Source organism: Nocardia spongicola, from assembly GCF_047200775.1.
In the GTDB taxonomy this organism is placed as follows: domain Bacteria; phylum Actinomycetota; class Actinomycetes; order Mycobacteriales; family Mycobacteriaceae; genus Nocardia.
In genome coordinates this window covers 1-57,671 of sequence record NZ_JBJZOO010000018.1, presented here as the reverse complement: position 1 = coordinate 57,671, position 57,671 = coordinate 1, and the positions used below count along the sequence as shown (strand labels likewise).

At 65.2% G+C, this 57,671-nt stretch carries 51 protein-coding genes (1 of these 51 running past the window's edge); 17 read left to right on the top strand and 34 right to left on the bottom strand.

The features are described 5' to 3' along the window. A protein-coding gene (locus ACL02S_RS21540) for an AMP-binding protein (RefSeq protein WP_412804284.1) crosses the window boundary here: on the bottom strand, positions 1-603 show its 5' portion. 2,349 nt of this gene lie to the left of the window's left edge; only the first 603 of its 2,952 coding nucleotides appear in the window; its start codon is at positions 601-603; the stop codon falls past the left edge of the window. A 214-nt stretch (positions 604-817) separates the two neighbouring features. On the opposite strand from ACL02S_RS21540, the gene idi reads away from it, so the two are divergent. From idi to ilvA, 3 genes are all read left to right on the top strand, one after another. Next, positions 818-1,411: an isopentenyl-diphosphate Delta-isomerase gene (idi, locus tag ACL02S_RS21535; protein ID WP_412804283.1), complete on the top strand. Its 594-nt coding sequence runs from the start codon at positions 818-820 to the stop codon at positions 1,409-1,411. Between the two features lie 465 nt (positions 1,412-1,876). Continuing rightward, positions 1,877-3,055 (top strand): serine hydrolase domain-containing protein, encoded by a 1,179-nt coding sequence (locus ACL02S_RS21530; RefSeq protein ID WP_412804282.1) that lies wholly within the window; start codon positions 1,877-1,879, stop codon positions 3,053-3,055. Between the two features lie 70 nt (positions 3,056-3,125). Next, positions 3,126-4,346, top strand: coding sequence for a threonine ammonia-lyase (ilvA, locus tag ACL02S_RS21525; RefSeq protein WP_412804281.1), 1,221 nt, complete (start codon positions 3,126-3,128; stop codon positions 4,344-4,346). Positions 4,347-4,435: 89 nt separating this feature from the next. On the opposite strand, the gene ACL02S_RS21520 is transcribed toward ilvA, so the two are convergent. The 9 genes from ACL02S_RS21520 to argC form a co-directional block, all read right to left on the bottom strand. Further along, positions 4,436-4,759, bottom strand: a complete 324-nt coding sequence (locus ACL02S_RS21520) for a DMT family transporter (RefSeq protein WP_412804280.1) — start codon at positions 4,757-4,759, stop codon at positions 4,436-4,438. 66 nt (positions 4,760-4,825) lie between these two features. Then, positions 4,826-6,247, bottom strand: a complete 1,422-nt coding sequence (gene argH / locus ACL02S_RS21515; RefSeq protein ID WP_412804279.1) for an argininosuccinate lyase — start codon at positions 6,245-6,247, stop codon at positions 4,826-4,828. A gap of 240 nt (positions 6,248-6,487) precedes the next feature. Further along, positions 6,488-7,690, bottom strand: coding sequence for an argininosuccinate synthase (locus tag ACL02S_RS21510; RefSeq protein WP_412804278.1), 1,203 nt, complete (start codon positions 7,688-7,690; stop codon positions 6,488-6,490). A 294-nt stretch (positions 7,691-7,984) separates the two neighbouring features. Beyond that, complete coding sequence (locus tag ACL02S_RS21505; protein ID WP_412804277.1) at positions 7,985-8,500, bottom strand: arginine repressor; 516 nt, start codon at positions 8,498-8,500, stop codon at positions 7,985-7,987. Between the two features lie 58 nt (positions 8,501-8,558). Continuing rightward, positions 8,559-9,509: an ornithine carbamoyltransferase gene (gene argF / locus ACL02S_RS21500; protein WP_412804276.1), complete on the bottom strand. Its 951-nt coding sequence runs from the start codon at positions 9,507-9,509 to the stop codon at positions 8,559-8,561. Beyond that, positions 9,506-10,708, bottom strand: a complete 1,203-nt coding sequence (locus ACL02S_RS21495) for an acetylornithine transaminase (protein WP_412804275.1) — start codon at positions 10,706-10,708, stop codon at positions 9,506-9,508. Before ACL02S_RS21495 ends, argF begins: the two co-directional genes overlap by 4 nt. Continuing rightward, positions 10,705-11,631, bottom strand: a complete 927-nt coding sequence (argB, locus tag ACL02S_RS21490; RefSeq protein WP_412804274.1) for an acetylglutamate kinase — start codon at positions 11,629-11,631, stop codon at positions 10,705-10,707. Before argB ends, ACL02S_RS21495 begins: the two co-directional genes overlap by 4 nt. After that, positions 11,628-12,845, bottom strand: coding sequence for a bifunctional glutamate N-acetyltransferase/amino-acid acetyltransferase ArgJ (argJ, locus tag ACL02S_RS21485; RefSeq protein ID WP_412804273.1), 1,218 nt, complete (start codon positions 12,843-12,845; stop codon positions 11,628-11,630). Before argJ ends, argB begins: the two co-directional genes overlap by 4 nt. Then, positions 12,842-13,915 (bottom strand): N-acetyl-gamma-glutamyl-phosphate reductase, encoded by a 1,074-nt coding sequence (gene argC, locus ACL02S_RS21480; RefSeq protein WP_412804272.1) that lies wholly within the window; start codon positions 13,913-13,915, stop codon positions 12,842-12,844. The genes argJ and argC overlap by 4 nt, the downstream gene beginning before the upstream one ends. Positions 13,916-14,014: 99 nt before the next feature. Between argC and ACL02S_RS21475 the strand changes: the two genes are divergently transcribed. Further along, on the top strand, positions 14,015-14,575 hold the full coding sequence (locus tag ACL02S_RS21475; RefSeq protein WP_412804271.1) for a TetR/AcrR family transcriptional regulator: 561 nt from the start codon (positions 14,015-14,017) through the stop codon (positions 14,573-14,575). 81 nt (positions 14,576-14,656) lie between these two features. Here the strand turns inward: ACL02S_RS21475 and ACL02S_RS21470 are convergent, their stop codons facing one another. The 10 genes from ACL02S_RS21470 to infC form a co-directional block, all read right to left on the bottom strand. After that, positions 14,657-15,892, bottom strand: coding sequence for a type III PLP-dependent enzyme domain-containing protein (locus ACL02S_RS21470; RefSeq protein WP_503129070.1), 1,236 nt, complete (start codon positions 15,890-15,892; stop codon positions 14,657-14,659). Positions 15,893-16,149: 257 nt separating this feature from the next. After that, positions 16,150-18,903: a phosphoenolpyruvate carboxylase gene (ppc, locus tag ACL02S_RS21465; protein ID WP_412804296.1), complete on the bottom strand. Its 2,754-nt coding sequence runs from the start codon at positions 18,901-18,903 to the stop codon at positions 16,150-16,152. A 162-nt stretch (positions 18,904-19,065) separates the two neighbouring features. Then, complete coding sequence (locus ACL02S_RS21460; protein WP_412804269.1) at positions 19,066-20,088, bottom strand: hypothetical protein; 1,023 nt, start codon at positions 20,086-20,088, stop codon at positions 19,066-19,068. A gap of 466 nt (positions 20,089-20,554) precedes the next feature. Next, entirely contained in the window at positions 20,555-21,322 is a 768-nt protein-coding gene (locus ACL02S_RS21455) for an alpha/beta hydrolase (RefSeq protein WP_412804268.1), read from the bottom strand. Positions 21,323-21,504: 182 nt separating this feature from the next. Further along, positions 21,505-24,030, bottom strand: a complete 2,526-nt coding sequence (pheT, locus tag ACL02S_RS21450) for a phenylalanine--tRNA ligase subunit beta (RefSeq protein WP_412804267.1) — start codon at positions 24,028-24,030, stop codon at positions 21,505-21,507. 33 nt (positions 24,031-24,063) lie between these two features. After that, positions 24,064-25,125: a phenylalanine--tRNA ligase subunit alpha gene (gene pheS / locus ACL02S_RS21445; RefSeq protein ID WP_412804266.1), complete on the bottom strand. Its 1,062-nt coding sequence runs from the start codon at positions 25,123-25,125 to the stop codon at positions 24,064-24,066. Between the two features lie 184 nt (positions 25,126-25,309). Next, complete coding sequence (locus ACL02S_RS21440) at positions 25,310-26,116, bottom strand: TrmH family RNA methyltransferase (protein WP_412804295.1); 807 nt, start codon at positions 26,114-26,116, stop codon at positions 25,310-25,312. 126 nt (positions 26,117-26,242) lie between these two features. Then, positions 26,243-26,623: a 50S ribosomal protein L20 gene (rplT, locus tag ACL02S_RS21435; protein ID WP_043723410.1), complete on the bottom strand. Its 381-nt coding sequence runs from the start codon at positions 26,621-26,623 to the stop codon at positions 26,243-26,245. A gap of 111 nt (positions 26,624-26,734) precedes the next feature. Beyond that, positions 26,735-26,929: a 50S ribosomal protein L35 gene (gene rpmI, locus ACL02S_RS21430; RefSeq protein WP_040706116.1), complete on the bottom strand. Its 195-nt coding sequence runs from the start codon at positions 26,927-26,929 to the stop codon at positions 26,735-26,737. Positions 26,930-26,984: 55 nt separating this feature from the next. Then, positions 26,985-27,632 carry a translation initiation factor IF-3 gene (infC, locus tag ACL02S_RS21425; protein ID WP_412804265.1) on the bottom strand — a complete coding sequence of 216 codons (648 nt, stop codon included), beginning with the start codon at positions 27,630-27,632 and terminating at the stop codon, positions 26,985-26,987. A gap of 408 nt (positions 27,633-28,040) precedes the next feature. Between infC and ACL02S_RS21420 the strand changes: the two genes are divergently transcribed. Together ACL02S_RS21420 and ACL02S_RS21415 are read left to right on the top strand one after the other, a co-directional pair. Next, positions 28,041-28,382 carry a DUF1844 domain-containing protein gene (locus tag ACL02S_RS21420; protein WP_412804264.1) on the top strand — a complete coding sequence of 114 codons (342 nt, stop codon included), beginning with the start codon at positions 28,041-28,043 and terminating at the stop codon, positions 28,380-28,382. A gap of 138 nt (positions 28,383-28,520) precedes the next feature. Then, the gene (locus ACL02S_RS21415) at positions 28,521-29,231 is read left to right on the top strand and encodes an alpha/beta fold hydrolase (protein ID WP_412804263.1); all 711 of its coding nucleotides are present in this window, start codon (positions 28,521-28,523) and stop codon (positions 29,229-29,231) included. A gap of 88 nt (positions 29,232-29,319) precedes the next feature. On the opposite strand, the gene uvrA is transcribed toward ACL02S_RS21415, so the two are convergent. Next, complete coding sequence (uvrA, locus tag ACL02S_RS21410; protein ID WP_412804262.1) at positions 29,320-32,265, bottom strand: excinuclease ABC subunit UvrA; 2,946 nt, start codon at positions 32,263-32,265, stop codon at positions 29,320-29,322. 390 nt (positions 32,266-32,655) lie between these two features. Between uvrA and ACL02S_RS21405 the strand changes: the two genes are divergently transcribed. The 3 genes from ACL02S_RS21405 (at position 32,656) to ACL02S_RS21395 (ending at position 36,783) form a co-directional block, all read left to right on the top strand. After that, complete coding sequence (locus ACL02S_RS21405) at positions 32,656-34,029, top strand: diguanylate cyclase domain-containing protein (protein ID WP_412804261.1); 1,374 nt, start codon at positions 32,656-32,658, stop codon at positions 34,027-34,029. 25 nt (positions 34,030-34,054) lie between these two features. Next, positions 34,055-34,402: an antibiotic biosynthesis monooxygenase family protein gene (locus ACL02S_RS21400; RefSeq protein ID WP_412804260.1), complete on the top strand. Its 348-nt coding sequence runs from the start codon at positions 34,055-34,057 to the stop codon at positions 34,400-34,402. 83 nt (positions 34,403-34,485) lie between these two features. Beyond that, positions 34,486-36,783 (top strand): HelD family protein, encoded by a 2,298-nt coding sequence (locus ACL02S_RS21395; RefSeq protein ID WP_412804259.1) that lies wholly within the window; start codon positions 34,486-34,488, stop codon positions 36,781-36,783. A 95-nt stretch (positions 36,784-36,878) separates the two neighbouring features. Here the strand turns inward: ACL02S_RS21395 and ACL02S_RS21390 are convergent, their stop codons facing one another. Next, positions 36,879-37,331, bottom strand: a complete 453-nt coding sequence (locus tag ACL02S_RS21390) for a universal stress protein (RefSeq protein WP_412804258.1) — start codon at positions 37,329-37,331, stop codon at positions 36,879-36,881. A gap of 409 nt (positions 37,332-37,740) precedes the next feature. On the opposite strand from ACL02S_RS21390, the gene ACL02S_RS21385 reads away from it, so the two are divergent. Genes ACL02S_RS21385 through ACL02S_RS21375 form a run of 3 tightly spaced genes read left to right on the top strand, consistent with a single transcriptional unit; the run spans position 37,741 to position 39,985 of the window. Beyond that, the gene (locus ACL02S_RS21385) at positions 37,741-38,532 is read left to right on the top strand and encodes a nuclear transport factor 2 family protein (RefSeq protein ID WP_412804257.1); all 792 of its coding nucleotides are present in this window, start codon (positions 37,741-37,743) and stop codon (positions 38,530-38,532) included. 25 nt (positions 38,533-38,557) lie between these two features. After that, a complete protein-coding gene (locus ACL02S_RS21380; RefSeq protein ID WP_412804256.1) occupies positions 38,558-39,118 on the top strand; it encodes a TetR/AcrR family transcriptional regulator in 561 nt (186 codons plus the stop codon). A gap of 9 nt (positions 39,119-39,127) precedes the next feature. Then, positions 39,128-39,985: an alpha/beta fold hydrolase gene (locus tag ACL02S_RS21375; RefSeq protein WP_412804255.1), complete on the top strand. Its 858-nt coding sequence runs from the start codon at positions 39,128-39,130 to the stop codon at positions 39,983-39,985. 417 nt (positions 39,986-40,402) lie between these two features. Here ACL02S_RS21375 and ACL02S_RS21370 read toward each other — a convergent pair whose 3' ends face one another. Next, positions 40,403-41,359 carry a DUF6597 domain-containing transcriptional factor gene (locus ACL02S_RS21370; protein WP_412804254.1) on the bottom strand — a complete coding sequence of 319 codons (957 nt, stop codon included), beginning with the start codon at positions 41,357-41,359 and terminating at the stop codon, positions 40,403-40,405. 52 nt (positions 41,360-41,411) lie between these two features. On the opposite strand from ACL02S_RS21370, the gene ACL02S_RS21365 reads away from it, so the two are divergent. Then, complete coding sequence (locus tag ACL02S_RS21365; RefSeq protein ID WP_412804253.1) at positions 41,412-41,882, top strand: VOC family protein; 471 nt, start codon at positions 41,412-41,414, stop codon at positions 41,880-41,882. Between the two features lie 98 nt (positions 41,883-41,980). Here ACL02S_RS21365 and uvrB read toward each other — a convergent pair whose 3' ends face one another. Then, positions 41,981-44,173 carry an excinuclease ABC subunit UvrB gene (gene uvrB, locus ACL02S_RS21360; protein WP_412804252.1) on the bottom strand — a complete coding sequence of 731 codons (2,193 nt, stop codon included), beginning with the start codon at positions 44,171-44,173 and terminating at the stop codon, positions 41,981-41,983. Between the two features lie 108 nt (positions 44,174-44,281). Here uvrB and ACL02S_RS21355 point away from each other — a divergent pair, with 108 nt between their 5' ends. Beyond that, entirely contained in the window at positions 44,282-44,806 is a 525-nt protein-coding gene (locus ACL02S_RS21355) for a ribonuclease FAU-1 family protein (protein ID WP_412804251.1), read from the top strand. A gap of 18 nt (positions 44,807-44,824) precedes the next feature. On the opposite strand, the gene coaE is transcribed toward ACL02S_RS21355, so the two are convergent. Both coaE and rpsA read right to left on the bottom strand, forming a co-directional pair. Beyond that, positions 44,825-46,027, bottom strand: a complete 1,203-nt coding sequence (coaE, locus tag ACL02S_RS21350) for a dephospho-CoA kinase (RefSeq protein ID WP_412804250.1) — start codon at positions 46,025-46,027, stop codon at positions 44,825-44,827. Positions 46,028-46,852: 825 nt separating this feature from the next. Then, on the bottom strand, positions 46,853-48,319 hold the full coding sequence (gene rpsA / locus ACL02S_RS21345) for a 30S ribosomal protein S1 (protein ID WP_412804249.1): 1,467 nt from the start codon (positions 48,317-48,319) through the stop codon (positions 46,853-46,855). A 270-nt stretch (positions 48,320-48,589) separates the two neighbouring features. Here rpsA and ACL02S_RS21340 point away from each other — a divergent pair, with 270 nt between their 5' ends. Then, the gene (locus tag ACL02S_RS21340; RefSeq protein ID WP_412804248.1) at positions 48,590-49,435 is read left to right on the top strand and encodes a class I SAM-dependent methyltransferase; all 846 of its coding nucleotides are present in this window, start codon (positions 48,590-48,592) and stop codon (positions 49,433-49,435) included. 27 nt (positions 49,436-49,462) lie between these two features. On the opposite strand, the gene ACL02S_RS21335 is transcribed toward ACL02S_RS21340, so the two are convergent. From ACL02S_RS21335 to ACL02S_RS21300, 8 genes are all read right to left on the bottom strand, one after another. After that, a complete protein-coding gene (locus ACL02S_RS21335; protein ID WP_412804247.1) occupies positions 49,463-49,621 on the bottom strand; it encodes a type II toxin-antitoxin system antitoxin in 159 nt (52 codons plus the stop codon). Between the two features lie 12 nt (positions 49,622-49,633). Next, positions 49,634-50,518 (bottom strand): SPFH domain-containing protein, encoded by an 885-nt coding sequence (locus ACL02S_RS21330; protein WP_412804246.1) that lies wholly within the window; start codon positions 50,516-50,518, stop codon positions 49,634-49,636. A 178-nt stretch (positions 50,519-50,696) separates the two neighbouring features. Then, entirely contained in the window at positions 50,697-51,449 is a 753-nt protein-coding gene (locus tag ACL02S_RS21325; protein WP_412804294.1) for an amino acid ABC transporter ATP-binding protein, read from the bottom strand. A gap of 26 nt (positions 51,450-51,475) precedes the next feature. Beyond that, on the bottom strand, positions 51,476-52,435 hold the full coding sequence (locus tag ACL02S_RS21320) for an amino acid ABC transporter permease (protein ID WP_412804245.1): 960 nt from the start codon (positions 52,433-52,435) through the stop codon (positions 51,476-51,478). Between the two features lie 3 nt (positions 52,436-52,438). Then, positions 52,439-53,362, bottom strand: a complete 924-nt coding sequence (locus ACL02S_RS21315) for an ABC transporter substrate-binding protein (protein ID WP_412804293.1) — start codon at positions 53,360-53,362, stop codon at positions 52,439-52,441. 434 nt (positions 53,363-53,796) lie between these two features. After that, complete coding sequence (locus tag ACL02S_RS21310; protein ID WP_412804244.1) at positions 53,797-54,465, bottom strand: MspA family porin; 669 nt, start codon at positions 54,463-54,465, stop codon at positions 53,797-53,799. A 65-nt stretch (positions 54,466-54,530) separates the two neighbouring features. Beyond that, positions 54,531-55,205, bottom strand: a complete 675-nt coding sequence (locus ACL02S_RS21305; protein WP_412804243.1) for an MspA family porin — start codon at positions 55,203-55,205, stop codon at positions 54,531-54,533. 242 nt (positions 55,206-55,447) lie between these two features. After that, positions 55,448-56,548: an isocitrate/isopropylmalate dehydrogenase family protein gene (locus ACL02S_RS21300; protein ID WP_412804242.1), complete on the bottom strand. Its 1,101-nt coding sequence runs from the start codon at positions 56,546-56,548 to the stop codon at positions 55,448-55,450. A 79-nt stretch (positions 56,549-56,627) separates the two neighbouring features. Between ACL02S_RS21300 and ACL02S_RS21295 the strand changes: the two genes are divergently transcribed. Next, positions 56,628-57,158, top strand: a complete 531-nt coding sequence (locus tag ACL02S_RS21295) for a 2'-5' RNA ligase family protein (protein WP_412804241.1) — start codon at positions 56,628-56,630, stop codon at positions 57,156-57,158. A 48-nt stretch (positions 57,159-57,206) separates the two neighbouring features. Continuing rightward, positions 57,207-57,578 (top strand): thioredoxin, encoded by a 372-nt coding sequence (trxA, locus tag ACL02S_RS21290; RefSeq protein WP_412804240.1) that lies wholly within the window; start codon positions 57,207-57,209, stop codon positions 57,576-57,578. Positions 57,579-57,671 lie beyond the last annotated feature (93 nt).

Genomic DNA, 57,671 nt, shown 5'->3' with positions numbered 1-57,671 from the left:
GACCACATGGTCGGCCAGGAAATCCGCGACGTCGGAGACCATGCCATAGGGCAGCCCGAAGGGGATACCCGCGACGATGTCGACCGGGCTGCCGAAGGTCACGATGCTGTTCACGCCCTTGCCGTACCGGTACGCGGTGGCCTGATAGGCGAACATACCGCCCTGGGAATAGCCCATCAGGTGCACACCGCCACCAGTGGCCTCGGTAACGGTATCGATAGCACTGCTGATGGCGAGCACGTGATCGGCGAGATCGCGCTGCCAACCACCCTCCTCACTCGCGGGAGAACCGAAATCGACTACCCAGCAATCAATTCCGCTGCGGTTCAGCACACCGACGGCACCGCCTTCGGCATTCACGTCCCAGATATCGGCGTTCACCATGAGCGGAGGCACCAACAGAGCCACCGGACGGCCAGGAGTGGTGTCCTCCGGGAAGTAATGTCGCAACCGGTACATGCGTCTGCGCTCGACGACGTCGAAGGGCGACGACGCGACATCGTGGCTCAACCCACCGAAACGGATGACTTCCAGACCGTTCTGCGCGGTAGCCAGCAACCGCTGCATCGAGCCGGCTACATCCTTCGCACTCAACTTCACCATCGCTCCTAGCCCCTACCCTAGAACGTGACACGCCGCACACGCCGAGATGTTCAGACGAGCATTCCATACCTCATGTCCATTATGTGCCCGCTGTGACATGTCACATGTCGGATGATCGTGTCCGGCCCTCGCACGCGGCCGAGACGACACGGCCGGGCCGCGTATCGGGTCCGATGCCCGACCCGAGCCCGAGTGCCGTCGATACAGTGAGCGGGTGACCGACAACCCCAGCCCGCCGAGCATCGACAACAAGCCGAGCACCGACCGCGAGGCGCTGCCCGTCGAACTCGTCGACGATTCCGGACGAGCGATCGGCGCGTGTTCGGTCGCCGAGGCTCATCGCGCCCCCGGGCTGCTGCACCGCGCGTTCTCCGTATTGCTCTTCGATGCCACGGGCCGGGTGCTCTTACAACAGCGCGCACCGGGAAAGACCAGATTTCCCGCCCTCTGGGCCAACACCTGCTGCGGCCACCCCGCTCCCGGTGAACCGGTCGCTACCGCGGCGGCACGGCGACTGACGCAGGAGATGGGACTGCGCACCACGCTCACCGAAGCGGGGATCTACCGCTATCACGCCGCGGACCCGAGCACCGGCCGCGTCGAGTCCGAATGGGATCACGTGCTGATCGGCCGGTCGGTAAGCGACTCCCCTCGACCGGACCCGGCCGAGGTCCTCGATTACACCTGGGTACGACCGGAGGCACTACACGCCGCCCTGACCACGAACCAGGACGCTTATACACCGTGGCTGACCGGCGTGCTCGAACTCGCAGAGCAGGCGTACCGCTCGAGCACCTCGGCACCCTGACCCCCTCCTGGCCGTTCTGGAACTGCACTCGTTCGACTATGCCCTTGCGGCTTTCGGATCAGAAAAATGCTTAGATGCGAATATCTACTTATCGACATGAATATTACGCGGTGACAGGGAGATTCATCGGCCTCTCCGCGCAGTAATCCAGGGTTCATCGCGCTGGCCGTATATGAGCTGACCGTAGTGGTCACCCCTTGGAGAAGATCAAAAGCTACAGCAACAGCTGATCCTGCCCGACCGATCACAGCCACATCAGCGCTCGTCACTCACGAAAGGTGGCGGCGCTCGATGCTGTGGAACCAGTGTGTCGAAACACCACAGTCAGGGGAACCGTGTCGCGGCCCGCCCCCACATGCGACAGTCAGGAAATGCCTTCCCGCACGGTGCAGGCCCCCGCACCGCGAATCCGCTGTGCGCACTGGGGCATACCATGCTGGATAGATCAGTACGACAGGAGCTTCCATGACCTCTTCGACCTCTTCGACAGCACAGCTCGTCGATCGCCGCTTCGCGCGTCTGGTTGTCGAGTTCGACCGGCTTTTCCGGCGACCGTCCGATGGTGGCGGGGCGCTGGCGGTCTACCTGCACGGGGAGCCGGTAGTGGACGTCTGGGCCGGGTTCGCGCATCCTCGCGTGCCGTGGGCGCACGATACCGTCGCGATGGCGTATTCCACGAGCAAGGGCATCGCCAGCACACTCGTGCACAGATTGGCCGAACAAGGCCTGATCGACTACGACGAGCCGGTCGCGACCTATTGGCCCGAGTTCGCGGCCGCGGGTAAAGACCGCATCACCGTGCGCGCGATGCTCACCCACCGGGCCGGGCTGCACCGGCTGCGCGGGCTGCTGCCAGGACCGATCGAGCAATTCTTCGATGACGCGGCGGTGACCGCGGCCCTCGCCGCGGCCCCACCCGATGCACGGCATGAGGTGACCAGCGGTTATCACGGCATCACCTACGGGCATCTGGCCGCCGAGCTGGTGCGCCGGGTCAGCGGAACGGACTTCGAGGAGGTACTGCGCACAGAGATCGCCCAGCCACTCGCCGCCGAAGAACTCTGGTTCCGGGTCCCGATCACCGAGCGCGCGCGCATCGCTACCAACTTCCCTCGCCTGACCGTGGCGGGCATGAGCTGGGAACGCAGCTCCCGATTGCTCACCCGAACCCGATTCGCGGCCGCCGCCGAGACCACACCGGCGGGCTTCGCCGATCTGATCGCCGATCCTCGTCTGCACGATTCGGTGATGCCCGGCCTCAACGGGGTCTTCTCCGCCCGCGCGCTGGCCCGCGTGTACGGTGCCCTCGCCAATGGCGGGCAACTCGGCGGATACCAGTTGCTGCGCCAGGACACCATCGAGCAGATGACGCGGCGACAGGTTTTCACCCCCGACTACGTGCTGGCCTTCCGCGTGCCGTGGGCCATGGGCTATCACGGGGTGCCGATGAAGCCATCCAAACAGGATCCGATCTCGGCCTTCGGCCATTTCGGGCTCGGTGGCTCCGGAGGTTTCGCCGACCCCGCGACCGGAATGTCGCTCGGCTTCGTCACCAATCGCCTCGGCGGCAAGCTCACTCCACTCGGTGACGCTCGCCTCACGCGGCTGAGTATGGTCGCCCACCGGCTCGCCCGAGCTGCCTGACCGCAGGCGTACGCCGGGTCCGCACTGTCGCACACCGGATCAACGCTGTCGGAAATGGCAGCATGACGGTATGGAATCGGTAGAGATGGACCGGATCGAGGCAGCGATGCGGCTGCTGGCTCCGGTGGTCCGGCGCACCCCGCTGGTGGCATCGCGCGTGTTGTCCGAGCGTGCGAACACCGAGGTATGGCTGAAGTGTGAGAACTTACAGCGAACCGGATCATTCAAACCGCGTGGCGCCTATACCCGGATCGCGAACCTGCCGCAGGAATCACGGGCGTACGGCGTTGTCGCGGCGAGCGCGGGCAATCACGCACAAGGAGTCGCATGGGCGGCGACCGAACTCGGCATCGAATCGACGGTGTTCATGCCGGTCGGGGCATCACTACCGAAACTGGTCGCGACCAAGGCATACGGCGCCCAGGTGCATCAGGTCGGCGAGACCGTCGACGAGGCACTCGACGCCGCGTTGGATTTCGCCGACCGGACCGGGGCGACCTTGATCCACCCGTTCGACCACCCCGATATCGTGGCCGGGCAGGCGAGTGTGGCACTGGAGTTGCTGGAGCAACTGCCCGGCCTCGGCACGGTCCTTGTCCCCACCGGCGGTGGTGGGCTGCTGGCTGGTATCGCGGTCGCCCTGCGACATCTGGCACCGGAGGTACGTGTGATCGGGGTCCAAGCCGCGGAAGCGGCCGCATGGCCGGAGTCGCTGGCAGCCGGGCGGCCGATCCGGGTCGGCCGGATGTCGACGATGGCCGATGGCATCGCGGTCGGCCTACCGGGCACAGTTCCGTTCACCGAGGTAGCTCAGCACGTTTCGGCCATTGTGACGGTCGATGAGGAAGCCCTGTCGCAGGCGCTGCTGCTGTGTCTGGAACGCGCGAAGCTGATCGTGGAGCCCGCGGGCGCCGCGGCAGTCGCCGCGCTGATGAGTGCCACACCGGAGGAACTCGGGCTGCGCGGCCCTGTCTGCGCGATCCTGTCCGGCGGCAATATCGACCCATTGCTCCTGACCCGCCTGATCGGGCACGGTCTGAGCGCGGCAGGCCGCTATCTCGCGGTGCGCGTGACCATCTCCGATCGCCCCGGCGCACTGGGTGCACTGCTGGCCGTCATCGGCAAAACCGCCGCCAGTGTCGTCGACGTGGTGCATTCACGCACCGGTACCTGGCTGGCGATCGATGAGGTCGAAGTGGGGCTGACCCTGGAAACGAAGGGCTCTGCCCACCGTGACGAGGTGCTCACCGCACTCGGCAGCGCGGGATATCCGGTTCGTGTGACGGATTGACCCGGCAGCGCCGATCAGCTGGATTCCCGGCGTACGACAGTACGGCTGAGCCGACCTCATAGGGACTCCGCCAGTCGTACCAGAGGAAATCACTGCGCACCGCCGAGTTCCAGAGCCAGCACACCGAGGATCACCAACGCGATACCGCCGACCTGCACCAGGCTCAGTCGTTCATCCAGGAACAGCACACCGATCAGCGCGATCACCGCGACACCGGCCGCCGACCAGATACCGTAGGCCACCCCGATCGGCATACCGCGCCGCAGTGCTTGCGCCAAGAAGAAGAACGCCACACAGTAACCGACGACAACGACGATCGAGGGGGTCAGCTTCGTGAACCCATCGGAGAGCTTCAGCGATACGGTCGCGGTGACCTCGGCCACGATAGCCAGTGCGAGCAACAGCAAAGTCATTGCCGCAGCGTAATCAGCCTCGGGTACCGCACACGGGCGGCTCGGGGCCGTGGCGGATGCGTCCGTTCAGCCGAGCCGAATACGCGCCGCGGTCACCGCCGCGCGTACCTCCTGCAACTGTGCCTCGACCTGCACTCCCGCTGTTCCGCCCTTGGCATTACGGGAGGCGATGGATCCCTGTACGGTGAGCACCTCACGCACTTGTCCGGTCAGCGCCGGATCGATGGCGGCGAACTCCTCGTCGGTGAGTTCATCGAGGCCGACGCCACGAGATTCGGCTGCCCGCACACATGCGCCCGCCGCCTCGTGCGCGACACGGAACGGCACCCCTTGGCGGACAAGCCATTCGGCGATATCGGTAGCCAGCGTGAAACCGGCAGGTGCGAGTTCGGCCATCCGATCGGTATGAAAGGTCAGGGTGCCGACCAGTCCCGCGATAGCGGGAAGCAGCAACTCCAGTTGCGCGACCGAATCGAACAGGGGTTCCTTGTCTTCCTGGAGGTCACGGTTGTAGGCCAGTGGTTGCGCCTTGAGGGTGGCCAGCAAACCGGTGAGATTACCGATCAGCCTGCCCGCCTTACCACGGGTGAGTTCGGAGACATCCGGATTCTTCTTCTGCGGCATGATCGAAGAGCCGGTCGACCAGGCGTCGGCGAGAGTGATGTAGCCGAATTCCGGTGTGCTCCACAGAATGATCTCTTCGGCCATCCGGCTCAGATCGACACCGATCATGGCGAGTACGAACGCCGCCTCCGCGGCGAAATCCCGCGCGGAGGTGGCATCGATCGAGTTGGCTGCGGCCGCCGCGAAATCAAGGTCCGCGGCGATCGCCTCCGGATCGAGGCCGAGCGAGGAACCGGCCAGCGCGCCGGAACCATAGGGCGACACCGCCGCTCTGCGGTCGAAGTCACGCAACCGGTCGAGATCGCGCAGCAGCGGGTGCGCGTGCGCGAGCAGGTGGTGGGCCAACAGCACCGGCTGGGCGGCCTGCAGATGGGTCTTACCCGGCATCACCGCGTCCGGATGCGCGGCGGCTTGGTCGACCAGCGCGTCCAACACCGCGATCAGGCCCGCCGCTATCCGGCGTACGCCATCGCGCAACCACATCCGGAACAGGGTCGCCACCTGGTCGTTGCGTGAGCGTCCCGCCCGCAGCCTGCCGCCGAGCTCGGTACCGACCCGTTCGATCAGTCCCCGTTCCAGCGCACCGTGCACATCCTCGTCCGAATCGGCGGGGCCGAACGCGCCGGAAGCCACATCCGCCGCGAGCTGATCCAACCCGGCCAGCATGCCGGACAGATCGGTATCCGACAGCAGTCCGGCCTTGTGCAGCACCCGCGCGTGTGCCTTCGACGCGCGGATATCGTAGGGGGCGAGCGCCCAGTCGAAGTGCGTCGATTTACTCAGCGCGGCCATGGCCTCGGCCGGACCGGAAGCGAATCGCCCGCCCCAGAGTGCGCCCTGATTAGTGCTGCCACTCTGCGTCATATGCTGTTCCGCCTCTCCGGGATTCAGGCCGTACCAGTTGTGTGCCGTGGGGTTTGCGTTCAGGTCTTACGTTCTGGGGTGCTCGGGTTCTGGGAGTACCCGGTGAGTTACCCATGTTCTTTCGAGACCAGTTGTCGCGGTTCTTGCGAGATCGGTCGTCGCACTTGTTCTTGCGTCGGTGTGGTAGTCACCGAACATAGAGACGCGCCGGTACGTTTCTGGGCACCGGCGCGTCTGGAATTACTTCTGGTTCAGGTCGCGGCGGGCGGCGACCTTGGACGACAGGCCGTGGATCTGCACGAAGCCCTTGGCCAGGGACTGGTCGAAGGTGTCGCCCTCGTCGTAGGTGGCTAGGTTGAAGTCGTAGAGCGATTGTTCCGAACGGCGACCGTTGACCACGACGGAGCCGCCGTGCAGGACCATCCGGATATCACCGGAGACATGCTGCTGGGTATCGCCGATGAAGGCGTCGAGGGCCCGCTTGAGCGGCGAGAACCACAGACCGTCATAAGCCAGCTCACCCCAGCGCTGCTCGACCTGCCGCTTGTAGCGGCCCAGCTCACGCTCGATGGTGACGTGTTCCAGAGCCTGATGCGCGGTGATCAGCGCAATCGCGCCTGGCGCCTCGTAGATCTCCCGGCTCTTGATGCCGACCAGCCGATCCTCGACCATATCCAGCCTGCCCACACCTTGCCGACCGGCGCGGTGGTTCAGCTCGACGATCGCCTCCAGCACACTGACCTGGCGGCCGTCGATGGCCACCGGCACGCCCTTGTCGAACGTGACGATGAGTTCATCGGGAGCCTCGAAGTTGACCGTCGGATCGGCGGTGTAGTCGTACACGTCCTTGGTCGGGGCATTCCACAGATCCTCGAGGAACCCGGTCTCCACCGCGCGGCCCCATACGTTCTGATCGATGGAGAACGGCGACTTCTTGGTGACATTGATCGGCAGCGCGTTCTCTTCGGCGAAGGCGATGGCCTTCTCCCTGGTCCAGGCGTAGTCCCGCACCGGGGCGATCACGGTCAAGTCGGGTGCGAGCGCGCCGATACCGACCTCGAAGCGGACCTGGTCGTTGCCCTTACCGGTGCAGCCGTGCGCGACAGTGCCCGCACCGTGGAACTTGGCGGCCTCGACCAGGTGCTTGACGATCAGCGGGCGGCTGATCGCGGATACCAGCGGGTACTGCCCCATGTACATCGCATTGGCCTGGATGGTCGGCAGGCAGTACTCGTTGGCGAACTCGTCACGGGCATCGACAACGACCGCCTCGACCGCACCACAGTCCAGCGCGCGCTGGCGCACCACGTTCATATCCTCGCCACCCTGGCCGAGGTCGATGGCCACGGCCACCACCTCGGCGCCGGTCTCCTTACCGATCCAGCTGATCGCGACGGAGGTATCCAGCCCACCGGAGTAGGCGAGTACGACGCGCTCGGACATGTTCGTGTGCTCCTCGATTTCGGTGCTCGTCTGCGTAATTGTTGTCGCTGCTCACACGCGCGGTCGCGCGTAAGTGTGGCCCGGACCGGCTTCCCGCCACCGCGGCCCGCACCGTCCTGCAAATGATTATGCATGATGATGCAAGCCCATTCACAATCGGGTGCCATCCCCCAGCTGGGACAACGGCCATGCCTACACCCTGGCACAGCCACTACCCCGGTATCCCGGCAGCCGGATGTCCTGAAAGTTCCAGCGCCCACAGCCAGTCCGGTACGGGGCCGCGGGCGCTGGAACTCAGGCGAGTTGTTCGATCTTCGCGGCCAGTTCGGCGCCGGTCAGAGGCTCGCGCGCGATAACGGCGATTGTGTCATCGCCGGCGATGGTGCCGACGATATAGGGCAGCGCAGCACGATCGAGCGCGCTGGCCAGATAATGGGCGGCGCCGGGCGGAGTGCGCAGCACCGCGATATTGCCGCTGGCGTCGGTGGACACCAGCAGATCACCGAGCAGCTTGGACAGCCTGCCGGTGCCGCCGGTAACGCCGCGGACCGGACTGCCGTCCTCTGGCACCACATAGACACCCGCACCGCCGTCAGCGGCACGTAGTTTGACCGCGCCCAGTTCATCCAGGTCTCGGGACAACGTCGCCTGGGTGGTCTCGATGCCCTCGGCCGCGAGCAGCGCCGCCAGCTCGGTCTGGCTGCGCACCGCATGCGCGGACAGCAATTCGACAATGCGTGACTGCCTGCCCGCACGGGTGCGCGCGATCACCGGACCACCCTTGCTCGATTCCGACTGCGAGACGCTCACCACGCCATCCCATTCGGCTCGGCACCACGCATACCCGCCGTACCGGAGTCCTGCGTGGTCACGCCGTACTCCCGTAGCGGCGTTCCAGCAGCCAGACGAGCAGCGCCTTCTGTGCGTGCAGCCGGTTCTCGGCCTCGTCCCAGACCATACTGTGCGGCCCGTCGAGCACCTCGTCGGTGATCTCCTCCCCGCGATGTGCGGGCAGACAGTGCAGGACAACGGCCTCCGGCCGGGCACGGGTGAGCAGAGCGTCGTTGAGCTGGAACGGCCGGAACGGCCCGACCCGGTCCAGGCCGTCGTTCTCCTGGCCCATGGAAGTCCAGGTATCGGTGACCAGCGCGTCGGCGCCCTCGGCCGCGGCAATCGGATCATCGGTCACGGTGATGGTGGCGCCGGTCTCCGCGGCCCGCTTGCGCGCGGCCTCCACAATCCAGGGCAGCGGCTCGAATCCAGCGGGTGCGGCGATGGTCACATTCAACCCCGCGGTGACACCGCCGAGCAGCAGGGAATGCGCCATATTGTTGGCACCGTCGCCGAAGTAGGCCAGTTCACGCCCGGTCAGATCGCCGTAGCGTTCGACCAGGGTCTGCAGATCCGCGAGTACCTGACACGGGTGGAACTCGTTGGACAGCGCATTGACCAGGGGAACCGTAGCGGTCTCTGCCATCTCGTCGAGCCGGGACTGCTCGAAGGTCCGCCATACGATCGCATCGACATAGCGTGAGAGCACCCGGCCGGTATCGCCGAGCGTCTCTTCCCGCCCCAGCTGGGTGTCGCGACCGTCCACGACTACCGCATGCCCGCCGAGCTGGGCGATACCCATCTCGAAGGAGAATCTGGTGCGGGTGGAGTTCTTCTCGAAGATCACGCCGACACCGCGTGGCCCGGCCAGCGGTCGCCGCGACAGCGGCGCCTGTTTGAGTTCGGCAGCGAGGGCGAGGATCTCGGCCTGCTCGGCCGGACTGATGTCGTCATCACGCAGGAAGTGCCGTACCTGCTCAGAAATCATTGCGCCAGATCACCTTTCGCATCCTCGATAGCGCCGTCCAGGATCTTGGGCAGATCGGCGACGAAATTGTCCACCTGGGTCTCGGTGAGCACCAGCGGCGGCGCGAGCCGGATCACCTCGGGTTTGGCCGGGTTCACCAGATACCCCTCGGCCCGCGCCCGTGCCTCGACCTGCGCAGACAGCGCGTCGGTGAGCACGATGCCGAGTAAGAGCCCCGCACCGCGCACCCGCTCGATCAAGGGATGCCGCAGGAGCTCGATACCATCACTGAGCCGTTTGCCGATCGACTCCACATGTGCGAGCAGATCGGTGTCGTCGATCGTGCGCAGCACCGCGAGCGCGGCCGCCGCGCATACCGGGTTGCCGCCGAAGGTGGTGCCGTGCAGGCCGGGTGTGAGCAGATCCGCCGCCATGCCATTGGCTAGCACCGCGCCGATGGGCAGACCACCGCCGAGCCCCTTGGCCAGAGTGATCACGTCCGGCACGATGCCCGCGGCTTGATGCGCGTAGAACGTACCGGTACGACCGATACCGGTCTGCACTTCGTCGAGCACCAACAGCGCGCCGTTGCGCGCGGTGATCTCACGCGCCGCGGCCAGGTAGTCCAATGGCGGCACCACCACGCCGCTCTCCCCCATGATCGGCTCGAGGAACACCGCTGCGGTGTCCGCGCCGACTACGGCGTCCAGTGCCGCGGCATCCCCGTAGGGCACATGGACGACACCGGGCGGCATCGGCTCGAACGGAGTCCGTTTGGCCGGCTGTCCGGTGAGAGCGAGCGCCCCCATAGTGCGGCCGTGGAATGCCTCCTCGCACGCGACAATGCTGCGGCGCCCGGTCAACCGCGCGATCTTGAACGCCGCCTCGACGGCCTCGGTACCGGAGTTGCAGAAGAACGCCCGGCCCTCGCCGTCTCCGAAGTGCGCGAGTAACCGCTCGGCCAGCTCGATCACCGGTTCGGTCGCGTACAGATTCGAGACGTGCCCCAAGGTCCCCAATTGCTGGGTGACTGCTTCCAGAATCGCGGGGTGCGCGTGCCCGAGGCTGTTGACCGCGATACCGCCGAGGAAATCGACGTAGCGTTTGCCCTCCGCGTCATAGACGACGGCGCCTGCGCCGCGCACCAGCGCGATACCCGGCGTGCCGTAGTTGTTCATCAGCGCGGCAGACCACCGCTGCTGGAGTTCGGCTGTGCTCATTGTTTCGTTCCGTCCGGTGCGGGTGCGTCCTGCGGGGCAGATGTCACCATCGTTCCGATTCCTTCTCCGGTGAACAGTTCCAGCAACACCGCGTGCGGGATCCGGCCATCGATCACATGTGCGGTCGGCACTCCCGCTCGCACGGCACGCAAGCAGGCTTCCATCTTGGGCACCATGCCCGCATCCAGGCGTGGAAGCAACTCCGCCAGCGCGGCGGCGTCGATGCGCGTGGTCAGCGACGAGCGGTCCGGCCAGTTCGTGTAGAGGCCCTCGACATCGGTGAGTACCACCAGCTTCTCGGCGCTGATACCGGCGGCGAGCGCCGCGGCGGCGGTATCGGCGTTGATGTTGTGCACCACACCGTCGGCGTCCGGCGCGATGGTCGAGACCACCGGGATACGCCCCGCGCCGATCAAGTCGAGTACCGCGTCCGGGTTCACCTTGCTGACGTCGCCGACCAAACCGATATCGGTCAGCTCACCGTCCACCTGGACGCCCCGGCGGGTCGCGGTGAACAGCCCGGCATCCTCGCCGGAGATGCCGACCGCGTACGGACCGTGCGCGTTGATCAGGCCGACCAGTTCCCGGCCGACCTGACCGAACAACACCATCCGTACGACATCCATCACCTCGGGAGTGGTCACCCGGAAACCGCCGCGAAACTCTCCTTGCAGACCGAGCCGTTGCAGCATGGCGGTGATCTGCGGGCCACCGCCATGCACAACCACCGGATGCACGCCGACCGTGCGCAGGAAAGCCATATCGGCGGCGAAGGCCCGCTTGAGCTCATCGTCGATCATCGCGTTGCCGCCGTACTTCACCACGACGATCTTGTCCCGGAACTTCTGCAACCAGGGCAACGCGTCGGCCAGTACGTGCGCCTTGTCCAGCGCGGAGAGCGTATGTAACACCTGACTACTCATGAGCTGTACGCCGAGTTCTCTTCGACGTAACCGTGCGAGAGGTCCGTGGTGCGGATGGTCGCGCGCGCGGAGCCGATATTCAGGTCGATCAGCACTTCGATATCGCCGCCGGACAGATCCACCTCTCGGGCGCCGGGCACCCCGACCCCGTCGACGCATACCGGACTGCCGTTGAACGACACCGAAATCCGGTCCGCCTCCAGTGTGACCGGAGCCATGCCGACCGCAGCGAGCACCCGGCCCCAGTTCGGGTCGGAGCCGAACAGCGCCGTTTTGACCAAGCTGTCCCTGGCGACGGTACGCGCCGCGGTGACCGCCTCGTCTTCGCTGACCGCGCCTGCGACGGTGATGAGCACCCGCTTGGTAACGCCCTCGGCATCAGCGGTCAGCTGGGCGGCCAGATCGTCACACACCGCGAACACGGCGGCGTCGAGCTCCTCCTGGCCGGGTGTGATCCCGCTGGCACCGTTGGCCAGCAGCAACACCGTGTCGTTGGTGGAACAGGAACCGTCGACATCGAGCCGGTCGAAGGTACACGCGGTGGCGGCGCGCAGGGCCTGATCGAGCTGGTCGGCGGTGACCACGGCGTCGGTGGTGAGCACAACCAGCATGGTCGCCAGCGACGGGGCCAGCATGCCCGCCCCCTTGGCCATACCGCCGACATTCCACTTGTCGCGGTGGTGGAACGCCGCTTCTTTGGGCACGGTGTCGGTGGTCATGATGGCGCAGGCGGCTTCGGTACCGCCGGAGAGGCCACCTGCCATCTCGTGCACGATCTCGGTGATCGCGGGAAGCAACGTGTCCATCGGGAGCCGGTCGCCGATCAGTCCGGTCGAGCAGACCGCGATTTCCCCCGCACCGGTCTCGGTGCCCCAATTGCTCAGCGCGGCGGCGAGTTCCTCGGCGGTCTTGTGCGTGTCCTGGAAGCCGCCAGGACCGGTGCAGGCATTGGCGCCGCCGGAGTTCAGGATCACCGCGCGCAGCCGCTTACCGGTGAGCACCTGCTGCGACCACAGCACCGGGGCCGCCTTCACCTTATTGCGAGTGAACACACCCGTGGCCGGGTATTCAGGGCCCTCGTTGAACACCAGCGCGAGGTCCGGTTTGCCATTGGCCTTGATACCCGCGGCAATACCCGCAGCACGGAAACCGAGCGGCGCGGTCACACCTTGGGTCCGGACCAGCTTGCCGCTCGCGGTATCGGTTGTCGTCACGGTGCCACTCCTACAGTGGAAAGTCCTGCGGTCTCGTCGAATTCGAGGGCCAGGTTCATCGATTGCACTGCGGCCCCCGCGGTGCCCTTGGTCAAATTATCGATCGCGCCGATCACGACGAGCGTGCCCGCGTCGGCGTCTACCGCGACCTGCAGAGTGACCGCGTTGGAGCCGAGCACCGAACCGGTCTGCGGCAGCACACCTTCAGGCAGCAGATGCACGAAAGGCTCATCGGCATAAGCTTTTTCGTATACCGCGCGGGCCTGTGCGGCATCCACCTCCGTCGGTGCGGTGCAGGTGGCGAGAATGCCGCGCGGCATCGGCGCGAGCACCGGGGTGAACGACACCGCGACATCGACGCCACCGGCCGCGGACAGGTTCTGCGCGATTTCCGGAGTGTGCCGGTGCGCGCCCGCGATGCCGTAGGCCCGCGCCGAACCCATCACCTCCGACCCGAGCAGCGCCACATCCAGCTTGCGCCCCGCTCCCGAGGCACCGCTGACCGCGACCACATGGACGGCGGGCCGCACGATACCCGCGGCGACCGCGGGAGCCAGAGCGAGACTGGCCACCGTCGGATAACAGCCGGGGACCGCGATCCGGGTAGCGCCGCGCAGCTTCTCCCGGCCGCCGGGTAGCTCAGGCAGGCCGTAGGGCCAGCTGCCCGCATGTGGGCTGCCGTAGTATTTCTCCCATACCGCCGGGTCGGTGAGCCGGAAATCGGCGCCACAGTCGATGATCACCGTGGATTCGGGCAGCTGCGTGGCGAGAGCCGCCGACTGGCCGTGCGGCAAACCGAGGAAGACCACATCGTGTCCGGCCAATTCGGCAGCCGTTGTCGGCGCCAGCACCCGGTCGGCCAGCGGCAACAGATGCGGCTGCAACTCCCCGAGCTTGGTTCCGGCGTTGGTTCCCGCGGTCAGCGCCCCGATGACGAGGCGCCCGGTTCGGTAGGCCGGATGCCCCAGCAGCAGACGCAATACTTCGCCACCTGCGTACCCGCTGGCACCGGCCACCGCGACCCGCACGACAGGCCCGGACGAGTGGGACACATCCGAGGAATCAACCATGTGATGATTATGCATGACTATGCAAGCTCATTCACATCTGGGTGGCATGCATTAAGCGGCTACCGTGACGATAATCACTACCACTGTAGTATTGGTGGGGTGTCTCCCAAGCGCGAACTCGTCTTGGACGCGGCGATCGACCTATTGGGCTCCAGCGGCATCCGCGCACTCACCCACCGCGCGGTCGATGCCGCCGCGGGTATGCCCGTCGGATCTGCCTCCAATTACTTCCGCACTCGCGAGGCATTGCTGATCGGTATCGCCGAAAGACTGTCCGCCCGCGACTACGCCGACTGGGAAGTATTCAACCGACAACCCGCACCACGCACAATCGATGAGCTCATCGAGGGAATAGCCGCCTTTGTCGTGTACGCGGCACGCATCGACCGAATACGGACGCTGGCGCGCTATGTCCTGTTCTTGGAAGCACAGACCACACCCGCGCTGCAGGAGAGCGTCCAGCAGGGGCACCTGCTGTTGACCGAGTTGGTCGGCACCCTACTGGTGAGCGCCGGTGGCGATCAGGGGGCGGCTCAGATCCTGGTCGATCAGTTCGACGGCATCATCCTGCACCAAGTGATGAACCCGACGACAGGTTTCGATCCGCGCCCCGCGCTGGACCGGTTGGTTCGCGCGCTGATCAACGGTACGGCCCACTGACAGCGATAGCACCGCGAGCATTACCACGCACTCGGCCACGACCGGACGCCCCGGTTTCCGGTTCGCGGCCCTCGATGCGCATCAGAAAAAGGTATGCAGGGCATCGACTACCCGCGGGGATCCGGCATCGGCATCATCGATCACCGGGATGAGTCGCCACTTGTCGAAGGCGGTACACGGATGGGACAGGCCGAGACGCACGACCGCGCCGATCGGCAATTCCGGTGCGGCGCCGACCGGCAGCCGCAGGAAGGCATGCTGATCGTTGAGCGCCGAAACCGTCGCACCGGTGAGCGACGCACGGCCTGCTCCGGCGATGCGCTGTGGGATCGGAAGACCTGAGTCGAAAGGCAGGTCACGCCTGCCCGCGTCCAGCAGGGCAAGGCCGGGCTCCGGACGGGAGAGCGTACGGGCCCAGCCGTGCATCGCCGAACGCAACGAGTTCGCCCGGTGCGGCCGGGCCAAGGGCGACACGCTCGCGTAGAAACCGTCGTCATGGATGACGTACGCCCCCGAGCGCAAGACGACGGTGGTCGCGACTCCGTATACGCCGTGCTCGTCGGCGAGCGGAGCGAGAGCGTCGAGCACCGAGTCCGGATAGGCGCTGCCGCCCGCGGTGACGATCGCCGCGCCGGGGTAGCTGCCCGCCTCGGCGAGTTCCCGATGTAGACGGGCGAGTTCGCCGAGATAGTCACGCACCGCGCGGAGGCCGTCTTCGGTGCGATCGTGCGCCAGCGCACCCTCGTAACCACCTACGCCGGCCAGCGTCAACCGGGACGAACTCTCGATCGCCCGTGCCACGGCGTGCGCCTGTTCTACCGTGCGTGCACCGGTACGACCATGCGGTCCACCGAGTTCTACCAGCACACGGAGGCGCCCGGCTGTCGGCGCGGCGCGCAGGTGTGCGTCCATCAGCGTGACCGTCTCGACGCTATCCGCCAAGCAGAGGAACTCGAAGTCCGGATCGCGCGCCGTTTCCGCCGCCACCCAGCGCAAACCGACCGGATCGACCAGTGCGTTGGCCAGCAGCACCCTGGCGACGCCGAAGGCACGCGCCACCTGTGTCTGCCAAATGGTGGCCAAGGTGATCCCCCATGCGCCCGCGGCAAGCTGATCGGCCCATAGCCGAGGGGCCATCGTGGTCTTACCGTGCGGCGCCAGCCGTACGCCCGCCGCGCGCACCCACTCGGCCATAACCGCGATATTCGTCGCGACAGCCGCGCGATCGATGGTCAGTACCGGCGTCTGCAACTGTTCGAGTACCGGTCCGGTGGCGAGGAATTCTCGCACGGTACGCCCCCAGGAATCCGGCGGCATCCCTTTGTGCTGCGGACCGAGCACTCGGTCCCCGAGTGCCGCCACGGTTGCTTCGTCGATCGACACGGCATTCCCTGCGTACGGTGCGCTTTCGCGCGGTGTTCTTCCAGCACGGTGTGCACTGAGCACGGTGTCCGGCGTCTGCACCTCGGACACCGAGGGCGGAGTCTATCCGATGGCGGCGCACGGTACGGCGCTCGGAGTACCGGCCGAGTACTGGGGTGGATACCACCGCGTATATCGCAGATCCCGGCAACTCAGCCGGAATTGCGCAGCGCGGTGGCCAGGCCGTTCATGGTCAGCAGTATCCCGCGTTCGACCAACTCCGAATCGTCGCCCGCGCGCAGCCTGCGCAGCAGTTCCACCTGCATCTGATTGAGCGGCTCCAGATACGGGAAGCGATTGTGGATGGATTCCGCGAGCGCGGGGTTATCGGCGAGCAGATGATCATTGCCGGTGATCGCGGCGTGCATACGGATGGTGCGGGCGTGTTCGTCGCGGATCATGCCGAAGATCTGTTCCCGAAGCGCCACATCATCGACGAGTTCGGCGTAGCGGGCGGCGATGTCCAAATCGCTCTTGGCCATCACCTGGGCCAGATTGGACAGCACCGTCCGGAAGAACGGCCAGCGGCGGTATAGATCCGTCAATGTCGCCAGCCGCCGCGGATCACCATCGACCCATTCCTCCAACGCGGTGCCGGTGCCGTACCAGCCGGGCAGCATCACCCTCGCCTGACTCCAGGACATCACCCACGGAATGGCGCGCAGGTCCGCGACAGAGTTCGTCGGCTTGCGCGAGGCGGGTCTACTGCCGATATTCAGATTGCCGACCTCGGCGATGGGGGTGGACTGGCGGAAGTACTCGACGAAACCCGGAGTTTCGTGCACGAGCCGCGCGTATGCCGCACGGGCGCGTGCCGCCAGCTCGTCCATGATTTCGTAGGACGGTTCCGCGTCGGCGCCGAGGCCCTCCGTGTCCAGCAGGGTCGACTCCAGCGTGCCCGCGATCAGCGATTCCAGATTACGATGCGCCGCACCGGGTTCGGCGTATTTGGCGGCGATCACCTCACCCTGTTCGGTGAGCCGCAACGAGCCACGGACCGCACCGGCGGGCTGAGCGAGGATCGCGTCGTAGCTGCGCCCACCACCGCGGCCGACCGTGCCGCCGCGGCCGTGGAACAACCGCAATCGGATACCGGTCTCGCGAGCCACCTCGACCAGATCCAGCTCCGCCCGGTACAACGCCCAGTTCGCGGCCAGGTACCCGCCGTCCTTGTTCGAATCGGAATAGCCGAGCATCACCTCTTGGCGCATCCCACGCGCCGCCACCAGCTCGCGATACACCGGAATATCGAGTGCCGCGGACAGGGTCGCGGCCCCGGCGCCCAGATCTTCGATGGTTTCGAACAGCGGCACGATGCCGACCGAGCAGCTCGGCGGCTGGTCCGGCTCCCCAGGATCGAGCAGTCCCCCTTCCTTCAGCAGCAGGGCGGCCTCCAGCAGATCACTGACCGAGGTGCACATACTGATGATGTAGTTCGGCACCGCCTCCGCACCGAACGTGACCACGACGTCCCGTGCGGCACGGACGATATCGAGTTCTTTGGTGGCGAGCTCGCTCAGTCGCGCGTGTGGACCGAGCAGCGGGCGGCGGGTGCGCAACTCGGCCGCGAGCAACTCCACCCGCCGCTCTTCCGGCAAAGCCGCGTAATCCGGGTGCACCCCGGCCCAGGCAAGCAGCTCCGCGACCACCTGCTCATGCATTTCGGAATTCTGCCGCATGTCCAGCCCCTGCAAGTGGAAGCCGAATGTCTCCACCGCATGACGCAACGCGGCAAGGCGATCATCGGCGAGTAGACCGTCTCCGCTGTTGCGCAACGAGGCATCCACGGCGTCGAGATCATCCAAAACCGCCTGCGGTGTCGGATACGGCTCGGCCGCGGCATCGAAACCATCCGGCGGGGCTGCACCGAGCGCGGCGCGCGCGGTAGCTGCCAGCCGGTTCCGGATGTGATGCAACGCACGACGATACGGTTCATCAGCATGCACGGCCGGATCGGCGTATCCGGTTTCGGCGAGCGCGGCCACTTCGGGGGTCACCTGGACCAGCCGAGCCGAGAGAGCCAGAGTCTTCTCCAGCTCCACCAGCTCGTGCAGATAACGGCCGAAGGCGACGCTCGCGGCACGGTGAGCGGCCTGCCGCACCACATCCGCGGTGACATACGGGTTGCCGTCCCGGTCCCCACCGATCCACGAGCCGGGACGCAGGATCGGGCGCGGCAGCAGCTGCACCTCCGGCCATCGGGCGCGCAACGCGGCACGCACCTGAGCGTTGATCGCCGGGATCACCTCGAACAGGGTGAGGTCGTAATAACGCAAGCCCACCGCGATCTCGTCCTGGATCCGTAAGCGGGCCAATCGGATCAGCGCGGTCCGCCACAGGCTGAGCACCTGCCTGCGGATCTGCAGCTCCGGCTCGGCGCGCTCACTGCCGGCGTAACGCTGACGCAGACGCATCAGCTCGGTGATCCTGGCCTGCGCGTCGAAAACGGTACGACGGCGGGTCTCCGTCGGATGCGCGGTGATCACCGGTGAGACCAGCGCATCGGCAAGCAGATCCCGCACCCTGTCCCCGTCCAGTGCCGCCGCGTCCAGCTTGCGGTAGGTCGCCGCGAGCGAGGAATCCTGCGGCGGTTCCCCGGCCGCCTCGTGAGCGGCGCGACGCCGGTCGCGCTGGATGTCCTCGGCCAGATTGGCCAGCAAGACGAAATAGCTGAACGCGCGGATGAGCGGGAGGGCCACCGCGATATCCACCCCGTCCAGCATCTGCGCGACGGCGCTGCGTCCGACCTCCTCCCGGCGCACCCGGAATGCCTCGATGCGTACCCGCTCGATGAGATCGAAGACCTCGGGGCCCTCGTGATCATGGATGATGTCACCGAGCACGCCACCGAGGAACCGGATGTCGTCACGCAGTGGGCGGGTAGCGTCCTGTGCGGTGTCGGTCATCGATTCAGCCATGGTCAGACACTATTGCGCGGCAGCACGTGCCGGTATGCGACACGGCCCACACCGGCGCGGGATCGATGCGTGGACGCGAGCCGGGACGCCGACCCCGAATAACCGGTATGGCAGGGTCCGCTTCCCGGTAAGCCGTCCTCCTGATGGGAGCTATGTCCCGGCGAGGATGCCGAGCACGGCATCCGAGGTGTAGAAGGGGGCGAGGCGCTCACGAATCAGGCCGGCCAGAACCCCCTCACGCTTCGCTCCCTCGATGACAGCAGGGCCGTAACGCAGGATCTCCGCCGTGATATCGGGGCCAGTGAGCCCGAGTTCTGGTAGCAGAGCCGCCAGCGTGTAGTCACCGTACTTGGTGAAGAACACCTCGACGCATTCGTCGACCAGCAGGCCGAAGTACTCCTTCTCCCTGGTGGTGACAGCGATTTCATAGCACAGCAGTACCAGCTCGTTGAGATCTTTCTGCGTGAGGTACTCGCGCAGTCCGCTGACCGATTCATCGGCGTGCAGATCCCAGAACTCCATCGCGGCATCGTGCACCGGTGCGTCGCGCAGCATCTCGCGGATCGCGTTGTTGGTGCGCTTGAGCGCGAACAACGCCCCCTTGCCCGCCAGATCGCCGACGAAGGTGCCATCGGCGACCTTCTTCGCGCGCGTGGCGGCGGATTGCCCGAGCGATACGAGCGAGGAGACACCAGGGATCTTCTCGGCCCGCTCCCGGTTGGCCTGGACGAAGTCGTTGATCAGCTTGTCCACGAACTTCGAGGCGACAGTAGCGACCAACGGGCTCTCGGTGAGCCGGTCCAGCAACCGCTCCTGCGCCTGATGCATGCCGAAAAGCTTCTCCAGCAGTGCCTCCACCGGCTCACGGTCGACCACTTCACCGAGCGTGTAGTCGTGATCAGCGGCAATACGATCGTAGAGGGCATCGGCGAAAACGCCTGTCATATCGGCGAACACCGGGCTACCACCGATCAGTTCGACAACCGTACGCACAGTCTCCTTGGCCTGCTCGACGTCGACGATATCCCGGAAGATCAGCGTGTCGGCTACCCCGAGCACGGCTTCGGTATCGCGCGCGATCACTTCGGTGAAGCGCTCACCGGTCACTTCGGCGAGCAGGAATTCCACCTGGGCATCCAGCAGCCGTTCGGCAATGTCCCTCGGCTCGGTCATCGATTTCCACCCTCATCACAGTCGTAGTCCGGCACCCGGCCCGGCTTACCGCCGGTATGGGCCGATATCGCTGCCACACAACGATTTCCGTATCCGGTCCAGGCGCACACGCGCGATCTCCTCGCGCGCCTCCCGCTAGTCGTCCACGCTCCGGTCGCCGACATCCGCCGGCCGTGTTCGCCCCTTCCCCACGCGGTGCCGAAACGCTGCTCGACCCTATCGTGAACCGGCCCGAAAAGAGCGCCCACCGAAGAGCACCCACTTCCGCTCGCGACCCACCCCGAAATACCCGTTGGCGGTACTGGTATCCCTGACACCACGAATGGGCCGCCGACCTGCCCGGACACCTCCACCGCCAGATCTGACGCAAGACGACCCTCGCAGACGTGATGGGAGTCATAGCCGAGAAGAAGTCACATCACTCGAACTCGGCATCTCGAGCTCCGCCGCGGACCCGCGACCGTGCTCACTGCCGGACGAGGGCGCCCGCCCAGTCGCGTACGAGGTTGTACCAGGTCGAGCCACCGGCGATGAACAGGTCGTTGTGTCCCGCATCGGGGAAGACGACGAGACGCTTGGGCCGGTTCGCCGCGGCATAGAGCCGTTCGGCATGCCACACCGGCATGAATTCGTCCTGCTCTCCGTGCATGATCAGCACCGGGACGCGCAGCGTTCGAATCCGCCGCTCGTTCGGATAGGCATCCGGCACCAACACTGCGGGCAGGAACGGATACTTCGAGTGAAATACATCGCGAATGCGGGTGAAAACGGACATCAACATCAACCCAGCGGGCGGGTGCTCCTGCGCCAGCTCGATCGCGACCCCGCAACCGAGCGATTCCCCCAGGTAGAGCACATGTTCCTGGTCGATACCAGGTTGCTCCAGCAATGCCTCGCGGGCCGCGCGGGCATCGCGATACGTACCACGTTCGGTGGGCTTTCCGGTGCTGCGTCCGAAACCGCGGTAGTCGAAAGCCAGCACATCGAAACCCGCCTCCACGAGCAGGCCGAACAGCGGCACCCAGCTTCCGATATTGGCCCCTTTGCCGTGGATGAAGAGAATATGCCCCACAGCACCCCGCGCAGGCATCCACCAGCCGTGCAGAGTTTCTCCATCCGAGGTGTTCAATGACAAGTCGGTGTACTTCATACCGAGCGCCGCCGGGGTCCTTGCCAGCTTCCGCTCCCGCTTATAAGTCCGTGCATTGAAGATCGGTCTGATCGGATGTGGCATACCCTCGTTCTTACTCCTGCTCGATAGCAAGCGGGTCACGCTCGAATGATCGACCTGAGCAAATAACAAGCATCGACCTCGGAAGCCGAGACCGCGTACGGCGAACGACAGTGCGTGGCGACGGCCGAGCGAGCGGGACCCGTGCGGCCACACCGGCCACACGGGTCAGAGGAGCGCAACGATCAGCCGCGCAGAACCGCCCCAACGGCCTCGGTCGCGGCAGCGACGGCCGCGTCTCGCGCCGCGCTGGCCTCATCTTCGGTCAGTGTCCGATCGGTGGCACGGAAACGCAGCGCATAGGTGAGCGACTTACGCCCCACACCAGCCTGTTCGCCTTCGTACACGTCGAACAACGCGATGTCCTCCAGCAACTCGCCACCGCCGGTGCGCAACGCGGACTCCACCGAGGCGGCGGGAACCGTCTTCTCGACACTCACCGAGACATCCTGCAGCACCGCGGGGAACGGCGACACCGTCGGAACCGGCCGCGCTTCGCGCAGCGGCAGTGCGTCCAGATCGAGCTCGACGGCGCAGGTGCGCGGCGGCAAACCGGAACGTTCCAGCACCGCGGGGTGCAGCTCGCCCGCGTATCCGATGACGGTCCCCTCGCTCACCAATTCAGCACAGCGACCGGGATGCCACGGCAACTGCGCGCCGGAGCGGCGACCGACGGACACTCCTGCCGCATCCGCGACGGCATCGGCGAGAGCGAAGGCATCGGCGGCCTCGACCGGGCGGCCATGACCCCATGGCCCACGCGGATCACGGCGACCGGTCAGCACCGCGGCCACATGCACCGGTTGCGCCGGGAGCGAGCCGAGCAGTTCGGCGAGCTGCGCGTCGGTCGGACGACGATCCACCGGCAGCGCTTCCACCGCCCTTGTGTTCGGCCCGGGCAACACGACCTGCGCGATACCGTAGATGGCGAGGTCACGAGCGCCACGGGAAATATTCCTCGCGGCGACTTCGAGCAATCCGGGCAGCAGAGTGGTGGCCAGCTCGGCGCGATCCACGTCGAGCGGGTTCAGTACCCGGGTAGTGACGCGCCGCGGATCATGGGCGTCCAACCCCCAGGTGTCGAAGACGCCCGCGGGCAGAAATACCGGCGGCGGAACCTCAACGCACCCGGCGAAGGCCAGCGCGCGGCTCACCGCACGACGACGGCGCTGTGCCGGGGTGAGGCCACGCCCCGCGGGCGCGGTCGGCAGCACGGACGGGATCTGTTCCAGCCCCTCCAGCCGCAGTACCTCCTCCACCAGATCGGCGGGAGCGGCCAGATCGGGCCGCCAGCTCGGCGCGGTCACCACCAGCTGACCGTGTCCTTCCGCACTGACACCGATGTCGATGGCGCAGCCGACCTGGGCCAGCCTGCGCGCGGCGGTCCCGGTCGGATAGGTCACCCCTGCCACCCGGTCGGCCAGCTCGATGTCCATCCGGATCGCCTCGGCCGCCGGGACCGGAACCCGGATATCGTTCAGCACCGGCTCGACGGTTCCGCCCGTGATCTCGGCGAGCAGCGTGGCCGCGCGGTCGAGCGCGACGACATTCAGCTCGGGATCGACGACCCGCTCGTACCGTTTCCCCGCCTCCGATACCAGCTTGTGCCTGCGCGCGGTCCGGTAGATCAGCAGCGGATTCCAGGTAGCCGCCTCCAGCAGGATATCGGTGCTCTCCGCCCCCACCTCGGTGCTCGCGCCGCCCATGACACCGGCCAGTGAGATGACGCCGGACCCGTCGGCGATCACCACGTCCTCTGCGGTGAGTACCCGTTCCACATCGTCCAGGGTGCGCAGGGTCTCCCCCTGGTTCGCGGTGCGGACCACCAAGCCACCCGATACCTTCTCGGCGTCGAAGGCGTGCAGCGGCTGCCCCAGTTCGAGCATGACGTAGTTGGTGACGTCGACCGCTGGCGAGATGGGACGCACCCCGGACAGCAGCAGCCTGCGCTGCAACCACCATGGGCTGACCGCTTTCGGATCGATACCGGTGACTCGGCGCGCCGCGAACCGAGTGCACTCGGAGCTCGGCTCGACCTCGATCGACCAGGCCTGCTGCTCATGATCGGGCAATGTCCGCACGGCAGGATCGGCGTAGTCCAGATCGAAACCGCAGGCCAGCTCACGTGCCAGCCCACGAACCGAGAAGCAGTAGCCGCGGTCGGGGGTGATGTTCAGCTCGATGACGGTGTCGTCCAAGCCGAGCAGTTCATTGGCGTCGGTACCCGGCTCTGCGGTCCCCGGCTCCAGCACCAGGATGCCGACATGGTCCTTGCCGATCCCGAGTTCGGCGACCGAACAGATCATCCCGTGCGAGACATGCCCATAGGTCTTGCGCGAGGTGATCCGGAATCCGCCGGGCAGCACCCCGCCGGGCAGCACCACGACCACCAGATCGCCGACGGCGAAATTCCGTGCGCCACAGATGATCTCCTGCAGCTCGGGTTTACCGATATCCACCTTGCAGAAGCGGATCGGTTTCTTGAACTCGGTCAACTCGGTGATCTCGGCGACCCGGCCGACCACCAGCGACGACTCGCCACCCGGCTCCGTCTCGCCGCCCGCCGAGCCCGTGACTCGCGCAAGCGTGTCGACCTCTTCGACTTCCAGACCGACCCGGACGAATCCCGCGTCGAGCTCTTCTGGTGTCACCGACCACTCGGGGTTGGTGCGCTGGATGATGTCGGTCAGCCAGGACTGCGCTACTCGCACGTGACGTTTCGCTCTCTCGATCGAAGGGTGAGGTCAGGACTGGATACCGAAGGGCAGCGTGAAACGCACGTCGCCTTCGACGATATCCCGCATATCCGGGATGCCGTTACGGAACTGCAGCGTCCGCTCCAGGCCCATACCGAACGCGAAGCCGCTGTAGATCTCGGGATCGATACCGCTGGCGATCAGCACCTTCGGGTTCACCATGCCGCAGCCGCCCCATTCGACCCAGCCTGGACCGCCTTTCTTGTCCGGGAACCACACGTCGACCTCGGCGGAGGGCTCGGTGAACGGAAAGTAGTTGGGTCGCATGCGGGTCCGGGTATCCGGCCCGAACAGCGCCCTGGCCAGCGCGTCCAGCGTGCCGCGCAAATGCGCCATGGTCAGGCCTTTGTCCACCGCCAAACCCTCGACCTGGGAGAACACCGGGGTATGGGTGGCATCCAGCTCGTCGGTACGGAAAGTGCGGCCGGGACAAGCCACATAGATCGGCAGCTCGCGTTCCAGCATCGAACGCACCTGTACCGGAGAGGTATGCGTGCGCAGGACCTGTCGTGAGCCCTCCGGTGCGATATGGAAGGTGTCCTGCATGGTGCGCGCCGGATGGTCGGGCAGGAAATTCAACGCGTCGAAGTTGAAGTGCTCGGTCTCCACTTCGGGCCCCTCGGCGATCTCCCAGCCCATCCCGACGAACACATCCGCGATCTGCTCGGAGATGACCGTGATCGGATGCCTGGCGCCGACCGCGGTGCGGCGGGCTGGCAGTGTCACGTCGATGGTCTCGGCGACCAGCACAGCGGCGTCCCGCTCGGCCAGCAGAGTGACACGGCGGGCCTCGTACGCCTCGGACACCCGCGACCTGGCGAGATTGACCCGCTTGCCCGCATCGGCCTTCTCCGACTTCGGCAGGCCGCCCAGCGCACGCTGAGCCAGGGCCAGCGGCGCTTTAGCGCCTAGATGCTCGGTCTTCGCGAGCGCGAGCGCATCCAGATCGGTGGCCGCGGCGAACGCCTTTTCCGCGGCCGCCGCGGCCGCCGCCAATGCCTCCTCGGTCAGCGCCGCGTTCTGCTCGCCTGCGTCGATGTCGTCGGCCACGATGCTCAGTCTCTCCCCTGGGGATCGGTTCGCGGGCACAGCTGCTTGCTGATCCGCATTGCTGCTGGTCGCATCGTATTCGATGCTTCGGGAGCGGTTCACCCGGATTACCCGCCACAGCCGAGCGAGCCGGTGAGCGACTCGGAATCGGGGGTATTGTCCGGGATGCACCGCAGTGGACCGATCAGGAATCGGCGCTACGGTAGCGGACGCGGGAATTCGCGTAGAGACAGATCGCCGCGGCGGTGGCCAGATTCAGACTCTCGGCCCGGCCCCGGATCGGGATGCGGATGCGATGATCGGCACGGCGCGCGACAGCGGGGGCCAGACCGTGTGCCTCATTACCGAACAACCACGCGACGGGCCTGGTGAACAACTCGTCGGCGTCGTCGAGGTCGACCTCACCGTTCGCCGCGGTCGCCACAATGGTGAGACCTGCCGCCGTGATCGAATCCAGTGTCTGTCCGATATCTCGCTGCCGGGCGATCGGCACATGGAAGACACTGCCCGCGCTGGCTCGCACACATTTGCCGTTGTGCGGATCGACGCTGTCGCCCGCCAGTACCACACCGTCGGCACCAACGGCGTCGGCGAGCCGGACGAGGGTTCCGGCATTGCCGGGTTCGGCCATCTCGACAGGGACGGCGAGCATACGCGGCCCAGCGGCGAGTATCCGCTGGACCGGCACATCGAGCAGGTCGCAGACTGCCACTAATCCCGGTGCTGTGACGGTTTCCCCGAGCTGCCGTGCCGCGCGGTCGCTCACCAGCGTGGCACGGATCCCCGCGGCGACCGCGCCCGCGATCAGCGCGTGGTCACGCTCGGCGGCGGCCATCGAGTAGAACAGCTCATGTACGTGGGCGTTGTCCAATGCCGCGGCCACGGCATTGGCACCTTCGGCGAGGAAGTGGCCCGCTTTGCGACGCTCCGCGCCGCGCTGTAGCTTGACGGCAGAAACGACCCGTGGGTTGCGCTCACTGAGCGCTTCCACGGGTCGCTGCGGCAGGTGCTCGGGCACCGGCCGATCCGGCGCCGACGGATTCCTGCTCATGATCGCGCCGCACCGGCGGCCGACGCCGTCATGCCACGCGGTTGCGGTGTCCGCCGCTCATCCCGCTCATGCGGCAGGAGCGTTGACATCCTGCGGCAGGGCGGCCTTGGCGATCGCGACGAGACCGGCGAACGCCTCGGCGTCCGATACCGCGAGCTCGGCGAGGATCTTGCGATCGACCTCGACGCCCGCCGCCTTCAGGCCCTGGATGAAACGGTTGTAGGTGATGTCGTTGATCCGCGCCGCGGCGTTGATCCGAGCGATCCACAGCTTGCGGAAATCGCCCTTACGCGCCCGGCGGTCCCGGTAGGCGTAGGTGAGCGAGTGCAGCTGCTGTTCCTTGGCCTTGCGGTACAGCCGCGAGCGCTGGCCGCGGTAGCCTTTCGAGGCCTCGAGGATGGAACGGCGCTTTTTCTGAGCGTTGACGGCTCTTTTGACGCGTGCCACTGATCAGTCCTGTTCGATCTGGGGCGCGGACAGCGCCCGGAAATGGTTCGGGGGTAGCGCGCCGGAGACGCTTCCGTCGCGTCGTACCTGGCGGCCTGCGCAGCGGCGCAATCAGATGCCGAGCAGCTTCTTCACTCGGCGGACATCGGCGGCCGCGACGACCTCCGTGCCGTCCAGACGACGAGTCCGGCGAGTGGGCTTGTGCTCGAACAGGTGGCGACGATTCGCCTGCTGGCGAAGCAGCTTGCCTTTACCGGACACCTTGAATCGCTTCGAGGCGCCGCTGTGGCTCTTCATCTTCGGCATGGATTCCTCTATCTGTCGTCCCGGCGGCCGGGGACCGCCGTGTTCTGATCGGTGTTTACTGCGGGCCGGCCTTCTCGGCCTGCCCCGCGGCGGGCTTGGCACCCGGTGTGGCGCTCGACGCCTGGCGCGGAGCCGACTCCTGCTGCGCCTTGGCTCGGGTCTTCGCGCCCTTGTGCGGGGCGAGGACCATGGTCATATTGCGACCGTCCTGCTTGGCCGAGGTCTCCACGAACCCGAGGTCGGCGACATCGGAGGCCAGTCGCTGCAGCAACCGGAACCCGAGTTCGGGCCGGGACTGCTCACGCCCTCGGAACATGATCGTCACCTTGACCTTGGACCCCGCTTCGAGGAAGCGCACGACATTACGCTTCTTGGTCTCGTAGTCGTGGTCATCGATCTTCGGCCGGAGCTTCTGCTCCTTGATCACGGTCTGCTGCTGGTTCTTCCGAGACTCACGCGCCTTCTGCGCCGTCTCGTACTTGAACTTGCCGTAGTCCATGATCTTGCAGACCGGTGGACGGGCATCGGGCGCTACCTCGACCAGATCGAGGTCGGCTTCGAGGGCGACGCGTAGTGCATCTTCAACACGCACGATCCCAACCTGTTCGCCGCCGGGCCCGATGAGCCGGACCTCGGGAACACGGATGCGATCGTTGATGCGGGTCTCAGTGCTGATGGGGCCTCCTAGGTCAAGCGGTGTCATCGGACGACCGCATGCAATAACTGCAACCCCTGTTCAACACAGAGGCCTCGATGCGGCATTCCCCGCACGAGGCCCGATGTCGACCGATCGCCGACCGCGAATCATCGCGAATCGCCTCTCATGCGGCGGTCCTCCTGCGAGAACCCCGACATGAGAAACCCGCCTCCTCGGGCGGGTGACCGGACCGTTGAACCGTATGAACACGGAACCGTACGAGAAATATCGTACGAGCGCTCGTCGGCAACGGTGGGAGTCGGGCTCCACTTATCAGCCCCGGACGGATCCAGGGCGGTCGTCAGCGAACAGTGTAACATTCGCTTCGACTATCACCGAATCAAGAGCGCCGCGGTCAGGACCACAGCGCCCGCCACTACGAGCCGCATCGGTGGTGTCGCTAACCTGAAGGGCATGACCGACGAGCTCGACGCCTCCATACGCGAACTGGCCGATATCCCCGCGGTCGAGGTGATCAGCCGCGCCTGCGTGATGTTGATGAGCTCGGCGGCGGAGAAACTCGGCTTGGCCGACGAGGACCCGGATACCAGCGCACGTCGCGATCTGGACGAGGCACGGCGGGTGATCACTGCGCTGGCCGGTCTGGTGACAGCCTCGGTGGAATACCTCGGCCCGCATGCCGGACCGATCCGCGAGGGCCTGCAATCGCTGCAGCGCGCCTTCCGAGAAACCTCCGCCCACCCCGACGAGCCGGGCAAAGGTCCGGGCGAGAAGTACACCGGCCCGGTCTACTGACCCAGGGAAATGGGCGCGGCACGCCGGGCAGGCACCCGAACCACCGGCGGCCCACCTTTCTTCGCGACCGCATTCCGGAATATTCCGCAGGCAGGACATTCCGGAATATTTTCCGTAGGTAGGACACAGTGAGGGACTATGGCTACTCGGATTCTTCTCGCTCCCGGATTCTGGCTCGGCGCATGGGCGTGGGATGAAGTCGTGCCCGTCTTGCGCACACGCGGCCACGAAGTACAGGCACTCACCCTGCCAGGACTGGATACCGCTGACCCCCACCGTTTGTCGGCGACCCTGGAAAACCAGGCACAGGCCATCATCGATGCGGTGCCTCCCGGCGAGGCCGTCGTCCTGGTCGCCCATTCCGGTGGCGCCGCACCCGCCTATCTCGCCATCGACCGCGCTCCCGACTTGTTCCGCAGGGTGATCTATGTCGACAGCGCACCGCTGCCGAACGGCTTCGTCATCAACTCCGCACTGGATATCGCCGCGCGGGAGTGGCCGTTGCCGGAGTGGTCCCGGCTGGAGGACGAGGGCAACAGCTTGGCGGGATTGGACGCGGCGGTCCTGGCACGCTTCCGGGAGCGGGCCGTGCCGCAGCCCGCGTCCGTTGCCGCGGCGCCATTGCGATTGAGCGATTCCGCCGCCCGGCTGGCCGTTCCCGCCACCGTGATCTGCAGCAGTATCACCGCCGATCGAGTCAAGAAATTACGAGACAACGGCGCGATAGCGACCTTCACCGAATTGGCACGCATCGACGCCGAATATCTCGATCTGCCTACCGGCCATTGGCCGATGTGGTCCAAGCCGAAGGAACTCGCGGAGCTGATCCACACCGTCGCCGACCGCTGACCTGTGAAGGACATAGGGCGCGCGGAGAGCACGCGAGTAAGGAGTCCGGCGCGCTCTGTGCTCGACAGCGCCGCGCCGGACACCGGGATCAGCTGACCGCCGCCTTCTTCGCCACCCGTTTGGTAGCCTTCGCCGCTGTTTTCTTCGCCTGCGCCTTCCGTGCCGCACCCTGCGGCACGGACCGGTGTAACACCTCCCGCAAGAAGTGGCCGGTGTAACTGCCCGCAACGGCAGCTACCTCTTCCGGCGTGCCCTGGGCCACCACTTTCCCGCCACCGGAGCCACCTTCAGGCCCCATGTCGATGATCCAATCGGAGGTCTTGATGACATCCAGATTGTGTTCGATGACGATCACCGTATTGCCCTTGTCGACCAGCCCGTTGATAACGGTGAGCAGTTTGCGGATGTCCTCGAAGTGCAGGCCGGTAGTCGGCTCGTCGAGGATGTACACCGTCCGGCCGGTGGACCGCTTCTGCAGTTCGGCGGCCAGTTTCACGCGCTGGGCCTCACCGCCGGAGAGGGTCGGCGCGCTCTGCCCGAGGCGTACGTAGCCGAGACCGACATCCACCAGGGTCTTGAGGTAACGGTGGATCGAGGTGACCGGTTCGAAGAACTCCGCGGCCTCCTCGATCGGCATATCCAGTACCTCGGCGATGGTCTTGCCCTTGTAGTGCACCTCCAGTGTCTCCCGGTTGTACCTGGCGCCATGGCAGACCTCACAGGGGACATAGACGTCCGGCAAGAAGTTCATCTCGATCTTCAAGGTGCCGTCGCCGGAGCATGCCTCACAGCGACCACCCTTGACATTGAAGGAGAACCGGCCCGGCTGGTAGCCCCGCACCTTTGCCTCGGTGGTTGCCGCGAACAGCGTGCGGATCTTGTCGAAGACACCGGTGTAGGTGGCCGGGTTCGACCGTGGCGTTCGACCGATCGGCGACTGGTCCACCTGCACCAGTTTGTCCAGATGATCGAGCCCGTTGACCCTGGTATGCCTACCGGGCACCTGCCGTGCGCCGTTGAGGCGATTCGCCAGCACTGTCGCCAGAATATCGTTCACCAGCGTCGATTTCCCCGAACCGGATACCCCGGTCACCGCGGTGAGCACGCCGAGCGGGAAGGCGACATCGATACCCCCCAGATTGTGCTCTCTGGCGCCGACGACGGTGAGCTGCCGTTTCTTCTCGACCGGGCGACGCGCCGACGGCATCTCGATCTGTTCCCGGCCTGCGAGATACGCGCCGGTCAGCGAATCCGGATTGGTGAGCAGCTGCTCATAGGGCCCGCTGTGTACCACCGTGCCGCCGTGTTCACCGGCGAACGGGCCGATATCGACCACCCAGTCCGAAGCCCGGATGGTGTCCTCGTCGTGCTCGACGACGATCAAGGTGTTGCCGAGATTACGCAACCGGGTGAGTGTGTCGATGAGTCGGCGATTGTCCCGCTGGTGCAGGCCGATGGACGGTTCATCGAGGACGTAGAGCACCCCGACCAGACCGGAACCGATCTGTGTCGCCAGCCGGATGCGCTGTGCCTCACCACCGGAGAGCGTGGCGGCCGCACGAGAGAGCGTCAGGTACTCCAAACCGACATCGAGCAGAAAACCCAGCCGTGCCTGCACCTCCTTGAGCACCTGCCCGGCGATGGCGGCCTCGCGTTCGCCCAGGGTCAGCGAGTTCAAGAAGGTCGCGCATTCCCCGATGGACAGATCACTGACCTCTGCGATGGACTTCTTGTCTCCCGCCGCGGTGACGGTGACCGCGAGGATCTCCGGACGCAGCCGGGCACCACCGCACACCGGGCACGGGATATCGCGCATATACCCGTCGTAGTGCTCCTTCATCTGCTCGGATTCGGTGTTCGCCATACGCCGCTGCAGGAACGGCATCACACCCTCGAAATCCGCGTAGTACGAGCGCTTGCGACCGTAGCGGTTGGTATAGGACACATGCACCTGGTCGGGACTGCCCTCCAGCACGGCCTTACGCGCCTTCAGCGGCAGGTCCTGCCATGGCGTGTCCATGGAGAAGCCGACGACTTCGGCGAGACCGGACAGCAGCCTGCTGAAATACTCGGAGGTCTGGCCGCGCGACCACGGGGCGATGGCGCCCTCGTTCAGGCTCAACGCCGGGTCTGGCACCACCAGCTCCGGGTCGACCTCCTTGCGGATACCGAGACCGGTGCAGTCCGGACAGGCGCCGTAGGGCGAGTTGAACGAGAACGAACGCGGCTCCAGATCCTCGATATCGAGCGGATGACCGTTCGGGCAGGCGAGCCGCTCGGAGAAACGGCGCTCCCGATCGTGCGCGTGCTCGTCGCGGTCGACGAAATCGAGCACGACGATACCGTCGGCGAGCCGCAACGCGGTCTCGATCGAATCGGTAAGGCGCTGTTTGGCATTCGGCTTCACCGCCAAACGGTCGATCACGACCTCGACGTCGTGCTTCTCCTGCTTCTTCAACTTCGGCGGATCGGTGAGCGGGTACACCACGCCGTCGACCCGCACTCGGGCATAACCCTGGGCGTTCAACTGGTCGAACAGGTCGACGAACTCACCTTTGCGGGTACGCACCACCGGGGCGAGTACCTGGAAGCGGAGGCCTTCCGCCATCGCGAGCACCTGGTCCACGATTTGCTGTGGTGTCTGCTTGGCGATCAGCTCACCGCATACCGGACAGTGCGGCGTACCCGCTCTCGCATAGAGCAGACGCAGATAGTCGTAGACCTCGGTGATGGTGCCGACCGTCGACCGTGGATTGCGGTTGGTCGATTTCTGGTCGATGGACACCGCGGGCGAGAGCCCCTCGATGAAATCGACATCGGGCTTGTCCATCTGGCCGAGGAACTGCCGTGCGTACGCCGACAGCGATTCGACATAGCGCCGCTGACCCTCCGCGAAGATGGTGTCGAAAGCCAGGCTCGACTTCCCGGAGCCGGACAGACCGGTGAACACGATGAGGCTGTCGCGCGGTAGGTCGAGATCGACCCCTTTGAGGTTGTGCTCTCGCGCTCCGCGCACAGTGAGGCGTTCCGCCACAGGTCGTCCCTTCTCCTACGTGTTCGACGTCCAGCGTGTTCGGAGTCCAGACATACTCCTGACCGCCATGCTAAGCATGGGCACCGACATGTTCCGTCGACCGCCTGCTACCTCGATCGATAGTGGCGGAACCAGCGGAAGACCGGTACCGATCGAGCCGCGGCCGCCCTCCTTGCACGACCCGCACGTATCGAGTAGCCCCGGTCGGTGGCTGCCGTGCCGCACCCACTACGCCGAGGCAGACCGCCCATCGACGACAGGGAAAACCGGTTATGCCGTAATCGCCGGATCGAACCTGGGAAACTGCCGGTACTGTGATCGGAGCAACACCATGCGCAGCGTGATCTTGTACACGTCGAAACCAGAATAATCCGAGTTCCAATGGCCATAATGGGGTCGACGATGGGGGTTCGAGTGGGTGATGACAAGCTAGCCGCCGCGGTCGACGCCGCCGAACAACTGGCTGCGCGCTATCGCTCCCTGGTCGAGCACACGCCCGACGGAATCTGCGTACACGAGGGTGGCGTGATCGTCTATGTCAATCCCGCCACCGTCCGCTTACTCGCCGCCGAAAGTGCCGAGCAAATAATCGGCAGACCGCTGACCGACTTCGTCCATCCAGCTTCTATACCCGCGATGCTCGACCACATCAGTACCCTGACCAGCGCGGGAGCGGCCTCGGCCCCGACAGAGATGCGGCTGATGCGACTGGACGGTATCGGCGTCCCTGTCGAGACGGTATCGGTGCTGGCCGCCTGGCACGACCGGCTCGCCTACCAGGTGGTCATTCACGACCTCACCGCACAACGGCATGCCGAGGCCGCGCAGCGCAAGGCCGAGCACTACTTCACCACGGTCGTCTCCCAGCTGGAGGAAGGTGTCGTGGTGATCGATCCGGAAGGGCGGATCGAATCGATGAATCCGGCGGCCAGGCGCATCTTCGGCACCGAAGGCTCCGACCAGCAACTGATCGGCCACACGATCCAGTCGCTACCACTGATCCTGCTCGATGCGAACGCGCAGCCACTACCACCGGCCCGGCACCCCATCGCGCGCACCCTCGCCACCGGTGAGACCATCACCGGCTATATCTTCGGTGTCGACCGTCCCGATGGCCAACGCCGCTGGCTGTCGGGCAGCAGTCGCCTGCTCAACCCCGGTGACACCCGCTCATCGGCGGTCTCCTCCTTCGCCGACATCACCGAGTTCCGGGCCAGCAGACGGCAGCTGGAGTATCAGGCCACGCACGATTCACTCACCGGCCTCGCCAACCGCTCGCTGATCCTGTCCCAGCTGGCAGCGGCACTGGCCAGCGCGGAGAAGATACTGCCGGTGTCCACCGTGCTGTTCATCGACCTGGACGGATTCAAGGCCATCAATGACACCCTCGGGCACGCCATCGGCGATACGGTCCTGCAGATCGTCGCCCAGCGGTTACAACGCGCGCTGCGCCGCGACGACCTCGTCGGCAGACTCGGTGGCGACGAGTTCCTGGTACTGCTGTCCGGCGCTGCCCGAAGGGTCGACCTCGACGCGCTGGTGAACCGGCTGCGCAACACCATGGCCGAACCGATCATCGCCCGCGGGCACCGCATCGAGGTGAACGCCTCTATCGGTGTCACCGAGCTGAGCGACCGCGATCGGCGCACACCGGAGGCAGTGCTGCACGACGCGGATGTGGCGATGTACCGCGCGAAACCGTCCGGGCGCCATGATGGCGGCGTCACCCCTGGTCGCAGGCCGGACAACTCTCAGGTGTCCTGACAGGTTCTCGTGCGATCGTTCTCACATGATCATCGAACACGCCCTGTTACCGGTAGCCCCCGATCGAGCCATGGATTTCGAAGCAGCCTTCACCGCCGCACGTCCGATTATCGAGAGCATGCCCGGATTCCGGTCACTGTCGCTGTCGCGCGGCATCGAGTCGCCAGGCAGCTATCTCCTTCTGGTGGTGTGGGAACAGCTAGAGGATCATGTCGACGGATTCCGCGGTTCGCCGGAATATCAGCGCTGGAAAGACCTGTTGCACCATTTCTACGAGCCGTTCCCCGCAGTCGAGCATTTCGCACCGGTGCCGCTCGCGGAGAACGGTGACTGCGATACCGCGGCTGCTGCGGCACCACCGCGACCCCAGTAGACTCGGCAACCCTGCTTTTCCGAGTACGCATCTGCCCGGCCCGGGTAACGTGTACGGCTCTTCGCGGTGACAAGGAGTTCAGTTTGCCCGACCTCACTCAGGACCGTGCTGCTCACAATGGCACCCCCGAGCAGACCCGCGAGACCGAACAGGAGCAGGCCTACCTCTCGGTGCTGTACAGCAGGCTGGACGAGATGCGTGCTTATGCGCACAACCGGCTGCGTACGGTGCTGCTGGAGACCGGCGGCACGCCACAGGCCCGCAGCGAACGGGAGTCCTTCACCCAGCTCTATACCGAGGACCTGGCCAAATACGATGCCGCCGAACACGGTCTCTGTTTCGGCCGGATCGACCTCGATGGCGCGCACGACGAATACCGCTACATCGGCAGGCTCGGCATCCTCGACGAGAAGGACGATTACGAGAGCCTGCTGCTGGACTGGCGTGCTCCGCTGGCCCGGCCGTTCTATCTGGCCACCACCGCGGCTCCGGATGGGGTGACCCGGCGCAGGCATATCCGCTCCCGCAACCGCACGGTCACCGCGATCAACGACGAATATCTCGATCTGGACGCCGCCCGCCGAGCCGGGGTCACCGAATCCGACGGCGGAGTCGGCAGCGAGAGCGCGCTTCTGGCCGCGCTCAACGCCGCCCGCACCGGCCATATGAACGACATCGTCGAGACCATCCAGCACGAACAGGACGCCATCATCCGTTCCGAGCACAAAAGTGTGCTCGTCGTGCAGGGCGGGCCTGGTACCGGCAAGACCGCCGTCGCACTGCACCGCGCCGCCTATCTGCTGTACACCCATCGCAAACAGCTGGCCAAAAGTGGCGTGCTCATCATCGGACCGAACGCCACCTTCCTCGACTACATCGGCCAGGTCCTCCCCTCGCTCGGCGAGACCGGCGTACTGCTGTCCACCATCGGCGACCTGTATCCGGGTGTCCGGGCGACTCGTACGGACTCGCTGCGGGCGGGCGAGATCAAAGGTTCGCTGACGATACTCGAAGTCCTGAAGCAGGCGGTGCGCGACCGGCAGGAGGTGCCTGCCGAACCGATCCGGCTGAGCTTCGACGGATATCCGGTCACACTGGACCGCAAGATCGCCACCAAGGCCCGTGGTCGCGCGCGGTCTTCGCGCCGCCCGCACAATCTGGCCCGGCCGATCTTCGCGAGCTCGGTGATCGACGCGCTGACCGACCAGCTGGCCCAGACCATGGGTGCCGACCTCTCCGGTGGTCCCAGCCTGCTCAGCTCGGCCGATCTCACCGAGATCCGGGACGAGATGCGCGCCGACCCACATATCCAGGCCGCCATCGGCAGACTATGGCCGATACTCTCGCCACAGACGGTGCTGGCCGATCTGCTCGCCGATCCGAATCGTTTGGACCGAGCCGCGCGCGCACTGGACCCCGCCGACCGCGCCGAACTGCTGCGGGCGGACAACGGGCAGTTCAGTGCCGCCGACGCACCACTGCTGGACGAACTGGCCGAACTACTCGGCGTGGACGATACCCACGAGCGCGAGCGTGCCCGCAAACGCTGGCGAGCCCAGATCGCCGAAGCCCAGGACGCGCTGGACATTCTGACCGGCTCCGCGCCACAGGATCTCGAAGACGAGCTCGATCCGGAGATCCTGATGGCCTACGACCTGATCGATGCGAACCAACTGGCCGAACGGCAGAACGTGCGCTCCGGGCAGACCACCGCGGAACGCGCGGCAGGCGATCGCACCTGGACCTATGGGCACGTCATCGTTGACGAGGCACAGGAGCTGTCGGAAATGGCCTGGCGCATGGTGATGCGCCGCATCCCGAACCGGTGGGTCACCGTGGTCGGTGATGTGGCGCAAACCGGCGACCCGGCAGGTACCGCATCGTGGCAGCGGATGCTGGAACCTTATGTCGCCGCCCGGTGGAAACTGACCGAGCTGACGGTCAACTACCGCACGCCCGCCGAGATCATGGATATCGCCGCCGAGGTACTCGCCGCGATCGATCCCACGGCGACCACACCACGCTCGGTCCGCGAGACGGGCGTCGCGCCACGTGCCTACCAGGTCGAGCCGAGCGCGGTACCCGCACAAGTAGCCCGGTTGGTCGCCACCGAGACCGGCCCCGGCACCACAGCGGTGATCGCTCCACGCACACTGCTGACGCAACTGAGCGACCTCGCCGGTGAATCGGTACGGGTACTGACCGTGCACGAGGTGAAAGGCTTGGAGTTCGACGCGGTCTATCTGGTCGAACCACAGGGCATTCTGGACGAATCTCCGCGTGGGCTCAACGATCTCTACGTCGCACTCACCCGAGCTACCCAACGACTGGATGTCGTACACAGTGCGGAGCTCCCTGAGGTGCTACGCCGGTTGCGCTGACCGCGCCGGTACACCACGAACGGCGAAGGCCGCGTGCCATATCGCGGCTGTGCGACAGCCACGCGGCCTTCGCCGGTAGCAGAAAAGAACGGGACTCAGCGGACGGTGTGCACGATCAGTACATCCGAGCTCGACTTGCGCGCCAGGTCGGAAGGCACCGAACCGAGTAACCGGCCGGCCAGGGTGTTCAGTCCGCGATTACCGACCACGAGCAGATCGGCGTCGACCTCCTCGACCAACGACAGCAGGGAATCGACCGGCTCGCCGACGATGGCGCGCTCGACGACATCGGCCGCGCCCGCCGCGAAGGCCTTTTCTCGTGCGATACGCAAGATCTCGTTGGTCGGCGCGGAACCGCGTACCTGGTAGGCCTCCTCCTTGAGGGCATCGGTGGCAGCGGCGACATCACGTTCGCCGGTGGGGTAGTACGCGCAGGCCACGACCAGGGTCGCGACGGATACACCGGCCAGAGCGCCGGCTTTCTCGACAGCGACATACGACGAGTCCGAGCCATCGGTACCGACGACAATGGTTCGGTAGGCTGTCATGCTCTCCTCCAACTATGCGGTAGGCGGGTGCCGCGCACGGTATCGCCTCGGACAGATCGGGCGACGGCGCGGCGGCTGGGCTCGACCCTAGCGGCAAAAGACGCGGAAATTTCGAAGAATTGCACGACATCACAGCGAGGGTGCCCGTCCGCCATCGCAGTGGATGCACTGGAGAAACCGGAAGAACCGAACCGACCAGCTCGGGCCCGGTCATACCAGGACTGAGCGGTGATATACCGAAACCGAATCGAAGAACGTTGCGGCCCTGGGATATCCATCACACGAATCGTCCGCCGGAGCGAAATCGGCCCATTACGACCGAGTAGAGCACACATCGATTTCCTTGACTGGAATGATCCATCCAGTATGCTGGACGCAGCGCATCCTTACTCGCGGAAGGCACCCACCCATGACCGCAACGCCCGCAACGACGACCGTCACCGCAGGCCGGCTCGTCGAGATGTTGGAAGCCCTCTACAACCGCGACGATCCGAGCCTGCTCCGCGCTCTCGCGGCAGCGCACCTCCGCCACTACTCGTCAGGGATCGGTGATGGTGTGGACGCATGGGTCGCCTACGCGGCGGCCTTCGCCGGAACCAGTCCCCTGATCGCCGTGCACCGCACCGTCAGCGCGGGCAACCGGATCGGAATTCATGCCCACTACCGCTGGAACGTCGATCGAGTTATCGACGGCGGCCCAGGCGTCGCAGTCGCACACATCTTCACCATCGAGTCCGGCCGGATCGTCGAGGCTGTGGAGGTGACGCAGGCCGTCACCATCGAATCCGTCTCGGGCAACGATATGTTCACCCAGCTGCATCCCTCGGTCGATCGCCAGGACCAGGAACACAACCAACAGATCGCCCGGCGGGTCGTCACCGAATTCCTCGCAGGCGATACGTCGCTGCGCGACGAACTTCTCAGCGACTACACCCAGCACAACCCGTTCATCCCGAACGGAGCCGAAGGCATCGCCGGGTTCATCGATATGCTGGGCGGGAATCCCAACGACTACCAGTGGGCAATCGCCGAGGGCGACCTTGCCTGGACCTACACGCGCTACCTCAGTACGACGATGGGGACGCCGCCCTTGGTCGGCGTCGACATCTGGCGCTTCGACGCGGCGGGCAAGATCACCGAGCACTGGGATGTCCTCGAATCCGACTTCACCAGTCCCGACGGCCGCACGTTCCCCGGCTGAGCCGACGAGAGTCCCGAGCACACCGATGCCATCCGACGCTGCGAACCGACTCATCGAGGCTGTGCTGCTGGCTATCCGCGAGCACGGCTACGCGGGCACAAGCATGCAGAACCTCCTACGCGACACCGGCGTGTCTTCGAGCTCGATGTACCACTTCTTCCCCGGAGGGAAAGAAGAGCTGGTCGCATCCGCGGTGCGCAGCGCAGGACTCACCGCAGCCGAACAGATCGCGGACGTTCTCGATCGGCACGAGCTCACCGAAGCGATCGCCGTCATCTTCGACGCGGCGGCCGCCGAGATGGCGGCCGCCGACTTCACACTCGGGTGCCCGATCGGCGTTCCGGCTACCGAGGCACCGGCCGACTCGGTAGCCATCCAGGAGGCGGTGGCCGAAGTCTTCACGGCATGGGCAGCCGCCTATACAAAGGCGCTTCGCGCATCCGGTTTCGGCTCCGAGCAAGCGGCGATGCTCGGCCGCTTCATCGTGGCGGCCTACGAGGGGTCGGTCACCCTCGCACGTGCCACCCGCACAGTCCAGCCGTACCACGACGCGAAAGCCATCGTCACCACGCAACTCGCCCGTTAGGACCACGACATGATGCACTTCGAACGGCAGACCGTCGACGACTACGACCTCAGGATCGCCCGGGTCGACAACGGTGACCGGCCGACCGTCGTCATGACCAACGCCTTCCCTCAGTCCATCCGTTGCTGGGAATCCCTCTGGGAGCGTCTGGCCGACCACTTCGACCTCCTCGCCGTCGACCTACCGGGTTTCGGCAAGTCGACCGGATCGGGGCCGGTCATGCGACCCTCCGCCCAAGCCGACGTCCTCGTGCGACTGATGGACGCCTATGGGCTCGACGAGGCCTTCCTGATCGGGCCCGATATCGGCGTCCCGATCGCACTGTGGGTCGCATCGCGCCACCCCGAACGACTTCTCGGGGTCAACATCTACGACGGCCCCGGCACCTGGCCGTCCGATTTCGACCCGGCTCTGCGCGCCGCGACCCGCTCCCGAGTGGTCCGATGGCTCGCAACTCGCCGACCGATACGACGACAGCTGATGAGGCAGAACCTCAACGCGGCGACCGCGGCGGGCTACCACCACTTCACGCCATCAGCTGCCGCGGTCGAGGAGTACCGAACGATCTGCTTCGACCCGGAGAAGCACCGCAACGCATTCGACTTCCTCGGCTCGTACGCCGCGGAGCTGCCCGTGCTGGAGAAGCACCTGCCGTCCATCACCGTTCCCGTGCTGATCACCTGGGGCGCCCACGATGAGTTCGTGCCCCCGTCGAACGCCGAACGCCTGCATTCGGCCCTCCCCAACAGTGAGCTGACCGTCTTCGATGACGCAGGCCACTTCTCGCATGAGGACGCCGACGACGAGTGGCTGCGGCGATTCCGCACATTCGTCGAGACCTATCACCCTCGGAACCTGCGCACCTGACCGGGCCCGAGACCACCTCTATCTCCGGTATGCGTCAGTGATTTTCACCCAGCGGCTCCTCGATCACAGTGTCGGTCGGATCCGCTCGCCTCATCAGCGGCACGCTGACCACGAGGCCTCCGATGTTCAGGTTCTTCGTCACCGAACCCGCTACCGAAGACCTCGCTTCACCTGATCACCACCAACGTCTTTCGCTCTAACAGCCGAAAGACACTACGCGGCAATACCTCTCGATTCGAACCACTTTCACGACACGTGTCAGGGCCACGGCTGGTAGTCCGCCCAGAACAAGCTGATGATCGCCCCTATGATGTCCATAATCTCCCTCTTCCTGAACAGTAGAACAGACGTGCAATACTAGCCTGTCCGATAAACTGGACGTCGAAAAGCGTTCCGGTGATGGTCGATCCGAATTCATCAGCGTGTGCAAGGAACGCGAACACCAGCCTCCCCCTCCGCACTGTCCAGCCGCGATATCTCGGCCCGTAACCCCTTCTCCGTGACCTCATCGCGCACACCCAGTGACTTCTTGGCGTACTCCGATGGTGACATCCCCACCGCCGCGGTGAACTCATGGGAGAAATGCGCCTGGTCGAAGTAACCCAGCTCCGAGGCCAGCGCGGCAAGATCCTCGACGCGCCCCCTGGCGAGCAGCTCAGCCCCATCTTGCAATCGATAGCGACGCAGCACCCATTTCGGCCCTGCACCGACATACCGCCGGAACATGCGCTGCAATGTGCGGACAGACACATCGAAACGCTCGGTGATCTGACCGACTTTGGTCAGCTCACGGTCGGTCGCCATGGCCTCGATGATCCGCAGCACCAGCGGATACACCGGGTCATGGACCACAGACCTGGACGTGAGGTACTCCTCGGCGACGGCACGGCGCTGCTCGTCGGTCGCCGCCTCCAGCATCCGCTCGGTCAAACCCGCTGCCTCCGGCATGATGTCGATGATGTTCACGGCACGGTCGCGAAACGCTCCGACATCCAATCCGGTGAACGCACCGAACCCACCCGCGCGGAATCGAATACCGAATGTCTCCCCTAGACCACTGAGTTCGCGGATGAACGTGGTGGTGCACACCCCATTGACGAATCCTCCGGTACACGTGTCGGTTCGTTCGAAGGTGACATTCACACTCGGAAACGGCAGCACCTGGGTGCGGTACGGCGGCCTGCCACGCAGATCCCAGCGCACCGACCAATACCACTCGACATAGCCTCGCGTCGTCGTGCTCGGCGGCAAACGGATCAGCGAGCGATGTTCGGCCTGCTCGGCAGGATGCAGGATGCCCCTGGTGTCGGTGAGCGTCATGGGATGGCGAGCCGGTGACAGCCCTGTGGTGGATGATTCGGCGCTACCTGGCACGATGTCGCTTTCCTACAAGACCTGCCTGTTGCGGTCGGCGACTATGGTGCGCATGACGAACACAGTGAATCCCATTGCCACCGGCTACCATTCGATCACCTGCTTTCTCGCGGTCGGTGACGGCGACAGCGCGATCGATTTCTACACCACTGTCTTCGGAGCAGAGGTGCTCAGTCGCAACGACCTGCCCGATGGGCAGCCCGCGCACGCGGAACTGAAGATCGGCGACTCGACCCTGCAGCTGGGAATGCCGATCCCGGATAACGGAGTACTCGCCCCGAACGGCGAGTGGGTGCACACCTCGATCGTGCACTACTGTCCCGATGTCGACGCGGTGGTGGGGCGTGCCGCCGAACACGGTGCCCGGGTCGTCGAGGAACCGCAGACTTTCGTGACCGGTGACCGCTACGGTGTGATCATCGATCCGTTCGGCCACCGCTGGGCGGTAATCACCAAGGTCGAAGACATCTCCCGCGAGGAAGCCGAACGGCGTGTGAACGAATGGATGGCTACTCAGGCATAGCCACCCGAACATCGCGACCCCGTTGCGGCAGTGGCTGCACAGCACACCGCCGCAACGGCTGTCGGATATGCGCAGGCATCCAGCCGCAGCGGGGTGGCTCACTGCAATCCAGCGGCGTCCATGCCGCGCAACTCCTTCTTCAGATCCGCGATCTCGTCGCGTAACCGGCCTGCCAGTTCGAACTGCAATTCTCTGGCCGCGTTCATCATCTGCGCGGTGAGCTCGGTGACCAGGCCCGCGAGTTCGGCGCGTGGCATCGACGCGATATCGCGGCCCTCGTACACCCCCGAACTCACCGCCGCACGCCCCGGCTCGCCCGGTGCGCGCCTGCCGCGGCTGGCATTACGGCCGGAGCCGCCTACCTCTACCTCGGTTTCCTCGGCCTCCTGGTACACCTGGTCGAGGATGTCGGCGATCTTCTTGCGCAGCGGCTTCGGATCGATGCCCCTTTCCTCGTTGTAGGCGATCTGTTTCGCGCGGCGGCGTTCGGTCTCGTCGATGGCGTACTGCATGGAATCGGTGATCTTGTCCGCGTACATATGCACTTCACCGGAGACATTGCGCGCCGCGCGGCCGATGGTCTGGATCAGCGCGGTAGTGCTGCGCAGGAACCCTTCCTTGTCCGCGTCGAGAATCGCCACCAGCGACACCTCGGGCAGGTCGAGACCCTCGCGCAGCAGGTTGATGCCGACCAGTACGTCGTATTCGCCGAGCCGCAGCTGTCGCAGCAGCTCGACGCGACGCAATGTATCGATCTCCGAGTGCAGATAGCGCACCCGGACACCGAGCCCGAGCAGATAGTCGGTGAGGTCCTCGGCCATCTTCTTCGTGAGTGTGGTGACCAGCACCCGCTCATCGCGTTCGGCGCGTTCTCTGATCTCGTGCAGCAGATCGTCGATCTGGCCCTTCGTCGGCTTCACCACGACCCTCGGATCGACCAGTCCGGTCGGCCGGATGACCTGCTCGACCACCTCACCGCCGGTCCGCCCGAGCTCATACGGTCCTGGGGTGGCCGACAAGTAGACCGTCTGCCCGATACGATCGGCGAACTCCTCCCAGGTGAGCGGCCGGTTGTCCACCGCGGACGGAAGGCGGAAGCCGTACTCCACCAAGTTCCGCTTACGGGACATATCGCCTTCGTACATGCCACCGATCTGCGGGACTGTGTTGTGCGACTCGTCGATGACCAGCAGGAAATCTTCCGGAAAGTAGTCGAGCAACGTCGCGGGGGCCGAACCGGCCGGACGCCCATCGACATGCCGCGAGTAGTTCTCGATACCGGAGCAGAAACCGACTTGCCGGATCATCTCCAGGTCGTACTGGGTACGCATGCGCAACCGCTGTGCCTCCAGTAATTTGCCCTGGCGCTCCAATTCGGCGAGCCGCTGCTCCAATTCCGCCTCGATATCGCGCACCGCGCGTTCCATCCGCTCCGGACCTGCCACATAGTGCGTGGCCGGGAAGATTCGCAGCGTATCGACTCGACGGAGCACATCGCCGGTGAGCGGGTGCAAGTAGTACAGCGCCTCGATCTCGTCGCCGAAGAACTCGATGCGGACAGCGAGTTCTTCATAGGACGGAATGATCTCGACGGTATCGCCGCGCACCCGGAACGAACCACGGGTGAACGCCATATCGTTGCGGGTGTACTGCACATCGACCAGCAGCCGCAGCAGTGCGTCCCGATCTATTTCCGCGCCCACCGCCAGCTGCACCGACCGGTCCAGATACGACTGCGGTGTGCCGAGGCCATAGATACACGACACCGAGGCGACCACCACCACATCTCGCCGGGACAGCAGATTGGAGGTCGCGGAATGGCGTAGCCGCTCGACATCGTCGTTGATCGAGCTGTCCTTCTCGATGTAGGTATCGGTCTGCGCGATATACGCCTCGGGTTGGTAGTAGTCGTAGTACGAAACGAAGTACTCGACAGCATTGTTCGGCAGCATCTCGCGCAGCTCGTTGGCCAGCTGAGCGGCGAGTGTTTTGTTCGGCGCCATCACAAGCGTCGGCCGCTGCAATCGCTCGATCAGCCAGGCCGTTGTGGCCGATTTACCGGTGCCGGTGGCGCCGAGCAACACCACATCGCGCTCCCCTACCCTGAGCCTGCGCTCCAGCTCATCGATCGCCGCGGGCTGATCTCCGGCAGGTTGGTACGCGCTGACCACCTCGAACCGGCCGCCGACGCGCTCGACCTCACCGACCGGGCGGAACTCCGAGTGGGCGAGCGGCTGTTCGGCAGCCCCGCCCTCGTCGCTGTGCGCCGGTATCTCGGTTGCGAATGCCATGCCACTCAGCGTAGGCCCGGCCACCGACAGATTCCGCCGGGCTCAACCTGACGAACCGCTCGCCACGCCCTGCCCGGCGCATTTGATGCGGCGGTAAATTCTTGAGGTATGGCGCAGGCACCTATCGTCGACGTACACCGGCCCAAAGTCGAATACTTCGATATCACGGAGCTGACCAATACGGACCCGAAGGGCTATGTACGCCCAGTCGACCGGTACCACGTGGAATCGTGGGGCCTGTACATGGCGCGCAGCTCGGACCATCCGCAATTCCACTACCTGGAGTCCTGGCTGCTGCCGAAGCTGTTCCTCCGCGCGACCGTATTCCACTACCACGCGGCACATCGGCGCGATCAGGACTACTACCTCGACGTGGGCGAGTTCACCATGATCACGCCACAGAAATGGAAATCCGTCGACCACTACCTGGACATCATCGTGCGCTCGGCGCGGGACACCCAACTGCTCGACGTCGACGAACTGCTCGCCGCGCACGCCACCGGACTGCTCACGCTCACCGAAGCCGAGGCCGCCGTACAGCATGCGAACGCCGCCATCGACGGCATCGCCGCACATGGGCACACCCTGGAGGGCTGGCTCGAATCCATGGGCATCACCCTGACCTGGTTATAGGCACCGCGCACTCGGCCGCTAGCCAGTCTGCCAGGCCAGAGCCCGCGGATAAGCGGTGGCGAACCACGGCTCCTCGACTTTCTGATAGGCCGATGTCGCCGCCACCCCGGTCAGCCCAGCTGCCGCGGCCTCACCCGCACGTTTCACCGCGAGATACTCCGCGCGAGCATCGGTATCGGCGCTCAGCCAGTCCCGTATCAACAACGTGTACCGCTGACCGGGCGAACCCGCCACCCGCACATGGACGTTCGCCAACCGCCCAGGATCGGCGCTCTGATGAAAACGCTTGGACCACAAGGCGGTATCGATGCCCGCCGGGTCCTGCGACGTCGGTTTCGGATCATCCTGGGTGATATCCGGCCTGCACGGGAAGCCCGCGGCGCCGAGCGCGTCCCGCAGGCTGTCCGCCGCGGCCAGATCGGCGACCGTGATCTGCAGATCGAGTACATCCTCGGCGGGCAGACCCGGCACCGCGGTCGAGCCGATGTGGTCGATCCTGGACGCGGTGGTCCCGCAGGCGATCCACAGCCTGGCGATCAGCCGCTGCGCCTCGGCGGGCCAATCGGGATCCGGCGGCACGATCCGGATCGCGCCGCGCCGTGCGGAAGTCCCGGTCCGCAGGTTCTGTTCGAACGGCACCAGACGCTCGGTCCACAGCCGGTGTACTTCCGCCTCGACCTCGCCGGGAGCGCCGCTATTGTCGAGCAGCACATCGGCAACGGCCCGGCGCTGTTCGTCGGTGGCTTGTGCCGCGATACGCGCCCGCGCATCGGCTTCGTCGACTCCACGGAATTCGACCAAGCGGTGAATTCGTGTTTCGATATCGACGTCGACGACCAGAACGAGATTCATCAACGGCGCGAGACCATTTTCCACCAGTAGTGGAATATCCTGTACGACAATCGACTCCGGCGGCGCCGCGGCAATCAACTCCGCGGTGCGTTTTCCGACCAGCGGGTGGGTGATCGAATTCAGCTTCGCGCGCGCGGCATCGTCACCGAATACCTTGGCTGCCAATGCGGGCCGATCGAGGCTGCCATCCGCGGCGAGGATATCGGCGCCGAACACCTCGACGAGCGCCGCGAGCCCCTCGGTACCCGGTGCGACCACTTCGCGGGCGATCAGATCGGAATCGATGATCACCGCACCCAGATCGGCCAGTGCCAGCGCCACCGTCGACTTGCCCGCTCCCATGCCTCCGGTGAGGCCGATTCGTAACATTCGACCAGTGTTACATCCAGGAGAGGTTCGAGCATTCCCCACCCCGGTTCCACTGCGACCATGCTGGGCACAGTCACGCTGAGCACACCGAATCCGATTCTCCTACGGCGAAACCGGAACCGGGAAACCTTCGATCGCCGCCGATGCGCGGGAGAATCTCTTCGAGTACCCGATGCGGGCGCGTATTCAACCACCTACACCAGCATTTGCCTGATCCGTGACTGCGTCGATACCGATTCGCAACAATTATGCGTGAATCCAGTTCTGTCAGTGATATTCCGACACGCCGAAAGCGATTATTAGCGCAAAATACCCTTCCGGGTAGTTTTCTTCGAGTAACCTTCGCCGTGGCGATCCAGGCCGATACCAGCTAGCAAAGGAAAATCATTGGGTACCAGAATCAACCAGTCGGGTCGCCACCGCCTGGGTATCGAGGGTCGAGTGCACTGCGTTCGGATCCCTGCTGTGGCGGCGGCGCTCGCGGCGCATCGCCGTTCTTGGTTCACCGCATTCATCAGTCCTGCTCGGCACAGTCGCACTGCCACACGCAAGCGCGCGACAACGCCCGCGATCCGCTGGGTACCCGCCACCGCGAGCTGAATCAGATATCGACACGGCCCAGCCCCGCCGCGGCTGGGCTACTTTTGTGCTCGGATAACCGGATACGAGGTATGCGGGCTGGTAGAGCCGCGCGGTTCTGCCATTGCCGCCAACGGCGCGAACCGCTGCCTACCGATAAGACCTCATACCGATGAAGCCATAGAACCCACCGCGCCCCCGACCGGAATGGTCGGGGGCGCGGTGGGTTCGGTCTATGCCGATCGATCAGGCGTTGCCGGAGAGCTTCTCCCGCAGTGCCGCCAGCTGAGCATCGCTGGCCAGCGAGCCACCCACCGACTCGGCCTGGCCGGCCGAGGACTGCGCATTGCTCTCGGAGGAGTAGTTCGACGCGCCCGCTCCGGCCTCGGCCTCGGCCGCGGCGTCGGCCGCCATCTTCTCCATCTGCGCGGTGTGCATCTTGTGGCGACGCTCCGCCTCGGCGTAGCGGCCTTCCCACTCCTCACGCTGCTTGTCGAAGCCCTCGAGCCATTCGTTGGTCTCGGGATCGAAGCCCTCGGGGAAGATGTAGTTGCCCTGCTCGTCGTAGCTGTCGGCCATGCCGTACTTCGAGGGGTCGAACTCGGCGTGGTAATCCTCGTTGGCCTGCTTGAGGCTCAGCGAGATCCGGCGCCGCTCCAGGTCGATGTCGATGACCTTGACCATCGCGTCGTCGCCGACGGCGACAACCTGGTCCGGGACCTCGACATGGCGCTCGGCCAGCTCGGAGATGTGCACCAGGCCCTCGATACCCTCTTCGACGCGAACGAACGCACCGAACGGAACGAGCTTGGTGACCTTGCCCGGCACGATCTGGCCGATCGCGTGGGTGCGGGCGAACTGCCGCCACGGATCTTCCTGGGTCGCCTTGAGCGACAGCGAGACACGTTCGCGATCCAGATCGACATCGAGCACCTCGACGGTGACCTCGTTGCCGACCTCGACGACCTCGGACGGGTGATCGATGTGCTTCCAGGACAGCTCGGAGACGTGCACCAGACCGTCGACACCGCCCAGATCGACGAAGGCGCCGAAGTTGACGATGGAGGAGACCACACCCTTGCGGACCTGGCCCTTCTGCAGCTGGTGCAGGAACTCGCTGCGTACCTCGGACTGGGTCTGCTCCAGCCAGGCGCGCCGCGACAACACGACGTTGTTGCGGTTCTTGTCCAGTTCGATGATCTTGGCTTCGATCTCCTTGCCGACGTACGGCTGGAGATCGCGCACCCGGCGCATCTCGACGAGCGAGGCGGGCAGGAAGCCGCGCAGGCCGATGTCCAGGATCAGGCCGCCCTTGACGACCTCGATGACGGTGCCGCGGACGGCCTCGTCCTTCTCCTTGAGCTCCTCGATGGTGCCCCACGCACGCTCGTACTGCGCCCGCTTCTTCGACAGAATCAGGCGGCCTTCCTTGTCCTCCTTGGTGAGCACGAGCGCCTCGACCTCATCGCCCACGGAAACGACCTCATTGGGGTCGACATCGTGTTTGATGGACAGCTCACGGGAGGGGATGACGCCTTCGGTTTTGTAACCGATGTCGAGCAGGACCTCGTCGCGATCGACCTTGACGATGGTTCCTTCGACGATGTCGCCGTCGTTGAAGTACTTGATCGTGGCGTCGATGGCGGCGAGGAAATCCTCGGCGGAGCCGATGTCGTTGACGGCTACCTGCGGCGAGGTGACAGTGGTGGGCATATGTCGGTGTGCTCCGGACGGATTGTGGTCGGTTGCGGACATTGGAACTTTCGGTACGCTGCGATCTCACGCGAGATGCGGAGACGGACACTGAGGAACGTACCGCACCGCACTGCGTGTCAAACGCATCACATCGAACCAGCACGAAGTGAATTCCATACAACTGCACGCACGGCACAGCTGCACGCAAGGCACTCGCGCGTTCAGCGTACGCGACCCCGGTCCGGCCGGGCAAACCGCCCGGTTCGCCACACCGGTAACCTGATCGGCGTGTCGGACGATCGCCATGCGCACGCAAATGCACTGCTCGCAACCTCGGGCACAACGCGGACCAAGGTCGGCTCGGCGGTCAGCCAGCACGCCAGCCGCCGGTGGTGGGATGCCGATGCCGCCCAATACCACGAGGAACATGCGGAGTTCCTCGGCGTCGACTCCCCCGGCGGCGAGTTCATCTGGTGCCCGGAGGGCCTACACGAAGGCGATATGCGCCTCCTCGGCGATCTCGCGGGGAAGCTGATCCTCGAGGTCGGCTGCGGCTCTGCGCCGTGCGCCCGCTGGCTGGCCGGACAAGGGGCGCACCCGGTCGGCCTGGATCTGTCCCGCGGCATGCTGGAACGAGGTCGGATCACCATGGCACACGGGGGTCCACAGGTACCCCTGGTCCAAGCGGGCGCGGAGGCCCTTCCGTTCGCCGACGCCTCCTTCGATCTGGCCTGCTCGGCATTCGGCGCGATACCTTTCGTCGCCGATTCGGCGCTGGTGATGCGGGAGGTGGCCAGGGTGCTGCGGCCGGGCGGACGCTGGGTGTTCTCGGTGAATCATCCGATGCGCTGGATCTTCCCGGACGATCCGGGCCCGGCCGGGCTGACAGCCACCATCCCCTACTTCGACCGCACCCCTTACGTCGAGGTGGACGACGCGAGCGTCCCGACCTACGTCGAACACCACCGGACCATCGGCGACCGGGTCCGCGAGATCGTCACGGCGGGACTGCTGTTGGAGGACATCGTCGAACCGGAATGGCCGGAATGGCTCGACCGTGAATGGGGGCAGTGGAGCCCGCTGCGCGGCGAACTGTTCCCCGGCACCGCCATCTTCGTCACCAAGAAGCCGTGAGCACGGTGGGCCCGCGCGCCGACACCGTCAGTTCGGCTTCGGTTTCCTACCGGCCTGTTCCAGAGCCAGGCGCAGCGCGTATTCGATCTGGGCGTTGATACTGCGCAGGTCGTCGGCCGCCCACTTCGCGACGGCGTCGTGGACGGCCGGATCCAGGCGTAGCAGCAGTTTCTTGCGCTCAGCCATAGACCGTCACCTTCATGAGTAGAGCGAACCGGCGTTGACGACGGGCTGGGTCGGACGATCGCCGCACAGCACCACGAGCAGGTTCGACACCATCGTCGCCTTACGCTCCTCGTCCAGGTCCACCATGCCCTCCTCCGCGAGCCGATCCAGTGCGAGACCGACCATACCGACTGCGCCTTCGACGATCGTGGTACGCGCGGCGACCACTTGAGCCGCCTGCTGCCGGACCAGCATGGCCTGGGCGATCTCCGGCGCATAGGCGAGGTGGGTGATCCTGGCCTCCAGCACCTCGATACCGGCCAGCTCGGTGCGCTCCCGCAGTTCGACAGTGAGTTCCCCGGCGACCTCGGCACCGTCCCGCAGGCTGGTGCGTTCATCGTCGTGCGCGTCGTAGGGGTGGGTGGTGGCCAAGTGGCGGACCGCCGCCTCGGACTGGGTCTCGACGTACTCCTCGTAGTCGTCGACGGCGAAGGCCGCCTTGAAGCTGTCAACGACCCGGTAGACGACCACGGCGGCGATCTCGACCGGGTTGCCGTCGGCGTCGTTGACCTTGAGCTTCTGCGTCTCGAAATTGCGCACCCGCAGCGAGATGCTCTTACGGTCGGTCAGCGGGAGTACCGAGAAGAAGCCCGGTTCGCTCACCGAGCCGATATAGCGCCCGAAGAACTGGACCACCTTGGCCTCGTTCGGATTCACCACGGTCAGACCGGTCGCTAGCAACAGTAAGACGACTACTACGACCGTCGCGGCCACCGCACCGGCGATAGCGAGCGTATTACCGTTTTCTACCCCCGTGACGAAGCCGAGCGCCGCGCCTCCGCCGAACAGGAGCGTCGACACCAGCCATACCAACAGCACCAGAAAGCCATTGACATGGAACGCGGTTCGAAACTGCATGACATCCTCCCAGTATCAGAGTGATATCACTAAGATAGCAGAATTCCTCGAGATCACGGCCTCTTCGGCTGATAAGTGCGAGTGATACGACATCAGAGCGGCGCAGGTCATGACCCGCCACGCATCGGCACAGAGTGGGAACCCGCGCCGATGCGTGTATCGCCGGAGAAATGGAGATTCAGAGCAGCCGGGAGAGGAATGCCTTTGTGCGCTCCTGCTTCGGGTTGGCCAGCAGCTCGCTCGGCGGCCCCGACTCGACAACGACGCCACCGTCCATGAACACCAACCGGTCGGCGACCTCGCGCGCGAATCCCATCTCGTGGGTGACCACGACCATGGTCATACCCGACTCCGCGAGTTCCCGCATCACGGTGAGCACCTCGCCGACCAGCTCCGGGTCCAAGGCGGAGGTCGGCTCGTCGAACAGCATCAGCTTCGGATCCATGGCCAGCGCGCGGGCGATGGCCACGCGCTGCTGCTGGCCGCCGGACAGCTGCGCCGGATAGGCGTTCGCTTTCTCCGCCAAGCCGACCCTTGCCAGCAGTTCCCGCGCCCTGGCCACCGCGTCCGCCTTGCGGATCTTCTTGACCTGGGTGGGCGCCTCGATGATGTTCTCCAGCACGGTCCGATGCGGGAACAGGTTGAAGTGCTGGAACACCATGCCGATTTCCCGGCGTTGCCTGGCCGCCTCGCGCGGGTGCAGCTCGTAGAGCCTGCCCTTCTTCTCCCGATAGCCGACGAGCTCACCGTCCACGTACAGCCGGCCCGCGTTCACCTGCTCCAGGTGGTTGATACAGCGCAGGAAAGTGGATTTACCGGAGCCGGAAGGCCCGATCACGCAGAGCACCTCGCCACGACCCACCTCGAGCGAAACACCCCGGAGTACCCGCAGCGCGCCGAAATTCTTGCAGACCCGATCCGCGACGATCATCGGTGCGGTCTTCTCGATATCGACGGTCACTTCGCCTTCACCACCTGCTGGGCGTCGGCGAGTTCCCGCAACTGCTTGGCGGTCAGCTGCCGGGAAGCGCCGCGCGAGTAATAGCGTTCCAGATAGTACTGCCCGACCATGAGCACGCTGGTGATGGCCAGATACCAGGTGGCGATCACCAGCAGCAGCGGAATGGGCTGGAAGTTCACGCCGTAGATATCGCGCGCCCGGCCGAAGAGATCGGTGGACAGCGGGATCGCGGTGACCAGTGAAGTGGTCTTCAACATGCCGATCAGCTCGTTACCGGTCGGCGGGATGATCACCCGCATGGCCTGCGGCAACACTGTCCTGCGCATGGTCTGGCTCCAGGACATACCGAGCGCGGTGGACGCCTCCTGCTGTCCTTCACCGACAGAATTGATGCCCGCCCGGACGATTTCGGCCATATAGGCGGCTTCGTTGAGGCCGAGGCCGAGGACTGCGAAGAAGAACGCGGCCTGCAATCCCTGTACATCCAGATGAAAGAACTGCGGTCCGAACGGAATACCGAGCTGGATCTGCCGGTACAGCGAGGGGAACAACCCCCAGAACACCAACTGCACGAACACCGGTGTACCGCGGAAAACCCACAGGTATACCCACGCCGTGGCCTGCAAGACCGGGTTCGGCGACAATCGCATCACGGCCAGTATCGTCCCCAGCGCGATCGCGATGGCCATCGCCAGCACGGTCAGCTGCAGCGTCACCACGGCGCCCTCGGCGATCCGGCTGTCGAACAGATACTGCCCGTAGGTATCCCAGCGATAAGCCGGGTTCGTCGCGGCACCGTAGCCGAACAGCGCGACGAGGACCAGAATGACCGCCGCCGCTATCCAGCGCCCCGGCCTGCGCAACGGAACCGCTTTGATCGGCGCCGGCTCCTGTTCCGTGTCTGCCCCGCCGGGCCCGGGATCACCGGGCACCGGGCGAGTGTCGTTCTCCGTCATCGATCAGCCTACGGCGCCGTTGATCACGGACTTGGTGATGGCGCCTTCCTCGACACCCCAGTTCTTCGTGATCTCCAGGTAGTCACCGTTGTCCATCAGATGCTGGACCGCCTGCTGCAGCGCCACGGCGAGCTGGGAGCCCTTGGCGACCGCCCAGCCGTACGGCTGGGAATCGAACACCGGGCCCGCGGTCTCGATCTTGCCGTCGCTCTGCTTGATCGCGTACGCGGTCACCGGGGAGTCGGCCGACATCGCGTCGACCTGGCCGAGCATCAGCGCGTTGGTCGCGGCGCTCTGTTCGTCGAACGCCATGATGTCGATGGCGGGCTTACCTTCGGCGACACACTTGGCGCTCTTGGCGGGCACCTCCTCGGTATGTTCCACGGTGTTGGCCTGCACCGCGACCTTCATACCGCAGGCGTTCTCCGGGTCGACCGGCTTGCCCTGCTGCTGCGCCCACCGGATGCCCGCGTTGAAGTAGGTGGTGAAGTCGACCTGCTCCTCGCGTTCCTTGGAGTCGGTGATCGAAGACATGCCCACGTCATAGGTGCCCGCCTGGATCGCGGGAATGATCTTCTCGAACGCCGACTCGCGGTATTCGGCTTCGACACCGAGCACATCGGCGACCGCGTCCATCAGATCGACATCGAACCCGACGATACGACCGTCGGCATCCTTGTACTCGTTGGGCTGATAGGGAATGTTCACGCCGACGATGAGCTTGCCTGCCTCTTTGACCTCATCGGGAAGTTGCGCGGCGATCGCGTCGACCTTATCCGCTTGCACCTTCGGTCCGGCAGGGCCGGACTCCTCGGTGTTCGTGGTACAACCCGTCAATACCAGTGCGCCCGCAGCGAGCGCGCCTGCCGCGGCTCGCAGGGTGCGCCTGCCGAGGAACGATCGATCAGACACAGCAGCCCTCCACATTTCGACAACACGTAACCCGGGCTCTATCACCCGTTGGCAATCTAAGCGACCACAACGCTTCGCGCTGGACAGTAACGGAACAAACGCACAAAGTTGTCGCGCGGCCCCCTGCCGCCGGCATGCCGGCATACCGCAGGGACCATCCCCCGCTTACCACCTGATCTGCTTTTTTACCGTTTCACCTGCGATGAAGAGGAGCTCCGGCAACAATCCGGCCACGTGGGGCCACTGTTGCGAGCCGCAACTATTGTGGCCGAGCCCATAGCGTGGCCAACCGGTCGGCGGCACGGAGATACCCGTTCGGCGCACCGCGCACTCGGATTCGACCGATCGCACCATCCGGACAACAATCCCGCCACGACAGCAGACCCGGAACAGAGACAGGCCCGGTGCAATGCACCGGGCCTGTCTCGCTATGCCGTATCGCTCGGATATCAGCCGATGCTGAACGGCTGACCCCACAGGGTCACCGAGGAGCTCACGTTGTCCGTCTCGACCTTGACCTTGACGAACGCACGCGCCTGCGCGTAACCACCACAGCCGGACAGGCCGATGGTCTGATCAGCCCAGGTCACCGAACCGCTGGTGCCCTTGAACTTGTTGTTGCTCGAATGCGATTCACTGCCGAAGTCATCGGCACTCTCGCGATCGAGGATGTAGAAGGACTTCGCCTCGCCTGGGCCCAGCGACAGCTCGCCACCGGTGGAAGCACCGACACTCGGGCTCTGGCCCTCCCAGTCGATACCGGCATCGGCGCCACCTTTGACACCGCCACCGGAGATGTTCACCTGGCAGCCGACGACATAACCGGGGTAGATCTTGCCGCCCTTGGCCTTATCGCCGGACAGCTCGACCTGCGCGCTACCGGACACCCACGCGTTGCGGTGTACCGGGGTCGCGCCCATGGACGGGTTGATATTGGCCGACTCACCGACCAGACGGACCGTCACCACAGTGCCGTCCGACAGCGTCTGGGTGATCTCACCGCCCGGCAGCGGAACGAAGGTGTCGGCATTCGCCGCACCCGTGGAGAACAGGCCCATGGCGATGGTGGCGGCGGCACCGGCGCCCGCCATCCGCGCCACGTTCTTACGGTTGATCATGATTGATATCCCTCGAGGGTTGAGTTCGCTTCAGCGGAAGGATGTTTCAGTGGATTCGACAGACGTCAGCCGATGCTGAACGGCATCCCGTAGAGGGTGGTCTTGGAGTAGTGATCGCCGATGATCTCGACAACCGTGTAGGACCGCGCCTGGGCGTAACCCGCGCAACCCTGGATCGCGATCTCGATGTCCTGGTATTCGATCGAGTAGACACCCGGCTTCAGGATGTCCTTGGAATCGAGCTGCACGAACTTGACATCACCGGGGCCGATCTTCAGACCGATCGAGCCACCGGCATCGACGCCCTTGAGATCGATGCCGCCGGACACGCCCGCGGAGATCGCGTCATCGGCGATGCTGACCTGGCAGCCGACGATGTAGCCGGTGTTCACCTGCGACGCACCGTGTGTCGAGGAGTTGTTGGTGCCAGGCTTTCCGGTCGGGCCGTTGTAGGGACCGACCTTACCCTCGGGGGTGACGGTGACATCGGCAGTGGCAGTGCCCGAGACCCAGGCGACGCGCCCGGCGCCGTTGGCGGCCAGCGACGGCGAGATCACGGCGTGCTCTCCGGTCCGGGTGATCGTCACGCCGGGGCCCAGCTTCTCGCCGTCCGGCAGCGGCACGAAGGTATCGGCGTTAGCGGCACCGGCCGAGAACAGTCCCATGGCCACGGTCGCAGCAGCGCCAACACTCGCAACTCGGCCACCGCGACGCAAACCACTCATGTGGTTGTTGCTCATACTTCCCTCATCAGGTTCTGACGATTCGCCCCGTCCGTCGAGGCGACCGGCCTCCGGGAGGCCGAGAAGAGCATCCAGGGTTGCTCTATCCGTAAGGTGAACTGGCACCATCCATTAGATGAACCGGCACTGTCCAGAGCGATGAACTATTGCGGGCCGAGCGGTGTCCGGCTCTTTGCGATCGTGTGACAATGCCTTTCGACCCGCGTAAAGCCGACTGTTCCGTTCAGTATGGCCCGGCCTCACCGACAGTGCACCCTGGCGCACACCTGCTCGGTGAATTCGCTTGTCGAGGCAGAGCCACCGAGATCGGCAGTGGCGATCCCCGCTGCCAGTGTCGCGGCGACGGCATATTCGATACGCTCACCCGCCCAAGCCAATACACTGTCGGCGTCTCGGGAGGCCAACCAGCGCAACAGCATTGCCGATGACAGCTGTAATGCCACCGGGTTCGCCCGATCGCGGCCCGCCAAAGACGGTGCCGCGCCGTGCACTGCCTGGGCCATAGCTCTGGTCGCCGAACAGTTCAGCGATGCGGCCATACCGAGTGATCCGCTCAATTCCCCGGCCAGATCCGACAGGATGTCACCGAACAGATTCTCGGTGACCAACACGTCGTAATCGGCGGCGGCACGTACCAGATGCGCGGCTGCCGCGTCGACGTGTTCGTCGACGACCTCGACCCCCGGATACTCGGGCGCCACCGCATAGCAGACATCCCGGAAAAGCCCCATGGTCAACGGCAGCACATTGGCCTTGTGCACAATGGTCACCCGCTTGCGCCGAGTCGCGGCCAGAGCGAACGCCTGATGGGCGATCCGTTCGCACGCGGCGCGTGTCACCACGCCGACCGACATCGCGATATCCGGAGTCGGCTGGAACTCCCCTACCCCGGCGACCATATTGCGGTCGGCGTAGAAGCCCTCACTGTTCTCCCGGACGATCACCAGATCGATACCTGGCGCTGCCGCGGGCACACCCGCGAACGCGCGGGCGGGCCGGATATTGGCATAGAGGTCGAAGCGTTTGCGGATCACACCGCCCGGTGCGCCCACGGCGCGATGCTCAGCAGCGTAGGACGCATTGTCGTGCGGACCGAGGATCCAGGCATCCACCTCGGCGAGCGTATCGAGCGTCCGCGCGGGCAGCGGAGTACCGAACTCGGCGATGGCGCGATGACCGATGAGCAGTGGCACCCATTCGACCGGCGAGGCACCCACCGCCGACAACGCCTCGTCCACTACCAGCCTGGCGGCAGGCACGATCTCGGGGCCGATACCGTCACCGTCGATCAGACCGAGTCGCAGTGCCCGGCGCGCATCGGAATTGCTTACCACATCCACCGGGATATTCTCCCGCCATCGGACGAACCCGCGGGAAACGGCCCACGGGCCCACCGGGTGCGGCTACTTTCGGGAGACCATGGTTCAGTCGGTCGAACTACTCCTCGATGACGCCGCGGATACAGAGATTCGCCGCCAGTGGCGAATGCTTACCGAGGCCGGCGTACCGAGCCTGGCCACCCACACCGCGGAATCGAATCGTCCGCATATCACCGCCGTAGTGGCCCGACAGATCTGGCCACGTATCGAGAAAGCATTGGACCAGCAGGCATTCTCACCGGTGCAGGTACGGCTCGGGGGTCTGGTGATCTTCGGTGCGCGCCGCCTCATCCTGGTACGGCTGGTGGTGCCATGCGAGCCGCTGCTCGCGCTGCACCGGCAGCTCTTTCATACGATGTGCCCCTGTCCGGGTATTCCGGCCAACGTACATCCGGATGCGTGGACGCCACATATCACGCTGGCCAGGCGGGTATCCACAGAGCAACTCGGCACCGCGATCCGAGCTGTCGCCCATGACCGGGATTTCCCGGCTACCGTGCTGGGTATTCGTCGATGGGACGGGGAACAGCGGCGCGAGTGGCGAGTCGGCCGGATACGCCGTGGAAGATAACCGGCACAGCCCGCGTTACAGCTGACATACCGAATACGAGAGGACATCATGGCCACCCAGACGCTGACACAACACAACTTCGATGAGATAGTCACCGGAAACGACGTGGTACTCGTCGATTTCTGGGCCGAATGGTGCGGTCCGTGCAAGAGTTTCGCACCAACCTTCGAAGCTTCCTCCGACAAGCACCCTGACGTGATACACGGAAAGGTCGATACCGAAGCCGAACAGGGTCTCGCGGCGGCCGCCAATATCCGCTCGATCCCGACCATCATGGCTTTCCGGGAGGGTGTACTGGTGTTCGCGCAGCCGGGCGCACTGCCGCCTGCCGCGCTGGAGGATCTGGTGACTCAGGTCAAGGCGCTGGACATGGACGATGTTCGCAAGCAGCTCGCCGAACAGCAGGCCGCCGAACAATAGTCACGTGACGCTGTAGATCCCTTTGTATCCGGACCGTGGTAGCCACGAAGTGGTCGGTGGGGGCCCTGCGCCCACCCGCCACACCGAGGGTGG

Bases quoted from the DNA above. Each gene is read 5' to 3' on its own strand.
- ACL02S_RS21355 (WP_412804251.1), top strand. From the start codon at position 44,282: ATGGCGCAGGCACCTATCGTCGACGTACACCGGCCCAAAGTCGAATAC.
- coaE (WP_412804250.1), bottom strand. From the start codon at position 46,027: ATGTTACGAATCGGCCTCACCGGAGGCATGGGAGCGGGCAAGTCGACG.
- ACL02S_RS21495 (WP_412804275.1), bottom strand. From the start codon at position 10,708: ATGAGCACAGCCGAACTCCAGCAGCGGTGGTCTGCCGCGCTGATGAAC.
- infC (WP_412804265.1), bottom strand. From the start codon at position 27,632: ATGACACCGCTTGACCTAGGAGGCCCCATCAGCACTGAGACCCGCATC.
- rpsA (WP_412804249.1), bottom strand. From the start codon at position 48,319: ATGCCCACCACTGTCACCTCGCCGCAGGTAGCCGTCAACGACATCGGC.
- ACL02S_RS21305 (WP_412804243.1), bottom strand. From the start codon at position 55,205: ATGAGCAACAACCACATGAGTGGTTTGCGTCGCGGTGGCCGAGTTGCG.
- ACL02S_RS21320 (WP_412804245.1), bottom strand. From the start codon at position 52,435: ATGACGGAGAACGACACTCGCCCGGTGCCCGGTGATCCCGGGCCCGGC.
- ACL02S_RS21470 (WP_503129070.1), bottom strand. From the start codon at position 15,892: ATGCCGCCGGATTCCTGGGGGCGTACCGTGCGAGAATTCCTCGCCACC.
- ACL02S_RS21460 (WP_412804269.1), bottom strand. From the start codon at position 20,088: ATGACCGAGCCGAGGGACATTGCCGAACGGCTGCTGGATGCCCAGGTG.
- ppc (WP_412804296.1), bottom strand. From the start codon at position 18,903: ATGACCGACACCGCACAGGACGCTACCCGCCCACTGCGTGACGACATC.
- trxA (WP_412804240.1), top strand. From the start codon at position 57,207: ATGGCCACCCAGACGCTGACACAACACAACTTCGATGAGATAGTCACC.
- ACL02S_RS21295 (WP_412804241.1), top strand. From the start codon at position 56,628: ATGGTTCAGTCGGTCGAACTACTCCTCGATGACGCCGCGGATACAGAG.
- ACL02S_RS21365 (WP_412804253.1), top strand. From the start codon at position 41,412: ATGACGAACACAGTGAATCCCATTGCCACCGGCTACCATTCGATCACC.
- ACL02S_RS21385 (WP_412804257.1), top strand. From the start codon at position 37,741: ATGACCGCAACGCCCGCAACGACGACCGTCACCGCAGGCCGGCTCGTC.
- ACL02S_RS21510 (WP_412804278.1), bottom strand. From the start codon at position 7,690: ATGTCCGAGCGCGTCGTACTCGCCTACTCCGGTGGGCTGGATACCTCC.
- ACL02S_RS21405 (WP_412804261.1), top strand. From the start codon at position 32,656: ATGGGGTCGACGATGGGGGTTCGAGTGGGTGATGACAAGCTAGCCGCC.
- ACL02S_RS21325 (WP_412804294.1), bottom strand. From the start codon at position 51,449: ATGATCGTCGCGGATCGGGTCTGCAAGAATTTCGGCGCGCTGCGGGTA.
- ACL02S_RS21390 (WP_412804258.1), bottom strand. From the start codon at position 37,331: ATGACAGCCTACCGAACCATTGTCGTCGGTACCGATGGCTCGGACTCG.
- argB (WP_412804274.1), bottom strand. From the start codon at position 11,631: ATGAGTAGTCAGGTGTTACATACGCTCTCCGCGCTGGACAAGGCGCAC.
- uvrB (WP_412804252.1), bottom strand. From the start codon at position 44,173: ATGGCATTCGCAACCGAGATACCGGCGCACAGCGACGAGGGCGGGGCT.
- ACL02S_RS21520 (WP_412804280.1), bottom strand. From the start codon at position 4,759: ATGACTTTGCTGTTGCTCGCACTGGCTATCGTGGCCGAGGTCACCGCG.
- ACL02S_RS21420 (WP_412804264.1), top strand. From the start codon at position 28,041: ATGACCGACGAGCTCGACGCCTCCATACGCGAACTGGCCGATATCCCC.
- argH (WP_412804279.1), bottom strand. From the start codon at position 6,247: ATGACGCAGAGTGGCAGCACTAATCAGGGCGCACTCTGGGGCGGGCGA.
- ACL02S_RS21530 (WP_412804282.1), top strand. From the start codon at position 1,877: ATGACCTCTTCGACCTCTTCGACAGCACAGCTCGTCGATCGCCGCTTC.
- ACL02S_RS21310 (WP_412804244.1), bottom strand. From the start codon at position 54,465: ATGATCAACCGTAAGAACGTGGCGCGGATGGCGGGCGCCGGTGCCGCC.
- ACL02S_RS21455 (WP_412804268.1), bottom strand. From the start codon at position 21,322: ATGCCACATCCGATCAGACCGATCTTCAATGCACGGACTTATAAGCGG.
- ilvA (WP_412804281.1), top strand. From the start codon at position 3,126: ATGGAATCGGTAGAGATGGACCGGATCGAGGCAGCGATGCGGCTGCTG.
- ACL02S_RS21335 (WP_412804247.1), bottom strand. From the start codon at position 49,621: ATGGCTGAGCGCAAGAAACTGCTGCTACGCCTGGATCCGGCCGTCCAC.
- rpmI (WP_040706116.1), bottom strand. From the start codon at position 26,929: ATGCCGAAGATGAAGAGCCACAGCGGCGCCTCGAAGCGATTCAAGGTG.
- argC (WP_412804272.1), bottom strand. From the start codon at position 13,915: ATGGTTGATTCCTCGGATGTGTCCCACTCGTCCGGGCCTGTCGTGCGG.
- ACL02S_RS21315 (WP_412804293.1), bottom strand. From the start codon at position 53,362: ATGTGGAGGGCTGCTGTGTCTGATCGATCGTTCCTCGGCAGGCGCACC.
- ACL02S_RS21400 (WP_412804260.1), top strand. From the start codon at position 34,055: ATGATCATCGAACACGCCCTGTTACCGGTAGCCCCCGATCGAGCCATG.
- ACL02S_RS21375 (WP_412804255.1), top strand. From the start codon at position 39,128: ATGATGCACTTCGAACGGCAGACCGTCGACGACTACGACCTCAGGATC.
- ACL02S_RS21380 (WP_412804256.1), top strand. From the start codon at position 38,558: ATGCCATCCGACGCTGCGAACCGACTCATCGAGGCTGTGCTGCTGGCT.
- argF (WP_412804276.1), bottom strand. From the start codon at position 9,509: ATGATTTCTGAGCAGGTACGGCACTTCCTGCGTGATGACGACATCAGT.
- ACL02S_RS21330 (WP_412804246.1), bottom strand. From the start codon at position 50,518: ATGCAGTTTCGAACCGCGTTCCATGTCAATGGCTTTCTGGTGCTGTTG.
- ACL02S_RS21415 (WP_412804263.1), top strand. From the start codon at position 28,521: ATGGCTACTCGGATTCTTCTCGCTCCCGGATTCTGGCTCGGCGCATGG.